The 42,916-nt window shown below is 74.1% G+C and carries 46 protein-coding genes; 23 read left to right on the top strand and 23 right to left on the bottom strand.

Translation table 11 applies throughout. The annotated features are described in order from the left end of the window. From ACFWJB_RS22765 to ACFWJB_RS22750, 4 genes are all read right to left on the bottom strand, one after another. Positions 1-552, bottom strand: a 552-nt coding sequence (locus tag ACFWJB_RS22765; protein WP_386924369.1) for a trehalase-like domain-containing protein, incomplete at its 3' end; no start/stop codon positions are given. Between the two features lie 51 nt (positions 553-603). Beyond that, a complete protein-coding gene (locus ACFWJB_RS22760) occupies positions 604-1,386 on the bottom strand; it encodes a polysaccharide deacetylase family protein (protein ID WP_386924387.1) in 783 nt (260 codons plus the stop codon). Positions 1,387-1,442: 56 nt separating this feature from the next. Next, positions 1,443-2,369 carry a DMT family transporter gene (locus ACFWJB_RS22755; RefSeq protein ID WP_386924367.1) on the bottom strand — a complete coding sequence of 309 codons (927 nt, stop codon included), beginning with the start codon at positions 2,367-2,369 and terminating at the stop codon, positions 1,443-1,445. Positions 2,370-2,385: 16 nt separating this feature from the next. Next, positions 2,386-3,237, bottom strand: coding sequence for an SDR family NAD(P)-dependent oxidoreductase (locus ACFWJB_RS22750; protein ID WP_385467180.1), 852 nt, complete (start codon positions 3,235-3,237; stop codon positions 2,386-2,388). Between the two features lie 254 nt (positions 3,238-3,491). Between ACFWJB_RS22750 and ACFWJB_RS22745 the strand changes: the two genes are divergently transcribed. From ACFWJB_RS22745 to ACFWJB_RS22735, 3 genes are all read left to right on the top strand, one after another. Continuing rightward, on the top strand, positions 3,492-4,682 hold the full coding sequence (locus ACFWJB_RS22745) for a galactosyldiacylglycerol synthase (RefSeq protein WP_386924385.1): 1,191 nt from the start codon (positions 3,492-3,494) through the stop codon (positions 4,680-4,682). Beyond that, positions 4,648-5,034 carry a DUF2267 domain-containing protein gene (locus ACFWJB_RS22740; RefSeq protein WP_385467177.1) on the top strand — a complete coding sequence of 129 codons (387 nt, stop codon included), beginning with the start codon at positions 4,648-4,650 and terminating at the stop codon, positions 5,032-5,034. The genes ACFWJB_RS22745 and ACFWJB_RS22740 overlap by 35 nt, the downstream gene beginning before the upstream one ends. A gap of 122 nt (positions 5,035-5,156) precedes the next feature. Continuing rightward, complete coding sequence (locus tag ACFWJB_RS22735) at positions 5,157-5,648, top strand: DUF1360 domain-containing protein (protein WP_385467174.1); 492 nt, start codon at positions 5,157-5,159, stop codon at positions 5,646-5,648. A gap of 31 nt (positions 5,649-5,679) precedes the next feature. Here ACFWJB_RS22735 and ACFWJB_RS22730 read toward each other — a convergent pair whose 3' ends face one another. Continuing rightward, positions 5,680-6,090, bottom strand: a complete 411-nt coding sequence (locus ACFWJB_RS22730; protein ID WP_386924364.1) for a DUF5997 family protein — start codon at positions 6,088-6,090, stop codon at positions 5,680-5,682. Between the two features lie 58 nt (positions 6,091-6,148). Between ACFWJB_RS22730 and ACFWJB_RS22725 the strand changes: the two genes are divergently transcribed. Next, positions 6,149-6,925, top strand: a complete 777-nt coding sequence (locus tag ACFWJB_RS22725; protein WP_386924362.1) for a LysR substrate-binding domain-containing protein — start codon at positions 6,149-6,151, stop codon at positions 6,923-6,925. Between the two features lie 28 nt (positions 6,926-6,953). Here the strand turns inward: ACFWJB_RS22725 and ACFWJB_RS22720 are convergent, their stop codons facing one another. Further along, complete coding sequence (locus ACFWJB_RS22720; protein WP_385464066.1) at positions 6,954-7,694, bottom strand: DUF4142 domain-containing protein; 741 nt, start codon at positions 7,692-7,694, stop codon at positions 6,954-6,956. A 92-nt stretch (positions 7,695-7,786) separates the two neighbouring features. Further along, positions 7,787-8,263 carry an Lrp/AsnC family transcriptional regulator gene (locus ACFWJB_RS22715; protein ID WP_386924383.1) on the bottom strand — a complete coding sequence of 159 codons (477 nt, stop codon included), beginning with the start codon at positions 8,261-8,263 and terminating at the stop codon, positions 7,787-7,789. 204 nt (positions 8,264-8,467) lie between these two features. Here ACFWJB_RS22715 and ACFWJB_RS22710 point away from each other — a divergent pair, with 204 nt between their 5' ends. Continuing rightward, positions 8,468-9,958, top strand: a complete 1,491-nt coding sequence (locus ACFWJB_RS22710) for an FUSC family protein (protein ID WP_386924360.1) — start codon at positions 8,468-8,470, stop codon at positions 9,956-9,958. A 126-nt stretch (positions 9,959-10,084) separates the two neighbouring features. Beyond that, the gene (locus ACFWJB_RS22705; RefSeq protein WP_386924358.1) at positions 10,085-11,119 is read left to right on the top strand and encodes a lactonase family protein; all 1,035 of its coding nucleotides are present in this window, start codon (positions 10,085-10,087) and stop codon (positions 11,117-11,119) included. Positions 11,120-11,213: 94 nt separating this feature from the next. Here the strand turns inward: ACFWJB_RS22705 and ACFWJB_RS22700 are convergent, their stop codons facing one another. Together ACFWJB_RS22700 and ACFWJB_RS22695 are read right to left on the bottom strand one after the other, a co-directional pair. After that, the gene (locus tag ACFWJB_RS22700; RefSeq protein ID WP_385464057.1) at positions 11,214-12,137 is read right to left on the bottom strand and encodes a sirohydrochlorin chelatase; all 924 of its coding nucleotides are present in this window, start codon (positions 12,135-12,137) and stop codon (positions 11,214-11,216) included. Positions 12,138-12,274: 137 nt separating this feature from the next. After that, positions 12,275-13,273, bottom strand: coding sequence for an N-acetylglucosamine kinase (locus ACFWJB_RS22695; RefSeq protein WP_386924356.1), 999 nt, complete (start codon positions 13,271-13,273; stop codon positions 12,275-12,277). A gap of 150 nt (positions 13,274-13,423) precedes the next feature. Here ACFWJB_RS22695 and ACFWJB_RS22690 point away from each other — a divergent pair, with 150 nt between their 5' ends. Further along, positions 13,424-14,101 carry a uracil-DNA glycosylase gene (locus tag ACFWJB_RS22690; RefSeq protein ID WP_385464051.1) on the top strand — a complete coding sequence of 226 codons (678 nt, stop codon included), beginning with the start codon at positions 13,424-13,426 and terminating at the stop codon, positions 14,099-14,101. A gap of 89 nt (positions 14,102-14,190) precedes the next feature. Here ACFWJB_RS22690 and ACFWJB_RS22685 read toward each other — a convergent pair whose 3' ends face one another. Further along, positions 14,191-15,345, bottom strand: a complete 1,155-nt coding sequence (locus tag ACFWJB_RS22685) for a WD40/YVTN/BNR-like repeat-containing protein (protein ID WP_386924353.1) — start codon at positions 15,343-15,345, stop codon at positions 14,191-14,193. 93 nt (positions 15,346-15,438) lie between these two features. Then, complete coding sequence (locus ACFWJB_RS22680) at positions 15,439-17,127, bottom strand: DNA alkylation response protein (RefSeq protein WP_386924351.1); 1,689 nt, start codon at positions 17,125-17,127, stop codon at positions 15,439-15,441. A gap of 84 nt (positions 17,128-17,211) precedes the next feature. On the opposite strand from ACFWJB_RS22680, the gene ACFWJB_RS22675 reads away from it, so the two are divergent. Together ACFWJB_RS22675 and ACFWJB_RS22670 are read left to right on the top strand one after the other, a co-directional pair. Further along, positions 17,212-17,994 carry a PaaX family transcriptional regulator C-terminal domain-containing protein gene (locus tag ACFWJB_RS22675; RefSeq protein ID WP_386924381.1) on the top strand — a complete coding sequence of 261 codons (783 nt, stop codon included), beginning with the start codon at positions 17,212-17,214 and terminating at the stop codon, positions 17,992-17,994. Between the two features lie 175 nt (positions 17,995-18,169). Beyond that, positions 18,170-18,622, top strand: coding sequence for a DUF6214 family protein (locus ACFWJB_RS22670; protein WP_386924349.1), 453 nt, complete (start codon positions 18,170-18,172; stop codon positions 18,620-18,622). Between the two features lie 17 nt (positions 18,623-18,639). On the opposite strand, the gene ACFWJB_RS22665 is transcribed toward ACFWJB_RS22670, so the two are convergent. Then, on the bottom strand, positions 18,640-19,257 hold the full coding sequence (locus ACFWJB_RS22665) for a DUF305 domain-containing protein (RefSeq protein ID WP_386924379.1): 618 nt from the start codon (positions 19,255-19,257) through the stop codon (positions 18,640-18,642). Positions 19,258-19,488: 231 nt separating this feature from the next. On the opposite strand from ACFWJB_RS22665, the gene ACFWJB_RS22660 reads away from it, so the two are divergent. Continuing rightward, positions 19,489-20,991 (top strand): LVIVD repeat-containing protein, encoded by a 1,503-nt coding sequence (locus ACFWJB_RS22660; protein ID WP_385464039.1) that lies wholly within the window; start codon positions 19,489-19,491, stop codon positions 20,989-20,991. On the opposite strand, the gene ACFWJB_RS22655 is transcribed toward ACFWJB_RS22660, so the two are convergent. Both ACFWJB_RS22655 and ACFWJB_RS22650 read right to left on the bottom strand, forming a co-directional pair. Continuing rightward, the gene (locus ACFWJB_RS22655) at positions 20,979-21,686 is read right to left on the bottom strand and encodes a TetR/AcrR family transcriptional regulator (RefSeq protein ID WP_386924347.1); all 708 of its coding nucleotides are present in this window, start codon (positions 21,684-21,686) and stop codon (positions 20,979-20,981) included. The genes ACFWJB_RS22660 and ACFWJB_RS22655 overlap by 13 nt on opposite strands. A gap of 189 nt (positions 21,687-21,875) precedes the next feature. Beyond that, positions 21,876-23,078, bottom strand: a complete 1,203-nt coding sequence (locus ACFWJB_RS22650; RefSeq protein WP_386924345.1) for an erythromycin esterase family protein — start codon at positions 23,076-23,078, stop codon at positions 21,876-21,878. Between the two features lie 58 nt (positions 23,079-23,136). On the opposite strand from ACFWJB_RS22650, the gene ACFWJB_RS22645 reads away from it, so the two are divergent. Continuing rightward, complete coding sequence (locus ACFWJB_RS22645) at positions 23,137-23,865, top strand: TioE family transcriptional regulator (protein WP_386924343.1); 729 nt, start codon at positions 23,137-23,139, stop codon at positions 23,863-23,865. A gap of 13 nt (positions 23,866-23,878) precedes the next feature. Here ACFWJB_RS22645 and ACFWJB_RS22640 read toward each other — a convergent pair whose 3' ends face one another. From ACFWJB_RS22640 to ACFWJB_RS22625, 4 genes are all read right to left on the bottom strand, one after another. Beyond that, entirely contained in the window at positions 23,879-24,568 is a 690-nt protein-coding gene (locus ACFWJB_RS22640) for an HAD family hydrolase (RefSeq protein ID WP_386924341.1), read from the bottom strand. Between the two features lie 47 nt (positions 24,569-24,615). Next, a complete protein-coding gene (locus ACFWJB_RS22635; RefSeq protein WP_386924339.1) occupies positions 24,616-25,287 on the bottom strand; it encodes a phosphatase PAP2 family protein in 672 nt (223 codons plus the stop codon). A 94-nt stretch (positions 25,288-25,381) separates the two neighbouring features. Next, the gene (locus tag ACFWJB_RS22630; RefSeq protein WP_386924337.1) at positions 25,382-26,317 is read right to left on the bottom strand and encodes a M56 family metallopeptidase; all 936 of its coding nucleotides are present in this window, start codon (positions 26,315-26,317) and stop codon (positions 25,382-25,384) included. Positions 26,318-26,417: 100 nt separating this feature from the next. Continuing rightward, positions 26,418-26,969 carry a DUF5134 domain-containing protein gene (locus ACFWJB_RS22625; protein ID WP_385464022.1) on the bottom strand — a complete coding sequence of 184 codons (552 nt, stop codon included), beginning with the start codon at positions 26,967-26,969 and terminating at the stop codon, positions 26,418-26,420. Between the two features lie 156 nt (positions 26,970-27,125). Here ACFWJB_RS22625 and ACFWJB_RS22620 point away from each other — a divergent pair, with 156 nt between their 5' ends. Both ACFWJB_RS22620 and ACFWJB_RS22615 read left to right on the top strand, forming a co-directional pair. After that, positions 27,126-28,802: an FUSC family protein gene (locus tag ACFWJB_RS22620; protein WP_386924335.1), complete on the top strand. Its 1,677-nt coding sequence runs from the start codon at positions 27,126-27,128 to the stop codon at positions 28,800-28,802. Beyond that, a complete protein-coding gene (locus tag ACFWJB_RS22615) occupies positions 28,799-29,377 on the top strand; it encodes a MarR family winged helix-turn-helix transcriptional regulator (protein ID WP_386924333.1) in 579 nt (192 codons plus the stop codon). The genes ACFWJB_RS22620 and ACFWJB_RS22615 overlap by 4 nt, the downstream gene beginning before the upstream one ends. Before the next feature lie 85 nt (positions 29,378-29,462). Here the strand turns inward: ACFWJB_RS22615 and ACFWJB_RS22610 are convergent, their stop codons facing one another. Continuing rightward, positions 29,463-29,861, bottom strand: a complete 399-nt coding sequence (locus tag ACFWJB_RS22610) for a VOC family protein (protein ID WP_386924331.1) — start codon at positions 29,859-29,861, stop codon at positions 29,463-29,465. Positions 29,862-29,991: 130 nt separating this feature from the next. Here ACFWJB_RS22610 and ACFWJB_RS22605 point away from each other — a divergent pair, with 130 nt between their 5' ends. Then, positions 29,992-30,534 (top strand): GNAT family N-acetyltransferase, encoded by a 543-nt coding sequence (locus tag ACFWJB_RS22605; RefSeq protein WP_386924329.1) that lies wholly within the window; start codon positions 29,992-29,994, stop codon positions 30,532-30,534. Between the two features lie 3 nt (positions 30,535-30,537). On the opposite strand, the gene ACFWJB_RS22600 is transcribed toward ACFWJB_RS22605, so the two are convergent. Then, positions 30,538-31,221, bottom strand: a complete 684-nt coding sequence (locus tag ACFWJB_RS22600; RefSeq protein ID WP_386924327.1) for a glycerophosphodiester phosphodiesterase — start codon at positions 31,219-31,221, stop codon at positions 30,538-30,540. Between the two features lie 226 nt (positions 31,222-31,447). Between ACFWJB_RS22600 and ACFWJB_RS22595 the strand changes: the two genes are divergently transcribed. The 4 genes from ACFWJB_RS22595 to ACFWJB_RS22580 all read left to right on the top strand — a co-directional run bounded on the left by ACFWJB_RS22595 (position 31,448) and on the right by ACFWJB_RS22580 (position 35,371). After that, complete coding sequence (locus ACFWJB_RS22595) at positions 31,448-32,845, top strand: DUF6421 family protein (protein ID WP_385464004.1); 1,398 nt, start codon at positions 31,448-31,450, stop codon at positions 32,843-32,845. Between the two features lie 59 nt (positions 32,846-32,904). Beyond that, a complete protein-coding gene (locus ACFWJB_RS22590) occupies positions 32,905-33,651 on the top strand; it encodes an SDR family NAD(P)-dependent oxidoreductase (protein WP_385464001.1) in 747 nt (248 codons plus the stop codon). Beyond that, positions 33,648-34,718, top strand: coding sequence for a threonine aldolase family protein (locus tag ACFWJB_RS22585; protein ID WP_385464069.1), 1,071 nt, complete (start codon positions 33,648-33,650; stop codon positions 34,716-34,718). The genes ACFWJB_RS22590 and ACFWJB_RS22585 overlap by 4 nt, the downstream gene beginning before the upstream one ends. Positions 34,719-34,792: 74 nt before the next feature. Next, positions 34,793-35,371, top strand: a complete 579-nt coding sequence (locus ACFWJB_RS22580; protein ID WP_385463998.1) for a transglutaminase family protein — start codon at positions 34,793-34,795, stop codon at positions 35,369-35,371. Positions 35,372-35,390: 19 nt separating this feature from the next. Here ACFWJB_RS22580 and ACFWJB_RS22575 read toward each other — a convergent pair whose 3' ends face one another. After that, the gene (locus ACFWJB_RS22575; protein ID WP_385463995.1) at positions 35,391-36,119 is read right to left on the bottom strand and encodes a lysophospholipid acyltransferase family protein; all 729 of its coding nucleotides are present in this window, start codon (positions 36,117-36,119) and stop codon (positions 35,391-35,393) included. Positions 36,120-36,410: 291 nt separating this feature from the next. On the opposite strand from ACFWJB_RS22575, the gene ACFWJB_RS22570 reads away from it, so the two are divergent. From ACFWJB_RS22570 to ACFWJB_RS22550, 5 genes are all read left to right on the top strand, one after another. Next, complete coding sequence (locus tag ACFWJB_RS22570; protein ID WP_385463992.1) at positions 36,411-36,758, top strand: TlpA family protein disulfide reductase; 348 nt, start codon at positions 36,411-36,413, stop codon at positions 36,756-36,758. Positions 36,759-36,904: 146 nt separating this feature from the next. Next, the gene (locus ACFWJB_RS22565) at positions 36,905-37,417 is read left to right on the top strand and encodes a flavin reductase family protein (RefSeq protein WP_386924323.1); all 513 of its coding nucleotides are present in this window, start codon (positions 36,905-36,907) and stop codon (positions 37,415-37,417) included. A 240-nt stretch (positions 37,418-37,657) separates the two neighbouring features. Next, positions 37,658-38,446, top strand: a complete 789-nt coding sequence (locus tag ACFWJB_RS22560; protein ID WP_385463987.1) for an electron transfer flavoprotein subunit beta/FixA family protein — start codon at positions 37,658-37,660, stop codon at positions 38,444-38,446. A 55-nt stretch (positions 38,447-38,501) separates the two neighbouring features. Further along, on the top strand, positions 38,502-39,464 hold the full coding sequence (locus ACFWJB_RS22555; RefSeq protein ID WP_386924321.1) for an electron transfer flavoprotein subunit alpha/FixB family protein: 963 nt from the start codon (positions 38,502-38,504) through the stop codon (positions 39,462-39,464). Positions 39,465-39,647: 183 nt separating this feature from the next. Beyond that, entirely contained in the window at positions 39,648-40,946 is a 1,299-nt protein-coding gene (locus ACFWJB_RS22550; protein ID WP_386924319.1) for a DUF6986 family protein, read from the top strand. Here the strand turns inward: ACFWJB_RS22550 and ACFWJB_RS22545 are convergent. Both ACFWJB_RS22545 and ACFWJB_RS22540 read right to left on the bottom strand, forming a co-directional pair. Then, positions 40,927-41,772 carry a hypothetical protein gene (locus ACFWJB_RS22545; protein WP_386924317.1) on the bottom strand — a complete coding sequence of 282 codons (846 nt, stop codon included), beginning with the start codon at positions 41,770-41,772 and terminating at the stop codon, positions 40,927-40,929. The two genes, ACFWJB_RS22550 and ACFWJB_RS22545, sit on opposite strands and share 20 nt — an antisense overlap. Before the next feature lie 7 nt (positions 41,773-41,779). Next, a complete protein-coding gene (locus ACFWJB_RS22540) occupies positions 41,780-42,856 on the bottom strand; it encodes a LacI family DNA-binding transcriptional regulator (RefSeq protein WP_385463976.1) in 1,077 nt (358 codons plus the stop codon). Positions 42,857-42,916 lie beyond the last annotated feature (60 nt).

The raw sequence follows: 42,916 nt of genomic DNA, 5'->3' as shown, positions 1-42,916 counted from the left end.
ACCGGGCAGGCTGCCACTGGCCACCACGTACCGATGAGCGCCCGCTGCCCGCTCCAGCAGGTCCAGGCAGCGCCGTGCCTCGTCGTCGTCGAGTCGCGGGGGGCCGGTGGGCGGGGGGGGGGCGGGGCCGGGCCCCCCCCCCCCCCCCACGTCCAGCACCAGCCGCAGCCGGGACTCGCCCCGTACCGCGCGCATGCGGCGCAGCAGCACGAGACGGTCCGTGCGGGCGGGCACGGCCAGGGCCTCGCGGCACTCGACCACGCAGTCGGGGGTCACCCAGCGGCTGACCCGGATGAGCGTGCCCTCCTCGTAGGAGCCGCCCCAGACGTGCCACGGGTCCACCGGTCCGACGGTGAAGTGCCCGGGGCCGCCGATGAGCGCGGAGAACACCGCGTCGTCGTGCCAGCGCGGGGCGCACAGCCACACGATCCCGCCCCGGGGGTCCACCACCGCGCCGCGCTCCCCGTCCGCGATCACGGCGTAGTCGCGCAGCGCCCAGGGGGGAGAGGACGGATCGGGCTCCTGCGCGGGCCGGTCGGCGCGGTGCTCCATGACGCTACGGCTATCCCGGCGCCGGTGGCCGAAACGGTGCCGCCGCCGGTGTCACCGGGACGGGCGCCGCCGGAACCCGCCCACCCCGTGGGCGGCCAGCGGCCCCACCGCGAGGCCCGCCGCGCGGCAGTCGGCGACGAGTTCCGGAAGGGCGCCGAGGGCGGCCCGCCAGCTGCCCGGCGCGGAGGCGTGGTCGGTGTCGTGCAGGAGGATCGTGCCGCCCGGGCCGAGGTCCGCCGCGACGGCAGCCCGCACGGAGGCGGGGGTGGCGTCGTGCCGCCAGTCCCTCCCCCACGCCGTCCACAGGACCGGCCGCAGGCCGGCGCGCCGGGCGGCGGCCCAGCGGCCGGAGGTGAGGATGCCGTAGGGCGGCCGGTACCAGCGCGGCGCGTGGCCGGTGACCTCGGCCACCGAGCGGGCGGCCCGGACCAGCTCGCGCGCGTCCCGCGCCGGCGACGGCAGCCAGGGCCGGTCGTGCGCCCAGCCGTGGACGCCGAGTTCGTGGCCGCGTGCCACCAGCTCACGGGCCGTCCGGGGGTGCCGTGCGACGTTCTCGCCCAGTACGAAGAACGTCGCCCGCACGCCGAGCGCGTCGAGCGCGTCGAGGAAGCGGGGGGTGGACGCCGGGTCGGGGCCGTCGTCGAAGGTGAGGGCGACGTGGTCGGGCCGGCCCTGTCCGGCCAGCGCGGGGAGCCAGCGGCGGCGCAGACCCGGCAGCCAGGTCGCGGCCGGGCCGATGTGGGCCAGCGCGGCGGCCGCCGGCACGAGGGCCACCGGCGCGACGCCGTACGCCGCCCGGCCGGCCCGGGCCCAGGCCCCTGTCCCGTCCCGCATCCGCTCCGCCTCCCGCGCCGTCCCGTGCTCCCATGGTGTGCCGGCGGCCCCCGTGGTCACGACTTCTGCTGCTCCTGTCGTCGGCCCGTCTTCCCCGGTCCGTCCCGCGCCGCCGGCGGGACGTCCCAGGCGCCCTGCACCGAGGGCGCCCGGGCCAGCCCGATACTGCCGAGCGCGATCAGCGCCACGCCGATCAGCTCGGGCACCACCCGCACGCCGAGGACGATCTCCTCGCCGAACAGGGCCCAGCCGAGGCCGACGCTGGTCAGCGCGTCCCCGAGGGTCAGTGCCGGCTGCGACGCGGCGAGGGTCCCGGCCCGCAGCGCGCTCTGCAGGAGCAGGAAGCTGATCACGCCGACGGCTCCCGTCGCGTAGAGGGGCCACTGCGTCAGTACGGCGCCCGCCCCCTGCGGGAACTGCCCGGTGACCTCCTTCAGCAGCGCCGCCGTACCGCCGAACGCCACCGCGGACGCCGACCCGAACAGGGCGGCGCGGGGCGCTCCGTGCACCAGCCGGCCGACGACGGCGAAGCCCGTCACCACGCAGAACAGCACCAGGAGAGCCCAGGGCCAGCGGCCCGGGGCCGCGGTGTCGTGCCCGGCCGACGGGGACGCGGCGCCCAGGAACAGCGCCAGCCCCACGGCCAGGGCGACGAACGCCAGCCAGGTCCGCGGGTCGGGCCGCCGGTGGAAGACGACGCTGCCGACGACCAGCGTGAACATCAGCTCGCTGGCCATCAGTGGCTGGACGACCGCCAGGCTGCCCACCGCCAGCGCGGCCGCCTGGAGCACCGTCGTCAGCGCGAGCAGCGCCGCGCCGCCCACCCAGAACGGGTCGCGGATCAGCCGCAGCAGCGAGCGCACCACCGTGTGGACCGCACCGGCCCGGTCCTCGTCCTGCGCCGCGGCCCGGCGCTGCAGCACCGACGCCGCAGCGTTGGACAGGGCCGCGAACAGGGCGAGGACGACGGTGAGGGCACTCACCGCGGCGGGCTCCCGCTCATCCGAACCGGGAGGCCATCCGCCGGTACAGTCCGGGCGCCGCGCCGCGGACCCGGCACGGCAGCCGCAGCCAGCCGGGCACGTACACCTCGTCCCGGCCGCGGACCACGGCGCGGCGCACCGCGTCGGCGACCCGCTCCGCCGGCACCGGGCGCGGCCTGGACCGCCGGTAGGGCGCACCGCGGCGTTCGAAGAAGGGCGTGTCGACGACACCGGGCACCACATGGGTCACTCCGACCCCGGTGCCCCGCACCTCGTACCGCAGGGCGTCGGCGAAGGCGCCCAGCGCGGCCTTGGCGGCGGAGTACACGGCCTCGTCGCGCACCCCGACGCAGCCGGCCAGCGATCCGATGAGCACCACCCGCCCCGAGCCCGCCTCGATCATGCCCGGCAACAGCCGCCGCACCAGCCGCAGCGTGGCCAGCACGTCGATGTCGAAGACCTCGTCGATGCGGTGCGGCGGCATGTCGCGGAACTCGCCGGCCCAGCCGATCCCGGCGCCGGCCACCAGGAGGTCCACCGGACCCGCCGTGGCCAGGGCGAAGTCGGCGAGCCGCCGGTCGGCGCCGGGCAGGGTGAGGTCCGCGGCGAAGGGGACGGCCGACGCGGCCTCCGCCACCTCCCGCAGCCGGGACGGGTCGCGCCCGCTCAGCACCAGCCGCCAGCCGCCCTCGTCGGCCAGCCGGCGGGCCACGGCCGCGCCGATGCCGGAGGAGGCCCCGGTCACGAGCGCCGTCCGCGTCCGTGTGCCCCCTTGGCGGACCGGCCGGCGGGGCCTCGCGCGGTCCGCGTCGGGTGCGGCGGTCCGAGGTCCGGGGGCGGACCGGGTGCGGGAGTACGCGTCGACCATGGGGACCACCTTGGCTCGGGGCGGGCGCCGGGAAGCGACCGACCGGCTGGTCGGCCTTCCGGTGTCCGGCCGGACGGGCGGTCACGGAGTATCCCTGGCGGAACGTCCGAAACGCCCGCTTGTGCCACGGTTTGGAACATCCGGGGTGGGCAACTTGGACCGCCGTGCATCCTTCCAGCTCATCCGCCTCCCGCCGAACCGCACCCGTGCGTGCCCCGCGCGACACCAGGCGGCTGCTGGTGCTCAGCGCGAGCATGGGCGCCGGACACGACACGGTCGCCACCGAACTGGCCCGCCGGATCCGGGCACGCGGGGGAGAGGCCCTGGTGGTCGACGTCCTAGCGCTGCTGCCGTACGGCCTCGGCGGCGCCCTGCGGCTCTTCTACCGCGGGTCGGTACGGCACTTCCCCTGGGTGTACGCCGCCCTCTACCGCCTGTTCCTGCGCCCCGGCGACGGGCGCCGGCCCGGCGGAACGCCCCTGGCCCGGCTCGCCGGCTCCCGGCTGCGGCGGCTGGCCGACCGCACGGGAGCGGACGCGGTGGTCCCCGTCTTCCACCTCGGCGCCCAGCTCACCGGCCATCTGCGCGCCCGCGGCCTGCTGACCGTGCCCAGCGTGGTGCTCGTGATCGACTTCGTCGTCCACCGGCAGTGGCTCCACCCCGGCAACGACCATTGTCTGTGCCTCACGGAGGACGCGGCGCGCGAGGCGCGGCGGGGCACCGGCAGGCCCGCCGGGACGTGCGGCCCAGTGGTGGCCCCGGAGTTCTTCGCCGACGCGCCCGGGGCGGAGGAGTGGCGCCGGCTGTTCGACCGGCACGGCCCCGGGCGGGCCCCCGTCGTGCTGTCCGCCGGTGCCTGGGGAGTCGGCTCGCGCCTGGGCGCCACCGTCCGGCTGCTGTCGGACCACGGCTTCCTCCCGGTCGTGCTCTGCGGCGGCAACGCGCGGCTGCGCCGTGAGCTGTCCGGCCTCCCGGGCGTCGTCGCCCTCGGCTGGGTGACCGACATGCCCGGACTGCTGCACGCCGCGCGCGCCCTGGTGGACAACGCCGCCGGCCAGACCGCCGTCCAGGCACTCGCCGCGGGACTGCCGGTCGTGGGGCACCGCCCCATCCCGGGCCACGGCGCGGACGGCGTCCGCCGGATGGCCGCACTGGGCGTGTCGGAGGCCGCCGAGGACAACGCCGCGCTGCTCGGGGCGCTGCGGCGGCTGACCGCCCCGGGCCCGGCCCGGCGGGAGCGGATCGCCGCCGGACGCGCGCTGTTCGGGGACGACGCCGTGACCCTGGTGACCGACGCGGCCGACGCGTCGCGTGCGCACCGGTGGGACCGGACCGGCGCGGGCCCGTTTCCCCCGCCCGGGCCGGGGGCACCCGGGCCGGACGCGAGAACCGGCGGAAGGAGGCGGCGCCGTGCGGCTGGACGAGTTCCTGACCCGGGTCCGTGACCGCGGGGAGTACCACGGTGACGAGGAGGCCGAGCAGGTCACCAAGGCCGTGCTGTGGGTGATCGCGTCCCGGGTGGCGCCGGAGGAGGCCGCGGCCCTGGCCGCGCACCTGCCGGCGCCTCTGGACGACGCGCTGCGCCTGGAACGGGGCCACCCCGAGACCTTCGGCCGCGAGGAGTTCCTGAGTCGCGTGGCCCAGCAGACCGGCGCCCGGCCGCGCACGGCGGAATGGGACGCGGGCGCGGTGCTCTCCACCCTCGTCGAAGCCGTGCCCGGCGACACCGCCGACGGCCTCCGCAAGGCGCTGCCGGCCGACTGCGCCGACCTCTTCGGAGGTCCCGCGGCGGGCTGACGCGAGGATCCGCGTCGGTGTGCGACGCGGTCGGCGCCCACCGCGTTGCACACGGCCGGAACAGGGCACTCATCCCCCGTCGACGAGGCGGCCCCGGGGTGGCCGCCCAACGGGAGGCATTCATGACGGACGACGAGCAGCGCTACGGCGCCGACGAGGACACTCCGCTCAAGGGATACGCGACGCTCGCGACGACGTTCGCGGCCGCCGTCGGAACGTTCGCCGCGGTGGCGTGGCGTCGCGGAGTCCGGCTGCCCGACACCGTCCCGCCGTGGGACGTGGCCCTGCTGGGGACGGCGACGTTCAAGGCGTCCCGGCTGCTGACCAAGGACAAGGTCACCAGCTTCGTGCGCGCGCCGTTCACCCGCCGGGAACGCGACAGCGAGGCCGGCGAGGTGATGGACGCTCCGCGGGGCAGCGGGTTGCGTCGCGCCGTCGGCGACCTGGTGTCCTGCCCCTTCTGCACCTCGGCCTGGGTGGCCGGCGGACTGGTGGGCACCTACGCGGTCGCTCCCCGGGCCGGCCGGATGCTCAGCGCGGGCCTGAGCGCCGTCGCGTTGTCGGACTGGCTTCAGTACGCGTGGAGCCTGACCGAGCAGAAGGCCGAGGGCTGAAGCCCCGGGGGACTCCCGCGTCCCCGGGCGGTCAGCCGCGCTCGGCGCGCTCCGCCGCCCGCTCCGCGCGCTCCGCGTGGAGCTGCTTCACGCGGGCGGTCTCCTTGCGGACGTCGGCCTGGACGGCCTGCTCCCGCTCCAGCCATTCGGGACGCTCCTGCTTGAGCGCGTCGATCTGCTCCGTGGTCAGCGGCTCGTCGACCCCGCCGCGGCGCAGGCCCGCGATGGACACGCCCAGCTTGGCCGCCACCACCGGCCGCGGGTGCGGCCCGTCCCGGCGCAGCTCGCGCAGCCACGCCGGCGGTTCGGCCTGCAGCGCGTTCAGCTCGGCGCGCGTGACGACGCCCTCCCGGAACTCGGCGGGTGTGGCCTCGAGGTACACACCCAGCTTCTTCGCCGCGGTCGCGGGCTTCATGGTCTGGGTGTTCTGGTGCGACGTCATGGGGTCAAGGGTATCGAGCGTGTGAGCGGCTCCCGACCACGCCCGGTAACCTGGCCTGGTGACAGGCTCGGAAGAACCCCCCTCGTTCCGGCTCGCGTACGTCCCGGGGGTGACACCCGACAAGTGGGTGCGCATCTGGCACGAGCGGCTGCCCGGCGTCCCGTTGTCCCTGGTCCAGGTGACCGCCGCCGGGGCGGGCGGTGCGCTGCTGGGCGGTGACGCGGACGCCGGACTGGTGCGGCTGCCCGTCGACCGCGGCGTGCTCAGCGCGATCCCCCTCTACACCGAGACCACGGTCGTGGTGGTCCCCAAGGACCACCTGGTGACCGCGGCCGACGAGCTGACCCTCGAGGACCTGGCCGACGAGATCGTCCTGCACCCCCTCGACGACGTGCTCGGCTGGGACCGGCCGCCCGGCCGCCCCGCTCTCGAGCGTCCCGCCACCACCGCGGACGCCGTCGAACTGGTGGCGGCCGGCATCGGCGTCCTCGTCGTCCCCCTGTCGCTGGCCCGCCTGCACCACCGCAAGGACCTCACCCACCGGACGGTCACCGACGCCCCCGCGTCGGGCGTTGCCCTGTCGTGGCCGGAGGACGCGCACACCGACCTGGTGGAGGAGTTCATCGGGATCGTCCGCGGCAGGACCGTCAACAGCACCCGCGGCCGGCGGCCCGCCCCGGCCCAGGGGAAGGACGAGCGCACCGGTACGGCCTCGGCGCGGCGCACGCCGGCGCCGGCGAAGAAGCAGGGGGCCGGGAAGCGGGCCGGCGGCTCGCGGAGCGGCTCCGCCGGCAACGCCAAGGGTGCCCGGAGGGGCAAACCCCGCGGCAGGTGAGACGCCGCCGGCCCGGGCGGCGCCCGGGTCAGCGGACCGTGGGACCGGGCGTCGGAGCCGCCGTCTCGACGTCCAGGCCGGGCGGCTCGGTGAGGGACAGCACCGGTTCGCCCGGTTGCGGGGCCGGCGGCGTGAGCTGCACCTTGGGCAGGCCGGGCGGGGCCGACTGCTGGAAGTTGACCTGGTCGAAGTTGACCAGGCCGGTCCTCTCCAGCACCGTGATGTGATCCAGGACCGTGTCGTTGGCCTGGTCCGCCAGCTGCCGCACCAGGGAGTTCTTGGTGTTGGCGCGGACCTTGGCGATCACCGGGAAGATCTGGCCGTGCGTGACGCGCATGATGTTGACCGCGGTGGTGTCGAACTGCCTGCCCGTGGTCCCGCCCACCGTCGACACGAACTGCTGCTGCTGGGGGGACGCGAGATTGGGCAGGGTGATGCCCAGCTCGGGAGCGATCCGGCGGCACGTCGCGTCCAGCCGGGAGTGGCCGACGACCAGGTGCTCGCCGGCCTCCCTCATCTCCGGTGTCGTCCCCCGCTCCATGGCCAGCAGCCCGAGCGGATGCTCCCACAGCCCGGCGGCACGGACCTTCACCACGAAGTCCCGGTCGGCCTCGGTGAGCGGCCCGTACCGGGTGTTGGTGACGACGCGTGCCTGGTCGCTGCCCGCGTTCCGCACGCCGAGCATGGTCGGGTAGGCGAGCGCGGTGAGGGTGAGGACCAGGGAAGCGGCCACGAAGGCCGTCCCTGCTGTGGTGCGCGTGATGCGCATCGTGCCTCCTGGGGCGACGACAGGCTCGGACACCAGGAGATACGGACGCGGACGGCGGTCTGATCACCGCATCGGGCAGAAAGCTCGCGCGCTCATTTCCGCGCCGCGCGCCCGATCGACTCCACCAGCGGCAGCAGGCGGTGCGGGACGCGCTCGCGCAGGGCGACCTCGCTGCGGGTGCGGACCACGCCGGGCAGGCTGATCAGCTTCTGGACCACGTCCTCCAGGTGCGCGTTGTCCCGGGCCACCACACGGGTCAGCAGGTCCCCGCCGCCCGTGATCGAGAAGGCCTCGACGATCTCCGGCACGGCGGCCAGCGCCTCGCCCACCTCGTCCAGATGACCCTGGGTGACCTCGATGTGCACGAACGCGAGCACGGGATGCCCCAGCGCGGCGGGGGAGAGGGACGGCGCGGCGCCGGTGATCACGCCGTCGCGCTCCAGACGGTCCAGACGAGCCTGGAGCGTCCCGCGGGCGATCCCGAGGACGCGGGCGTACTCCCGGACACTGGTGCGCGGCTGCTCCAGCAGCAGACGCAGGATGCGGGTGTCGAGTTCGTCGACGGCCATGGCGTCCTGGCTCCTCTCGTCGGCCAATGGCTCTTGGGTGGCCGTGAACATGCCGTGATCACTGTACCAATGGCCCAGTTCCAGGAGCGGCAGTTGAGCCACTGGTGGAAGGGATGCTGATATGGAGGGGTCGATGGCGCTGCGGATCCCGCGGCGCCTTTTTCATGCCGGTGATGTCCGGACCAGTGTGCGAGGGGGCGGTCAGTGCTGAAGAGGGTGTTCGTGAGCCCGGATCCGGGGCGGGTGCGGCTGCGCTTCGCCGCGCGGGCCGTCGTCGGCATCGGGGCGGCCGTGGCCGTCTGCGGCATGGCGGGCATCTCCCTCGTGGGTGCCGTCATCGGCGGGCTCGCCGCGCTGCTCGCCCTGTTCACCGTCACCGACGCCACCGTCCGCGGTCAGGCGGTGACCACCGCACTCCTGCCGGTGGCGGGACTGCCCGTGCTGACCGCCGCGGCCGGACTGCACGGTCACCCCGTGCTCCGCGACCTGGCCTTCCTCGCCGTGGTCGGCGCGGGCGTGTACGCCCGGCGCTGGGGCCCGCGCGGTCACAGCCTCGGCGTGTTCGCCTTCATGACCTTCTTCATCGCCCAGTTCCTGCACGCGACCACGGGCCGGCTGCCCGAGATGTTCGCCGCCGTCCTGCTGTCCGTGGCCACCGCCGCGGCGGTCCGTTTCGGCCTGTGGTGCTACGAGCGCCGCCTGCCGCCGGCCGCCGTTCCCGCCCCGCCCGGAGGCACCGGGCTCGCCCGCATCACCACCCGCCAGGCCGTTCAGGCCACGGCCGGCGCGGGCTTCGCCCTGGTCGTGGGCCAGCTGGTGTCCGGCGACCGCTGGTACTGGGCCGTCGGCGCCACCTGGTGGGTCTTCGTCAACACCACCTCGCGCGGTGACACCCTGGTCCGCGGCTTCCGGCGGGTGCTCGGCACGGTCGTCGGCATCGGCATCGGCTTCCTGATCGCCGTTCCGGCCGCCGGGGCCGCGGTGCCCACGGCCGTGCTCGCCGCCGCCTGCGTCTTCGGCATCTTCTACTCCGCCGCGGTGTCCTACACCTGGATGATGCTCTGCGTGACGGTGCTCGCCGAGCTGCTCTACGGCCTGCTCGGCGTCCTCGGCCCGGGCCTGCTCGCCGTGCGGGTCGCCGAGACCGGTGTCGGCGCGCTCGGTGCCGTCCTCGCGGTGCTCTTCGTCCTGCCCGTCACCACCCACGCCGTCACCGACGCCTGGATCCAGCGGGCCCTGCGCTGCGTCCACGCCTGCACCGCCGAGGCCGCCGCCCGCCTCGCCGGCACGGAGGACGCCGACCCGGCGCCGCGGGTGGCCGAACTGGAGCAGCTGCTCGGCCGGGTCCGGCTCTCGGTCGCCCCGCTCGTGCACCCGCTCAACCCCGTGCGGGGCCGCAAGCGCCGCGCCCGGCGCGTGCTCGCCCTGCTCGACGACTGCGCCCGGGAGATCCGGGGCCTGGTCGCCGTCGCCGCCGATCCCGAGGCCTCGCACGACGCCCGGCTGGCCGCCGCCTGCTGGCGGGTCGAGACCGCTGTCGAGGCGCTGACCGGCGGTGGAGCCGTCCCCGCCCACCAGGAGCGGCCGCTCGCCGCCGAACCGGCGCTCGCCCACCTGCACGGTCTGGAGCGCGCCCTGACCGAACTCGCCGCGCCGCTGCGCAGCCCCTCCGGCTCCCCGCTGGTCGGGGCCTGACCCCCGTCACGCGCCAGTCGTTTGGTCTAGACCGCGAGTGATCGACTGCTACCGTCGCCCCGGGGCGGACGACCGGTCGGCACCCGACGCGGTGCCCGGCGCGGCACGGGACGAGAGGGGTCAGCGATGGCGGACGGCGGCAGGCGGCAGCGGCGGGCGTTCATCGGATCGTTCACGGCGGCCGGGGGCCCCGGGATCGTGACGGCGGCCGTCACGCCCGGCGAGGGCGCGCTGAAGGTCCTGAGCAGTCTGAACGGCGTCCGCGACCCGTCCTACCTGGCCCTCGCTCCCGACGGCGGCACCCTCTACGCCGTCAGCGAGACCGCCGAGGGGGCCGTGGCCGCGTACCGCGTCGGCACGGACAAGCCCGAGCCGGCCGGGCGGCCGGTACCGGTCGGGGGCGACGGACCGACCCACCTCAGCCTGTTCGCCGGGCACGTCCTCACCGCCAACTACGGCTCCGGAAGCGTCACCGCCGTGCCGGTCCGCTCCGACGGCTCCCTCGCCCGCTCCGCGTCCGGCGTGCTCCGGCACACCGGATCCGGCCCGCACGCCCAGCGCCAGCAGGGACCGCACGCCCACCAGGTGCAGCCCGACCCCAGCGGGCGGTGGGCCGTCAGCGTCGACCTCGGCACCGACTCGGTGCGGGTCTGCACCCTGAGGGACGGTGCCCCGGCCGTGCACCGGGAGATCGCGCTGCGCCCCGGCTCGGGACCCCGGCACCTGGCCTTCCACCCGGACGGCAGCCACGCCTACGTGGCCAACGAACTCGCCCCGACCGTCACCGTCTGCCGGTGGGACGCCGCCGACGGCACGCTGCGGCCGCTCACCGAGGTCGCGGCGCTGCCCGGCGTCCCGGCCGGCGACGCCTACCCGTCGGGCATCGCCGTCTCGCCCGACGGACGCTTCGTGTGGACCGCGACCCGCGGGGAGGACGTGCTGTCCGTCCTCGCCGTCGAACCCGGCAGGCTCCGGCTGACCGGCACCGTCCCCTGCGGCGGCCACTGGCCGCGGGCGATCGCCGTGTCGGACGGCTTCCTCTACGTGGCGAACGAACGCTCCGGAGACGTCACGTGGTTCGCGCTCGACCCGGCGACCGGCATGCCCGGCCGCGTCGGCTCGCTCGCGGTGCCGGCGGCGTCCTGCGTGGTCCTCGGCTGACCTGCCGCCGCCGTACGGCACGGCGAAGGGCCCGCTCCCGTGGGAGGCGGGCCCTTTCGGCCGTACGTGCTCGGTGGTGCGGGTGCCGTCCGCCTCAGCGGACCGGCGTGCCCTGCGGCTGCTGCGGCGAGATGCCCAGTGCCGTCGTGTACTTGGCCAGCGTCAGCTTGCCGATCGCCGGGTAGGGGCCGAGCGGCTCGGCGGTGGAGCAGTCCGCCTCCCTGGCCGCCTCCTCCAGCAGGGCCGCGTCGATCTCCGGGCCGATCAGGTACGGCGCCAGCGCGAGCTGCTGCGAGCCCGAGGAGCGCAGCTGCTCGGCCACGGACGCGATCGAGCCCTCCTGGTCGAGCGCCGCCGCCATCACCGGCACCGCGAGGCGCGCGGCCAGCAGCATGCCGGTGATCCCGGCCGCCTGGACCGCCTCGTCGCCGCCGACGGAGGCGAGGACGATGCCGTCCGCGGCGGTCGCCACGGTGAACAGGCGGGCGCGGTCGGCACGGGCCAGACCGGCCTCGGAGAGCCGCACGTGCAGCGCCTCGGCCAGCAGCGGGTGCGGGCCGAGCACGTCGGTCAGCTCGGCCGCGATCCGGCTGTCCATGACGGCCTGCCGGATCCGGCGCAGCAGCGCGCCGTCCGGGCCGGCGAGCAGCGGCACGACCACGGCGACGGGGCCCTCGGGCTCCCGCACCTCGAGGCCGGCGGCGCGCGCCTGCTCGTAGCGGGCGGTGCGCTCCTCGGCGGCGCGTACCAGCACGGTCGACAGCGACAGGAACTCCTCGTCGTCGCCGTCGAGGTATCCGATGCGGGCGTCGATGCCGGGCAGCTCGGAGCGGGCGATGCTCACGATCTCCTCGGCGAGGCCCCGGGTGGCGCTACTGGGCGTGCCCGGCACCGCGAGGACGAGGGCGGGCGCGCCCTCGGGAGCCACCAGGGGCTCGGGTCGGCGGTGCCGCCCGGGCTGGCGGGGGCGCGGCATTCGTACTGGCAGGCCGGACGCGGGCCCAGTGGGGGAGCTCATGGCGCCGCATGTTACTGGTTTCCTGGGCTTCCCTGTTCGGGGAGGGTGCGGGTGAGCGGTATCCGTCCTGTTTTGTCTGATGAGTGATGTACGGATCGGAAGACATCGGTACGATTCCCCTCCCCGAAGGGCTGTTGTCAGCCGCCCCGCACCGTCGTCACGCACAGCAGCCGTTCGTCGCCCGGAAGGGTGAGGGAATCGGCCGCCAGGTCGGTCGCGATGCGCACGGAACCGTCCAGCGGATCGCCCTCGGCCGCCACCCGCCGGGCATGCGGCAGCCGCTTCTCCAGCTCCTCCCCGAGCGGCACGACCAGGGGGTCGCCCAGCTTCAGCAGGCCGCCGGTGACGGCGATCCGCGGCGTGCCCAGCGGCGGGCACACCGCGGCGGCCGAGTCGGCCATGTGCCCGGCGGCGGCGCGCAGGATGCCCCGGGCGACCGGGTCGCCGTCCGCGCAGGCGGCCACCTCGGGCGCGAAGGAGGCGAGGACCGCCGGGCGGTCGGTGCGCGGATACAGCGCCCCGGGCAGCCCCGCGGCCGGACCGAACCGCTCCTCGGCGCGGGCCAGCAGCAGGGCGGAACCGTCCTGTCTTCCGTCGTGGGCGCGCAACGCCGCCTCCAGGCCGGCCCGCCCGATCCAGGCGCCGCTGCCGCAGTCGCCGAGCAGATGTCCCCAGCCGTCCGCCCGGCGCCAGTGGGCCAGATCGGTGCCGATCGCGATCAGCCCCGTACCGGCGGCCACCACGGCCCCGGCACGGGGGCCCAGGGCGCCCGCGTACGCGGTCACGGCGTCGGCGGCGAGCGCGACCTTCCGCGCGCCCAGCTCCCGGCCCAGCCCGGCCGGCAGTTCGGCGCGCAGGGCGTCGCCCAGGGTGGCCATACCGGCGGCCCCGACCACGACCGTGCCGATCTCGCCCACACCGGTCTCTTCGGTCAACGACCGTGCCATGGGCACCAGTTGTTCCAGCAGGTGACCGGGGTCGATGCCGCGCGCCCCGGTGCGCACGGGCTCCCGCGACGCCCGCCGCCCCAGCGGACCGCGCCCGTCGGCGGCGCCGACGACGACGCGGAGTCCGGAACCGCCGGAGTCCACGGCCAGGAATCCGCAACCGGCCACGGCACCGGGCGCAGTACGCACCACGTTCCCCCTCACGTCGACCGGCCGGGCGGGCTCTTTCGCCGCCGGCCGGCCTCGACGAGGAGGAAGAATAGCGCCACGTGACGCGGCGCACCCCGGTGACGGGCCGCCGGTACTGACTGTCCGTGTCGGCCAGTAGAGTGACGCAGCGTGGCACCACGACCGTTGCACGAACTTGTCGAAGCCGGCTGGGCGAAGGCCCTGGACCCGGTCGCCGGACGCATCGCCGGCATGGGGGACTTCCTGCGCGCCGAGGTGGCGGCGGGCCGGACGTACCTCCCGTCGGGGGCGAACGTCCTGCGGGCGTTCCAGCAGCCCTTCGACGACGTACGGGTCCTGATCGTCGGTCAGGACCCCTACCCGACACCGGGGATGGCGATCGGCCTGAGCTTCGCCGTCTCGCCCGAGGTGCGCTCGCTGCCGGGCAGCCTGGAGAACATCTACCGCGAGATGCACACGGACCTGGGCCTGCCCAGGCCCTCCAACGGTGACCTGACCCCGTGGACCCGCCAGGGCGTGCTGCTGCTGAACAGGGCGCTGACCACGGCCCCGCGCAAGCCGGGGGCCCATCGCGGCAAGGGCTGGGAGGAGGTCACGGAGCAGGCCATCCGCGCCCTCGCCGCACGGGGCACGCCGCTGGTGTCCATCCTGTGGGGCCGGGACGCGCGCAATCTGCGCCCCCTGCTCGAGGGCTACCCGGCGATCGAGTCGGCGCATCCCTCGCCGATGTCCGCGGACCGCGGCTTCTTCGGCTCCCGCCCCTTCAGCCGGGCCAACGACCTGCTGGCGCGGCAGGGAGCCGAGCCGGTGGACTGGCGGCTGCCGTAGGACCGTCGGCGGCCCGTGTCGGCGAGGACGTCAGGAGCCGGCGCCCCCCGCCGTGAGCGGAGGGACGCCGGTCCACCGGCGGGGGCGGATCAGCCGACGACCGCGGCCCGGACGCACAGCACGTCCGGCAGGTGCGAGGCCAGCTGCCGCCAGCTGTCCCCGTCGTCGGCCGACGCGAACACCTCGCCGTTGCGGTTGCCGAAGTAGACGCCTGCCCGGTCCGCGTCGTCGGTGCTCAGCGCGTCGCGCAGCACCGTGCCGTAGTGGTCCTCCCGCGGCAGCCCCGCCGTCAGCGGCTCCCAGCTCTTGCCTGCGTCGGCCGTGCGGAACACCCGGCAGCGGCGGTCGGCCGGGACCCGGTCCGCGTCGGCGTTGATCGGGAACACGTACGCCGTGTCGCCGCGGTGCGGATGGGCGGCCACCGCGAAACCGAACGTGGACGGCAGCCCCTCGCCGATGTCCGTCCAGTGCCCGCCCGCGTCGTCGCTGCGGTACACCCCCCAGTGATTCTGCAGGTACAGCCGGTCCGGGGTGGCCGCGTCCCGCGCGACCTTGTGCACGCACTGGCCGAACTCCGGGTCGGGGTCCGGCAGGAACACCGCGGAGACACCCGAGTTGGACGGCGCCCAGCTCGCACCGCCGTCGGTGGTGCGGAAGACGCCGGCGGTGGACACGGCGACCGTCACCGCCCGGGGGTCCCGCCGGTCGGTGAGCACGGTGTGCAGCCCCTCACCTCCGCCGCCCGGCACCCACCGCGACCGCGTGGGGTGCTCCCACAGGGGCCGGACCAGCTCGAAACTCACCCCGCGGTCCTCCGAGCGGTACAGCGCGGCCGGTTCCGTGCCCGCGTACACCACGTCCGGCTCCGCCGCCGACGGGTGCAACTGCCACACGCGCTCCAGTGAGGCACCCGTGTCCTGCGGGAACCTGACGGCCGGTTGCGCCGGTTCCGTCCACGTCCGGCCCAGGTCGTCGGAGTGGAACACCGACGGGCCCCAGTGCGCGCTGTCGCCGCCGGCCAGCAGCCGCGGGGTGTCGCCGCGGGTGTCGACGGCGACCGAGTAGACGGCCTGTGCGTTGAAGTAAGGACTCTCGTCGAACTCCCAGGTGCCACCCCGCCGGCGCCCGATGAACAGGCCCTTGCGGGTGCCCACGGCGAGCAGAACCTCGGTCATGCCGATCACCTCCGCGGCGTCGTCGTCGACGCCTTCGTCCCGGACACCGGCCAGTCTGCACCCCGCCACTGACAGTCACCTCCGGAAAGGGCTCCGCCCCAGGTCGCGGCGGTGGTGTCGGGTCCGGCGAGGTGCCCGGGCGCCCCGCCCGGGCGACGCCGCTCAGCCGTCGCCCGGCAGAGCCCGCCCCAGGATGCCGCCGAGGTCGGCACCGTCCGGCAGCGTGCCGAAGGCGTGGCCCCAGTCGCCGCCCAGCCGGCTCGCGCAGAAGGCGTCGGCGACGGCGGGCGGGGCGTGCCGGACCAGCAGGGACGCCTGGAGGGTGAGGGCCATCAGCTCCACCAGGCGGCGGGCGCCGGTCTCGGACGCCGTGGTCAGCCCCGTCTCCAGCCGGGCCACGGCCGCGTCCAGCCGGGCGTCCGCCCCGCGCGCGAGGGCCAGTTCCCCGAAGAGGGCGTGCGCGGTCTCCGGCGAGCGGCCGAGCGCTCGCAGGACGTCGAGGGCGTTGACGTTCCCGGAGCCCTCCCAGATCGACAGCAGCGGTGCCTCCCGGTAGTGGCGGGGCATGCCCGACTCCTCCACGTAGCCGTTGCCGCCCAGGCACTCCAGGGCCTCCGCGGTGAACGCGGGACCCCGCTTGGTCACCCAGTACTTGCCGACGGCGGTGGCGATCCGCCGGAAGGCCGCCTCCCCGGCGTCCCCGCGCACCGCCCGGTCGGCGGCACCGGCCAGCCGCAGCGTGAGGGTCGTCGCGGCCTCCGACTCCAGCGCCAGGTCGGCCAGGACGTTGCGCATCAGCGGCTGGTCGATCAGCCGGGCGCCGAACGCGCTGCGGTGCCGTACGTGGTGACCGGCCTCGACGAGCGTCTTGCGCATCAGCGTCGCCGAGGACATCACGCAGTCGAGCCGGGTGCAGTTGACCATCTCGATGATCGTCTTGACGCCCTGGCCCTCGGGTCCCACCAGCCAGGCGACCGTCCCGTCGAACTCCGGCTCCGAGGAGGCGTTGGACCGGTTGCCGAGCTTGTCCTTCAGCCGCTGGATGCGGAAGGTGTTCCGGGTCCCGTCGGGCAGGACCCGCGGCACCAGGAAGCAGGAGAGTCCGCCGGGCGCCTGGGCCAGCACCAGGAACACGTCGCACATCGGGGCCGAGGTGAACCACTTGTGCCCGCGCAGCGTGTAGACGCCGGGTTCGGCGGTCGGGGCGGCCGAGGTGGTGTTGGTCCGGACGTCCGAGCCGCCCTGCTTCTCGGTCATCCCCATGCCGGCCAGCAGGCCCCGCTTCTCCGCCGGCGTACGCAGTCCCGGCTCGTACTCCCGGCTCGTCAGCAGCGGCTCGTAGACCTTCGCGAGCTCCGGCTGCCGGCGCAGCGCGGGCACGGCCGCGTACGTCATGGAGGTGGGGCAGCCGTGTCCGGCCTCGGTGTGCCCCCAGACCAGTCCGCCCGCGGTCCGCGCCACATGGACGCCCGGCCGGTCGTCCGCCCAGGGCGAGGCGGCGAGGCCCTCGCCGACCGCCACGCTCATCAGGTGGTGCCAGCTCGGGTGGTACTCGACCTCGTCGACGCGGTTCCCGTAGCGGTCGTGGGTGCGCAGTACGGGCTCGTGGCGGTTGGCGAGCTCGCCCCACTCCTGCGCCTGGGCGCTGCCGGCCCGCAGGCCGAGCCGCCGCAGCCCTTCCTCGGCCCAGCCCGCGCCCTCCCGCCGCAGCCCCTCCAGCAGGGCCGCGTCCTCGGACGCGTCGTACGGCGCCGCGGGTGGGGGCTGGTTCACGACGTCGTGCGTGGCGTACCCCACGGGTCGGTCCGCGGTTCCCTCGTGCTCGTACGGCTCCTGCGCGAGTGTCGTCATGGGATGAGTGTTGCATCATCCCTACAACCGCAGCAATAGTGCAACAGTCCGCGCGCACGTACAGTACGTGCCGTGTCCACGCGGATGAACGACCCTGTGCCCCCGGACGGGCTCGCGCTGCGTCCGCTGTCCGCGCGGTCGGTCGTGCTGAGCCTGCTGCTCGGCACGCACCCGGCCGAGCTGCCGGTGAAGGACCTGGTGCGGCTCGTGGAGCGCTTCGGCCTCGGCGGCTCCACCGTGCGGGCGGCGCTCAGCCGGATGGTGGGCGCCGGTGACCTGCGGCGCACGGACACCGGTTACCGCCTCAGCGAGCGGCTGCTGGAGCGGCAGCGACGCCAGGACGAGGCCGTGCGCCCGCACACGCGGGCGTGGGACGGCGACTGGGAGATGGTCGTGATCACCGCGACCGGACGCGGCCCCGCCGAACGTGCCGCGCTGCGCACCCGGCTGGCGGGCCTGCGCCTGGCCGAGCTCCGTGAGGGCGTGTGGCTGCGCCCCGCCAACCTGGGCCGCCCGCTGCCCGGTGCCCTCGACGCGGTCGCCGAGCGCTGCACCGCCCGCCCCGAGCGGGTACCCGGCGAGCTCGCCGCGGAGCTGTGGCCGCTGGACGCCTGGTCCGCGACGGCCCGGGCGCTGCTCGCCCACGTCGACGGGGCGCAGGGGCCGGCCGGCCGGCTCACCGCGTTCGCGGCCGTCGTGCGCCATCTGCTCGCCGACCCGGTCCTGCCGCCGGAACTCCTCCCTCCCGACTGGCCGGGCGCCGCCCTGCGCGACGCGTACACCGACTACCAGCGGGAGCAGGCCGGTCGGGTCCGGGCGGACGTCGGGCGGAGCGGGCCGGGCGGATCGCCCGTAGGACCCCCGTAGCACCGGCACACCCCTCGAGCGTGCGCGGCTGCGCTGACGGGGTGCCGCCCGAGGGGGAGGGCGCGTGTGTCGCTGCTAGGGAATGTGATCGTGCGGTTACGTTGCGGATGTGCTCGAAGCATCCTTTGTTGATCGTTCTCTTCAGCTTTCCGATCGCTGTCCGGACGACGGTGATATGTCCGTGCGGCACACATGGGCGGTGCGGGTGGGGGACACGACCACGTCGTGGTTCGACGTCCGGTGGATGTTCCCCGACGGCGCCCGCATCGACGCGCTCGCCGTGCTCTGCGGTGACGGGGTCCGGGTCGAGGACGTGCGGGCGGAGCCGGCCCTGTCCCTCGACGACCTGTCCGTGCTCGCCGAGTGGCTGGAGAACCCGCTCTTCGAGGCCTGTGTGCGGCCCCCGGCGGACCGCGATCCGGCCCCGCGGCGGGCCCGCCCCGCCCGGCCGCGCGGCAGCGAGGAGCGCCGGCTCGTCGCGCAGGAGTACCGGGCGGCCCGGCAGGAGGGCGCCGACCCCGTCCTCGCGGTGATGCGCGCGACCGGGCACAGCCGGCGCAAGTCGCTCAGGCTGATCGGCCAGGCACGTGACGACGGCTTCCTGACCCCGCGCCGCGCGCGCCGCTGACGCCTCGCCGAGGCCCGTCAGAGCATCCCGCGCATGCGGGAGATCTCGCTCGTCTGCTGGGCGACCACGTCGTCGGCCATCTCCTCGATCTGCACGTTGTTCCCCTGTGACTTCACGTCCGTGGCCATGGTGATCGCCCCCTCGTGGTGAGTGATCATCAGCGTGAGGAACAGCTGGTCGAAGGCCTTGCCGTCCGCCGCGCGCAGCTTCGCGAGCTGCGCCTCGGTCGCCATGCCGGGCATCGTGGCGTGCTCGTGCCCGCCGCCCGCCTCCTCGCGGCCGTGCGACGTCAGCCAGCCCCTCATCGCGGTGATCTCCGGTCCCTGGGCCGCTGAGATCCGCTCGGCGAGCTTCTTCACCTGCCCGGACTCGGCGCGCTCCGGCACGAGTTCGGTCATCTCCAGCGCCTGGGCGTGGTGCTGGATCATCATCCGCGCGTAGGCGACGTCCGCCGAGTTGGGGGAGTCGTCGTCGGCTCGCCGACGCTCGGCCTCCTCGGCCGAGATCGTGCGGTTGGCCTCGCCGGGTTCGCCCGGGACGATCACCGAAGGTCCGGCCGCCGCCGCCGAGTCGGCGTCCGATCCGGAGTCGCAGGCCCCGAGTCCGAGGACGGCCAGTGCGGTCAGCGACGCCATGACGAGCGATGCCCCTGTCGAGGCGGAACGAATGGGCACGGCAACCTCCTGTGGCCGGCGGGGCACGGAACACCTCGTGCGTGGGATGACCGTACTAGCACGTTTTCGCGCCCTACTGATCAAGAAACTTCATGACGACTTTGTTGCGCCCCTATTGGTATGTGCATGGCGAAGACGATACTGCGGAGGTGCGTGAACCGTTCCAACCGGAACGGACGTAGGGAGGTAGCAGTGACCCTGTTGAGCGACCCGCGAACACGGCGCAGACGCCTGGGAGTCGCGGCGGCCGCCGCCGGACTCATGGCAGCGCTGCTCACGGCCGGCCCGGCCGCGGCGATCCCCGACCCGGGTGACGGCCCGGCCTCGTCCAAGGAGGTCTCCTCGAGTGCGCGCGCCGAGGCGCGCGACGCCATCGCGAGCGGCGAGATCCCCGGCCAGGACGAAGTCGTCCACTCCGGCAACATCCAGCACCTGGCCAACATCCCGAAGGACGCGCTGCCCGGCTTCAACACCGACCTGGCCTTCCAGGGCAAGTACGCCTTCGCCGGCAACTACGACGGCTTCCGCATCTTCGACCTCAGCAACCCGAAGAAGCCGAAGACCGTCGCGCAGGTCCTCTGCCCGGGCGCGCAGAACGACGTGTCGGTCTCCGGCGACCTGCTGTTCCTGTCGACCGACTCCTCGCGCAGCGACAGCAGTTGCAACAGCACCACCCAGCCCGCGACGGAGAAGTCCTCCTGGGAGGGCATGAAGGTCTTCGACATCAGCGACAAGCGGAACCCGAAGTACGTCGCGGCCGTCGAGACCGCCTGCGGCTCGCACACCCACACGCTGGTGCCCGAGCGCAAGAACGTCTACGTCTACGTCTCCTCGTACTCCCCGAACGCCGCCTACCCCGACTGCCGGCCGCCGCACGACGGCATCTCGGTCATCAAGGTGCCGCGCAACGCGCCCGAGCGGGCGGCGGTCGTGAACTTCCCGGTGCTGTTCCCGGGCGAGGGCCCCGACGGCGGCGGCAACCCGGGCGGACCCACCAACCCGGGCGTCTCCAAGACCACGGGCTGCCACGACCTGACGGTCCTGCCCTCGAAGGACCTGGCCGCGGGCGCCTGCATGGGCGACGGCATCCTGCTCTCCATCAAGGACCCCGAGAACCCGAAGGTCATCGACCGGGTCCAGGACAACGTCAACTTCGCGTTCTGGCACTCGGCGACCTTCAACCAGAAGGCCGACAAGGTCGTCTTCACCGACGAGCTGGGCGGCGGCGGCGCGCCCACCTGCAACGCGGAGATCGGCCCTGACCGCGGCGCCGACGGCATCTACGACATCGTCGGCAAGGGCGACCACCGCAAGCTGGTCTTCCGCAGCTACTTCAAGATCCCCCGCCACCAGGCGGACACCGAGAACTGCGTGGCCCACAACGGCTCGCTGATCCCGGTCAAGGGCAAGGACCTCATGGTGCAGGCCTGGTACCAGGGCGGCGTCTCCGTGTGGGACTTCACCGACTCCGCGCGCCCGAAGGAGATCGCCTACTTCGAGCGCGGCCCGCTGAGCACCACGTCGCTCGCCACGGGCGGCTCCTGGTCGGCGTACTACTACAACGGCTACATCTACTCGAACGACATCGCCAAGGGCTTCGACGTCCTGAAGCTCGGCGACCGGCGCACCGACCCCGCCAAGCGGGTCCACCTGCGCGAGCTCAACGTGCAGACGCAGCCGAACTACTTCGACTGATCCGACTGGTCCGTCGGGCCGGCCGGCGGCGGGCACCCCGGTGCCGCGCCGGTCGCGAAGAACCGCGACAGATCCGTGTCGCACGTCCCGCCGGGGGCCTCGGTCTCCGGCGGGACACCCAGTTCCCAGTCCAGCCGGTAGCGCTCGAACAGCTCGGCGCGCAGCGCCGGCACGGGCATCGGCACCCCCGGCACCAGCGCGGCGAAGACGGCGCCCATCAGCAGGGCCCGCAGCATCGGATAGTCGTTGTCGACGTCCCGGGAGCCGTGCCGGGCCACGGTGTCCCGCAGCAGCTCGGCCAGCCGCCGCTGCTCGGGGCACGGCACGAACCCCTCCGCCTGGAGCAGGCCCGCCATGTGCTGGCGCATGAGCACCGGCCGGTCCCGGGCGAGCCCCAGGATCGCGTCGATGGCCCGCGCCATCCGCTCCGGCCCCTCGGGGGTGCGCGGCTCGCGCTCCAGGGCCTCCTCCAGCGTGCGGTGCATCAGCCGGTGCACCGCGGACTGCACCAGGTGGCGCTTGCCGGGGAAGTAGTACGAGACCAGACCGCGTGCGGACCCCGCCCGGTCGGCGATGTCGCCGAGCGTCGTCGCGTCGTATCCGCGCTCACCCACCAGCTCCACCGCGGCTTGCAGGAGCCGTTCCTTCGAACGCCTCCGCAACTCTTCATTGACCGAGGCGCTGCGCGGGGACATGCTGTACTCCTGCGTTGACTGGCGGACAGCCAACTATACTCAGCGCAGGCGGACCGGCCCCCGGCGGGGGTCCGTCCGGCTACCGTCTGCCTTGGGCGACACGGGGGATCGCCCAAGGCGGGCGGACGCAGTCATGGTTGCTTCGGGCTACCGCCCTGCCGGCGCCCATGGCCGACCGTCACCGCGACCTCAGCCCCGCGGGACGTCCTTGACGAACACGATGCCGTCGATGCCCGCCAGCTGGGCCGGGTCGAGCGGGGCGTAGCCGAACCACGGGGACTCGCGGGGCCCGGGCAGGGTGCCGCCGAGGGCGCCGGTCAGCCGCGCGGTGTCGACGAGGCAGCGGTCCTCCGGGAGCGCGTACAGCAGTCCCTCGACGGTGTCCGGCGGCGGCGTGTCCACCCCCCGGTGCCGCAGCGTGCCGAGTGCCGTGGCCACGAAGGCGTACTCCTCGCCGAGCCGGGCGCTCACCAGCGCACCGGCGCTCCACCACTCCACCGGGCCCTGCCACATCCGCATCGAGCTCTTCTCCCGCTGGAGGTGCGCGTTCTGGGCGTGGACGAGGGCCGGGCCCCGTTCGGCGAGGGCGAGGAGGTTGTGGGCCATCATCTGCGCCCGCACGGCCAGCAGGCGGCTCATGCGGGCCGGGGAGGTGTCGGCCATCCAGTGGTGGTAGCGCAGCAGGCCGGTCGCCGTCCGCGCGTACAGGCACGCCCGGTCCCAGTCGTCCCGTGAGCCCGTCGTGCTCAGGCGGGGCCGCTCCGTGTCGAGCAGCGCCGCCAGGTCGTCGGCCAGCAGCCGCAGCCGGCCGGCGTCTGCCGACCGCCCCACGGACGCGGCCGGGTCCGTCATCGCCGCGGGATCGGTCCACCGCTCGTCGGCGCCGAGCAGGCGGTCGAGCGTCTCCGGGGTGCAGGGGAGCAGCTCCGTCTCCACCTGGGCGGCGAGGTGGCCGTGGAGCGCGGTGAGCGCCTGCCGCGGGCTCGCGGCCGCCGTGATCTCCAGCGGGCCGTCGAAACCGGCGAAGCGGAGCCGCTCGGACGCGGGCCGGCCGGCGTTGTGGGCGCGCATCCAGCGCACGAGCTCACGGTTGGCCGGAAACGCGCCCCATCCATGGCTGATCCCGCTTTCCACGACCTCGTCGAGGGAGCCCGTGCCCGTGGCGACGTACTCGTCCACGGCCAGGGCCGTCATGCAGTCGCTCTCGATCGCGATCGTCCGGTAACCCTCCTCCTCGACCAGCTGCCGCACGAGCTCGTTGCGCAGGGTGAGCAGGGAGTCCTCCCCGTGGGTCGGTTCGCCCAGCGCGAGCAGCCGCGGCCGGGACGGGAGCAGCCCCATGAGGGCGGCGGCCTCGACGGCATGGACGGTGTCCTCGATGTCAGTAGCCATGGATTCAACCGTATCGTTGAACCTTCGGTGGATACTTTTCCCGCGATATCGTCGGCCCATGGGGAGAAACCTTCAAACCGGCGAACGGCTCAGGCCGGTCGACCTCGCGCGTCGGCACGGACTGTCCACGCAGGCGATCAGGAACTACGAGGAGGCCGGCATCCTTCCGGCCGCCGGACGCACGCCCACCGGCTACCGGACCTACACCCCGCTGCACGCGGGGGCCCTGCGCGCGTTCCTGGCCCTGGTGCCCGGTCACGGCCACCGGACGGCGACGTCGGTCATGCAGGCCGTCAACCGGGGGGCGGACGACGCGGCGTTCCGCCTCGTCGACGAGAGCCACGCCCAGCTCCTCGACGACCGGCGGACCCTCCAGGCCGTCGAGGGTGCCCTCCGCGACCTGGGACCCGCCCCGGCGGCCGGGCCGGCGGCGTCCGGGCCCGGCGACACGTTCATCGGGCCGCTGGCGCGAAGGCTCGGCATCCGGCCCGCGACACTGCGCAAGTGGGAGCACGCCGGGCTGGTGCACCCGCGCCGCGACCCGCAGACCGGGTACCGCGTCTACGACGAGGCCGCCGTACGGGACGCCCGGCTGGCCCACCAGCTCAGGCGGGGCGGCTACCTGCTGGAGCAGATCGCCCCGTTGATCGCCCAGGTGCGGGCGGCCGGCGGTCTGGAGCCGCTGGAGGGCGCACTGGGCGACTGGCACGCCCGGCTGTCCGCGCGCGGGCGGGCGATGCTGACCGGAGCCGCCGAGCTCGACGCCTACCTGCGCGAGCGGGGATGAGACCGCCGGCGGATCAGCGCACCAGGTCCAGCACCGCCCGCAGCGCGTCCGGCCGCTCCGCCACCGGCAGGTGGTCCACGAAGTGCACACCGCATCCGAGTGCCGCCGCGCCGCCGTCCGCCCGCCGGTCGTCGCCGACCATCAGCGTCCGCGCCGGATCGACGCCGAGTGCCGAGCAGGCCGTCGCGAACAGCCGGGGATCGGGCTTGCGGACGCCGTGCTCGTACGACAGGACGTACGTGCCGACGTACCGGTCGAGGCCGTGCTCGCGGAAGACGGGGCGCAGGTCCCAGCCGATGTTGCTGACCACCCCCACGGCGATCCCGCGCTCGCGCAGCGCGCTCAGCACCTCGACGGCATCGGGGTAGGGGCTCCACGCCCCCGGCGCCATGTGCCGGTCGTACAGCGCGTCGTGGAGCCCGGGATCGGGCAGCGGCACCTGACGGGACAGCCCGGTGTACGCCGCCCGGTGCAGCGCGGCGCTCTCGTCCCGCACCTCCCACACACCGGCGAGCTCCTCGGGCACCCGCAGCGGAGGTGCCCCGCCCGGCAGCGCACCGGCCGCCTCGAGCGCCAGGGCCGTCCTCGCCGACTCCTCGCCGGACAGCGCCACTCCTCGGTCGTCCAGCACCGTGCGCAGCCAGGCCGCGGCGGATTCGATGCGGAAGAGGGTCCCGGAGAAGTCGAACAGAACGGCAGCCATGGGCGGATGTTACGGGGCCGTGCGGTGCCCGCGGGCGGCCTTCGCGCTCACCGCGCCCACCGCCCGTGGGCGAGTACCGCGAGGGCCACCACCAGTGCGCCCAGGAGCCAGCCCGCGACGACGTCCGTCGTCCAGTGGACGCCCAGCCACACCCGGGTCACGCCGACGCCGGCCACCGAGACCACCGCCGCCGTCAGTGCGGTCCGGCGCGGACCGGGCGGGGCGCCGTAGTGGTGGAGCAGCCACACCAGCAGGCCGCACACGAAGGCGGCCGTCATGGCGTGGCCCGACGGGAAGGCCGCGTAGTGCGCGGAGTCCACGGGGTCGGGCCAGACGGGACGGGGACGGTCCACCGCGGCCTTGAGCACCTGCTGGAGCAGACTGCCCAGCGCACAGGTCACCGCCAGCCAGACGGCCGTGCGCCGGTCCCCGCGCCGCCACCACAGCCACACCACCACCAGGGCGCACAACAGGCGCATCGTCCAGGGGTCCCACACCCAGTCGGTGAGGACACGCATGACACGCGTGACGCCCGTCTCGTCGACCGCCCAGCGGTGGGTGGTGCGCGCGATGTCGGCGTCGAGACCGGTCAACGGGCGCCACTCGGCGGCGACCAGGACGAGCAGCACCACGGAGCACAGGGCCAGGCCCCAGGCCGTGCGGACGACGGTACGGGGCTGCGGCGGACGGGGCGGGGAGTCGACGGGCGGCGAGTGCATGCTGCGATACTCGCCGACCCGGGGGGCGGGGGGCCACTCCCCCCGCAAGTGATCCGTGTGCCAGGGGTGTCGGGGGCGGGAAGCCGCCCCGGCCTCAGCCCAGGGCCCGCAGCCCCGGCACGAACGCCACCAGCACCGGCACCACCGGCACCAGCGCGCCCGCCGCCGTCAGCCGCAGCCGCCGGGCCGCCGTCAGCCGGTCCCGCGGGGCGAGCAGCCGGTGCACCCGCCGCGGCACATCGGCGTGCGCGGCCGGGCAGGGCCCGAACACGCCGCGGTCCTCGTTGAGTTCGACCAGCGCCAGGGCGGTCGTCAGCCGGCCGAAGCGCCGGGAGGCCACGTCGTCGGCGGCGAGTTCGACCAGGCGGTGCATCTCCTCGCGGAACGCGGCGAACACCGGGACCCGCGGGAAGCCCTCGGCCAGCGCGGCCGAGCAGTGGAGCAGCCAGTCGTGCCGTGCCTGGGCGTGCCCCTGCTCATGGGCGAGCACCGCGTCCAGCTGCCGGCCCTCAAGGCGGCGCAACGCGGCGGTGGTGACGACCAGTTGCGGGGGAGTGCCGGGCAGCCACCAGGCGTCGGCGTGCTCACTCTCCAGCACGACGAGCCGGTCGCGCCCCGGCGCCTCGCCGGGCAACAGCGGCGCCCGGTCGCGCAGTCCGGCCCGGCGCAGCCGGCGCCGCGCCCGCGCCCGGACGACCTCGCGGGCCAGCATCGCGGCGCTCCGGAGTCCGCCGCAGGCCAGCGCGACGGCGGTCGTCGCCGCCCAGAGGCCGGCCGTGCCGAGCGCGTAGGCCTCCGCCACCGCGCGCGGCGCCGTCGCGAAGACGTGACCGCCGACCGCGTGCCAGGCCGCCGCCGCGCTGAACGTCATCGACAGCGCGCAGCACACCAGCACGGCCGCCACCACGCACTGCCACACCCACAGGGCGACCACCGGCTCGCGGTCCGGCCAGTCGGCCCGGGCGAGCAGCCGGGGGGCGGCGACGGCGGTCAGGGCGCCGAGCAGCAGCAGTGCCGCGGGGAGAAGCATGGGGGCAGCCTATGAGGGGGGTGGCGCGCGGGGGTACGGACCTTCGGTCGAAGTGACGCGGCCGACGGTCCCGCCCCGGCCCGCCGTGTCCCAACCGGCCTCACATCGTCAGCAGCATCGCCACCATCGCCAGCCCCATGGAGAGCCGGCAGGCCCGGGCGAGCTCCGGCCGGTCGCCCCACCGGGCGGACCCGCCCGTGCCCGCCACGGCGGGCACGGCGGGCACGGGCACCAGCCTGACCCCCGTCACCAGTACGTATCCGGTGAAGTAGAGCAGCAGGGCCCCGGTCAGCGGGGGAGCGCCCGAGCCGCCGTGCGCGTGACCGGAGGAGGCGGCCATCACCACGGCCATGTAGACCATGGCCCCGGCCCCGACCAGGTGGTGCAGGTGACGTGCGTTCGTACGGGCCGTCCACAGCGCGTGCAGCCCGGCCGCGCCGAACACCACCGCGTAGACGGGCCAGGCCCATGACGGCGGGACGAAGACGGCCGCCGGCACGGCCATCGCGGCCATGCCGAAGCCCATGAGCGCCTCACCTCCCGCGGCGCGGCGCTGCTCCTCGACGCTGCTGCGCATCCGCAGCAGGCAGTAGGCCCCGCTCGCCGCGCAGAGCGCGACCAGCAGCCAGCCGGACGACGCCGGTCCGTGCACGCGATCCCCCTCGATCCGCTCCGACGGTTGGTCAAGGGATGCCCCCGCACGGCGGCGTGCACGCGAGCGCGAGGGGGTACTCGGGGGGCGTTCGGGGGAGCGCGACCGACCGGGCAGAATCCTTTACAGGTAAAACACCTGTTAACATGGTTCTTCATGAGCAGTACGAACCCCACCTCCCCACGTTCCCGGCGCCTCCCGGTCGCCGGTGCGCTGCGCCTCGGGCGTCCCTCCGACATCTGGTTCAAGCCGGCCCTCAGCGTGGTCGCCGCGGTCGCGCCGCCCAGCCTGCTCCTGGTGGCGCTCGACCGGCTGGACCTGGCGGCGTACACCATGGCCGGGTCCCTGTGCGCCCTGTACGCCCACAACCGCCCGTACGCGGCCCGGGGCAGGACGCTGGCGTACGTGCTGCTCGGCATGCTGGGCGGTCTCGCGGTGGCCCTGGTCGCCGCGTCCCTCACCGACGAAGCCGTCGTCCTGGTCACCGTCGGCGCCGTGCTGGCCGCCGTCCAGAAGGTGCTGTGCGACGCCACTCGCGTCGGGCCGCCCGCCAACGTGATCCTCACCTTCGTCAGCTCGGCCTCGCTCTTCGTCCCGCAGACCCTCGGCCAGGTCCCCGGCCACCTCGCGCTCGCCGCCGCGGCCGGCGCGTGGGCCTGGCTGGTCGGCATGGCCCCCGCACTGGTCCGGCGGCACGGCCCGGAGCGCCGGGCCACCGCCCAGGCGCTGAACGCCAGTGCCGCGTACGCCGAGGCCGCGGGCGACGGTGACGGCGAGGGAGCCCCGGGGGCCCGGTCCGCCGCCTACGCCGCCGTCCAGGCCGCCTGGCAGACACTGCTGGCGGCCGGGAACCGTCCCTCGGACACCCGCCGCGCCCTCGAACGGCTCATCGTCCGCGCCGAGGTGACACTCGCCGCGCCGGCCGACTCCGACCCCGGACGCCTGCGGGACTGGGCCCGCGCCCTTCGCGGCACGGGACCGGTCCCGCGCACCGACGACTCCCGCGCGGACGCCGGCGAACTGCTGGGCGTGGCCGCGGAACGCGCCACCGCGCCGCGCCCGCTGTGGAGCAGGCTCGGACCGCTCGCCCCGATCGCCGTCCGCACCGCGCTCGGCTGCGCGCTCGCCGGCTACGCCTCCCTCGCCCTCGGCGTGGGCCGCCCCTACTGGGCGCTGGTCACCGCGGCCTCGCTCTACCAGGCCAACATCACGCTCACCTGGAGCCGGGCCGTGCAGCGCGTCGTCGGCAACCTGGTCGGCGTCCTGCTCTTCGCGGCCGTCACCCCGATCGCCCACCTCGGCCCGCTCGCCCTGGTCCTGTGCATCCTGGTCTGCAACTTCGGCGCCGAGGCGCTCATCGGCCGCAACTACTGGCTCGGCAGCGTCTGCGTGACCCCGCTGGCCCTGCTCGTCACCGAGCTCCCCGGCTACCAGCCGACCGGCGACCTGGTGACCGACCGCGTGGTGGACACCCTGATCGGCGCCCTGGTCGGCTTCGTCGCCGCCGTGGCCGTCACCAACCGGAGGGCGGGCCGGCGCGTGGAGCGGGCGCTCGACGCCGTCGGCCACGCCCGGGAGCGAGCCGCCCGTCTGCTGGCCGACCCGCAGGCGGCCCCCGAGGCCCTGGAGTCCGCCCGCCGGAACCTCGCCTCCGCGGTCGTCGACCTGCGGGCCACCGCCGACGCCGCGGCCGGAGAATGGTGGCAGCGCGCACTGCCGCAGGAGCGGGTGGTGCTCGCCGAGCAGGCGGCACACCGTACGCTCGCGGCGACGGTACGACGCAGGGGAACGCTCGCGGCCCCCGGCACGGACACGGAGGACGTACGGCCATGACGGCGACCGCGCAATCATCGGCGACCGGCGACGAAGAGCCCCGGTCCGGCGGTGCGCCCCCGCCCGACCGCCGGGGCGACACCGTCGCCATGGTCGTCGGGCAGTGGCGGGCCGTCCACCCCGGGCTCGACACCGGGCCCATGGAGGTCATCGGCCGCATCAACCGCTGCGCCGCCCTGCTCCAGCAGGCGGAGGACGCCCCCCTGCGCCGGGCGGGGCTGTCCCGCGCGGAGTTCGACCTGCTGGGCGCGCTGCGCCGCACCGGCCACGAGCTGACCCCGAGCGAGCTGGCCCGCGAGACGTTCTCCTCCGGCGCCGCCGTCACCAAACGCCTCAAGCAGCTCGGTGAACGCGGTCTGGTGGAGCGCCGCGGCGACGCCCGCGACCGCAGGGTCGCCCACGTCCGGCTGACCGACGCGGGACGCGACACGGTCGACGGCATCCTGCCCGCGCAGCTCGCCTACGAGAGCGCCGTGCTGTCCGGCCTGGACGGCCCGGAACTCGGAGAGCTCGCCGGTCTGCTCGGCGAGCTGCTGGTGCAGCTGGAGGGACGCCTGGGCGCCCTGCGCACGTGAGGCGCCGCGGGTTCCCGCCCGGACACGTTCCGTGCCGCGCTCGTCGTCCGCTCCCGCCGCCGCGCGCGGCCGGACCGGCCGGCGGTCAGATGCCCGGCCGGTACCGCAGCGGATGCCCGGCCGGGATCTCGACCAGGACGAGCGGCGTCCCGTCCGGGTCCGCGATCCACATCTCGATCAGCCCCCACGGTTCCTGGACCGGCGGACGGACGATCTCGACGCCGGCGGCCGCCAGCTCCTCGTGCGCCGCGGTGACGTCCTCGACCTGGAGCCACAACCGAACCTCACGGGAGGCGGCCGGGACCGCGTCGGCACGGCCCGAGAGCTCCAGGAACCCGCCGCCCAGGAAGTAGACGGTGCCGCGCTCCGGCCCCGTGCCGAACTCGCGGTGGACGGCGAGGCCGAGCTGGTCGCCGTAGAAGGCGCGGGAGCGGTCCGGGTCGGTGGGGCGGAGCAGAACGCGGCTGCTCAGTACATGCACCATGCGGGCGAGGGTAGCGGCCGGGATACGCTCGACCCCGTTCCGGCCACGCGAAAGCCGACGCGCACGACGAAGACGTACCCGACGAAGACGCACACGACGAAGACGCACACGACAGAGGGGGAACCCGCCCATGGAATCCGCCACCGACGCCGCTCCGGTCTTCCGCGACGCCACCGACGCCGACGTGGACGACATCGTCGCGCTCGTGGAGTCGGCGTACCGGGGGGACTCCAGCCGGGCCGGATGGACCACCGAGGCGGACATCCTCGCGGGGCAGCGGACCGACCCGCAGGGGGTGCTGGAGGTCATCGAGGCGCCCGACAGCCGGCTGCTGACGGTCGAGCGCGAGGGCCGGCTCGTCGCCTGCTGCCAGCTCGAACACCGCGGCGACCACGCCTACTTCGGGATGTTCGCGGTCAGTCCCGCGCTCCAGGGCGCCGGGCTCGGCAGGACGATCATCGCGGAGGCGGAGCGCCAGGCCCGCGCGACCTGGGGCGTCGGCGAGATGCGCATGACCGTGATCTCCGTGCGCGAGGACCTGATCGCCTGGTACGAGCGGCGCGGCTACCGCCGCACGGGAAAGATGACCCCCTTCCCGTACGGCGACGAGCGCTTCGGCGTCCCGCAGCGTGCCGACCTGCGGTTCGAGCTGCTGGTCAAACCGCTGGTCTGAGACTCACGCCGTGAAGCGACCGGTGCGTTTGATCTCCGGGTGGTCGGTCGTCGCGCCGTCCAGCCCCAGGGCGCGCACCAGCCTCAGCTGGTCCTGGGTGTTCACCGTCCAGGAGAAGACGCGCAGGCCCGCCCCGCGGGCCCGCTCCACGACCTCCAGCGTGATCCGGTTGATGTCCAGGCACAGGGTCGCGGCGCCCGCCGCGACGGCCCGGTCCACGACGTCGGGCCCGTAGTACTGCGCGACCAGGGCCGTCCGCACCCCGGGCACGAGCCGGGCGATCTCGGTGATGGCCTCGTCGTGGAACGAGATGACCTCCACCCGGTCCACCAGATCCCGGCGGCGCATCACCTCGGCCAGGGTCCGCGCCGCCGCCGCGTCCTTGATCTCGGCCTGCAACGGCACCGAGACGGCGTCCAGCACCTCCTCGAAGACCGGGATCCGCTCCCCGCGGCCCGCGTCCAGCGCGCGCAGATCCTCGAGCGTCATGTCGGCGATCGCCCCGGTGCCGTCCGTGGTGCGGTCCACGTCCGCGTCGTGCATGACGACGAGCGCGCCGTCCTTGCTCAGGTGCAGGTCCAGTTCGACGACGTCGAGGCCGGCCCGCTCGGCGGCGACGAACGAGCGCAAGGTGTTCTCGGGTTCGACACCCATGACTCCGCGGTGACCGATGGTGAGAAAGTTCAAGGCTCGACTCGCTTTCGTCGACGTCGGCGTGCGGGGCGGCGGCCCGGCAGCCCTGCGGGACCGTTTCCCCACAGCCGCGCGTGGTATACGGATCTCGGTACCCCACAGGAAAAAATGCGGCGATAGGCCGGGTGAGGCAGGATAATTTACGGGGGTGCCCCTTGCTGAGAGAAACCTCGTATGCATACGGTGTCGTGACGCAAGCTTCTCCCGTGGAGGATGGGACATGACGGAAATTCTTGTGCAGGTGGGTGCGGGGGAGAAGGTTCCTCCGGCGAGCAGGGTGGTGGAGCACCCGGCGTGGCCCGCGCTCAAGGATGCCGTGGAGCGGATCCGGCCATGGCAGTCCAAGGACGGGTCGATCGACTTCGACGCCGACGGCGCCCCGGAGCGCACCGCCGCAGAGGACGCGGTCCGCCGTGTCGCCGAGGCCGTGCGCGAGCTGTCCCCGCTGCTGCCGCACGACCGTGCCTACCACGAGGCGCTGGTCAAGGACCTCGGCCGCTGGGCCGACGGCGGTTTCCAGGTGCCCGACTTCCTCGACTCGCTGCTGGCCTTCCAGCCCGCCGCGAACCGCGCGGACGGCCTCCAGCACCTGGTCGTGTTCCCGATGTACACGCAGAACGGCAACCCGGACCGCAACCTCGAGGCGGTCGTGCTGCGCATGGTCTGGCCCGACTGGCTGGCCGAACTGGAGCGCACCCGCTACGACAACCCGCTGTTCTGCGGTATCACCTTCGAGGACTTCACGGCCGGGTACGACACCAACTCGGCCGTCCTCTTCCCGGAGACCATCGCCGTGCGCGAGGCGCCCGAGCGCTTCTCGTGGGGCGGCATCTTCTGCGACCGCGAGGCCGCCCGCTTCCGCCGCGTCACCGAGGCCGCCGTGGGCATCCTGGGCCTGGAGCTGCCCGAGGACGTCGCCGCGATGGTGCACGACCAGAAGCGCTGCGAGGAGGCCTTCGTCCTGTGGGACATGGTCCACGACCGCACCCACAGCCACGGCGACCTGCCCTTCGACCCGTTCATGATCAAGCAGCGCCAGCCGTTCTGGATGTACGGCCTGGAGGAGCTGCGCTGCGACCTCACCGCCTTCAAGGAGGCCGTGAAGCTGGAGTCGGACGGCGTCCCGCAGGCCCGTGACGTGCAGTACGCGGTGCTCTTCGACCGCATGTTCCGCTTCCCGGTCACCGGCGAGCGCGTGCGCAACTACGACGGCCTCGGCGGTCAGCTCCTCTTCGCCTACCTGCACAAGCACGACGTCGTGCGCTGGACGGACAACAAGCTCTTCATCGACTGGCAGCGCGCCCCGCAGGTCACCAACCAGCTGTGCGGCGAGATCGAGACGCTCTACCGCGACGGCATCGACCGCCCGAAGATCGTCCACTGGTTCGCCGGGTACGAGCTGGTCTCCGCCTACCTGGCCCCGCACCCGGGTTCGAAGTGGGCCAAGGGCCCCGACGCCCTGGACCTGACCCTGCCGCCGCGCAAGCTCGTCGACGACGTGCTTCCGGACGAGTTTCCGCTGAGCATGTTCTACGAGGCCCTGTCCAAGAAGCTGAAGAATGTGATCGCCTCCACGAAGGGCATCACGGCGGACGGTGCCGAGCGGGCCGCCGCGTGAGCGACGGCGGCGGCAAGAGGGAACCACAGCAGGCAGTACAGGCTCGGGAGGCGAGGACCATGGGGAACGGGGCGCTCGACGGCGCGGTGATCGCGGTGGCCGGAGCGGGCGGACCCGCCGGACGGGCCGCGCTGCTGCGGCTCGCCGAGGCGGGCGCGACCGTCGTCGGCTCGGACAACGACCCGGAGCGGCTGGCGGAGGCGGTGGACGCGGCGCGCTACGCGCACGGCGGCGCCACGGTCACCGGTGAGACGGTCGACCTGCTGGACCTCGACTCCGCCCGGGCGTGGGCGGACCGCACGGAGAAGGAGTTCGGGCGCGTCGACGGCCTGGTCCACCTCGTCGGCGGCTGGCGCGGCAGCCAGACCTTCACCAAGACCGACCTCGGCGACTGGGACCTGCTGGAGAAGCTGCTGGTCCGCACCGTGCAGCACACCACCCTCGCGTTCCACGAGGCGCTCCAGCGCAGCGACCGCGGCCGCTACGTCCTGATCAGTGCCGCCGGCGCGTCGCATCCGACCGCGGGCAACGCCGCCTACTCGGCCGCCAAGGCCGCGGCCGAGGCGTGGACGCTGGCCATGGCGGACTACTTCCGCAAGGCGGGGGGCGAGCAGGGGCCGACCTCCGCGGCTGCGATCCTGGTGGTCAAGGCGTTGGTGCACGACGCGATGCGCGCCGAGCGCCCCAACGCGAAGTTCGCGGGCTTCACGGACGTCAAGGACCTGGCCGAGGCGGTCGCCGGAGTCTGGGAGAAGCCCGCCGCGGAAGTGAACGGAAACCGTCTGTGGCTGACCGACAAGCCGTGAACCCGCCGAAGACCGACGCGCGTCGCCACCACGACCCCGAGGTCCGCGGATTCGCCAGCGACAACTACGCCGGCGCCCATCCGGAGGTGCTCGCCGCCCTGGCCCTGGCCAACGGCGGGCACCAGGTGGCGTACGGCGAGGACGACTACACGGCCAACCTCCAGCAGGTGATCCGCAGCCACTTCGGGCCGACGGCGGAGGCCTTCCCGGTCTTCAACGGCACCGGCGCCAACGTCGTCGCGCTCCAGGCGGTCACCGACCGCTGGGGGGCGGTGATCTGCGCCGAGAGCGCGCACATCAACGTCGACGAGGGCGGCGCGCCCGAGCGGATGGGCGGCCTGAAGCTGCTCACCGTGCCGACACCCGACGGCAAGCTCACCCCCGAGCTGATCGACCGGCAGGCGTACGGCTGGGACGACGAGCACCGCGCGATGCCGCAGGTCGTCTCGATCACCCAGAGCACCGAACTCGGCACGCTCTACACGCCCGACGAGATCCGGGCCATCTGCGAGCACGCCCACGCGCACGGCATGAGGGTGCACCTGGACGGCTCCCGGATAGCCAACGCCGCCGCCTCCCTGGACGTCCCGATGCGGACGTTCACCAACGCGGTCGGCGTGGACCTCCTCTCGCTCGGCGGCACCAAGAACGGTGCGCTGTTCGGCGAGGCGGTCGTCGTCCTCGACCAGGACGCCGTGCGCCACATGAAGCACCTGCGCAAGCTGTCGATGCAGCTCGCCTCGAAGATGCGCTTCGTGTCGGTGCAGCTGGAGGCCCTGCTCGCGAAGGACCTGTGGCTGCGCAACGCCCGGCACGGCAACGAGATGGCCCAGCGTCTGGCCGAGGGCGTACGCGCCGTGCACGGCGTCGAGATCCTCTACCCCGTGCAGGCCAACGCGGTCTTCGCGCGGCTGCCGCACGAGGTGAGCGAGCGCCTGCAGAAGCGCTTCCGCTTCTACTTCTGGGACGAGGCCGCGGGCGACGTGCGCTGGATGTGCGCCTTCGACACCACGGAGGACGACGTGGACGCCTTCGTCGCCGCGCTCAAGGAGGAGATGGCGCGCTAGGCAATGATGCATAGGTATGCGGTCACCTGAAAAGTCATTGACTTACGGGTGATCGCATTCCTATGCTCCGGCGCATGGAGCTCATCCAGAAGAACCCTGACCTGTCCGCCTATTTGGCCGCCGACGAGGTCATCGACCATGACCACCCGTACGTACGGGACGTGGCCGGACGCCTCGCCAAGGAGGCGGAGGACTCGTATGACTATGCGCGACTGGCGTTCGAGTTCGTGCGGGACACCATCCCGCACTCGCAGGACGCCGGCGATCCGCGCGTCACCTGGCGCGCCTCCGACGTCCTGCGGCAGCGCACCGGCATCTGCTACGCCAAGGCACACGCGCTGACGGCGCTGCTGCGTGCCGAGGACATCCCGACGGCCCTGTGCTACCAGCGCTTCGACGTGGTGCACGGGCTGGTCGCCGTACGGTTCGACGGCGCCTGGCACCGCCAGGACCCGCGCGGCAACAAGCCCGGGGTGGACGCGCGGTTCTCCCTCGGGCGGGAGCGGCTGGCCTTCGTGCCGGATCCCGCAGCGGGCGAGGCGGACTGCCCGGAGCTCTACGCGGCCCCCCACCCGGCCGTGCTGACCGCGCTGCGGGCGGCCACCGACCGCGCGCACCTCTGGGCGACGCTGCCCGCCGCCCTCCCGGCGTGACGCCGGGGACGCGCCCGGCTCAGTGGGCCTCGGCCGTGCGCAGCTGCTCGGGTGTCGGCGCGGTGCCGCCGAGGTGGGCCGGCATCCACCAGGTGTCCTCGGCGCCCTTGGGGCGCACCGGGTAGGCGCGCTGGGCGGCCTCCAGGAGCTCCTGGACGCGCTCGCGCAGACGGCGGGTGATGGCGCCCGCGTACTGCTCGCGGGAGGCCTCCATCGCCTCGCCCACCCGGATGGTGACAGGGGTGTGGCTGCGCTTGAAGTTGCGCGGGTGCCCCTTGGTCCACAGCCGCTGCGTGCCCCACACCGCCATGGGCACCAGCGGAACGCCCGCCTCCTGGGCCAGGCGCGCGGCGCCGGACTTGAAGCTCTTGAGCGTGAACGACTCGGAGATCGTCGCCTCCGGGAAGACCCCGATGATCTCGCCGGACCGCAGCGAGTCCAGGGCGTGCGCGTACGCGGCCTCGCCCTGCTTGCGGTCCACCGGGATGTGCTTCATCCCGCGCATGAGCGGACCGGAGATGCGGTGCCGGAAGACCGACTCCTTCGCCATGAAGCGGACCAGCCGCTTCTGCGGGAGTGCCGCCAGGCCGTTGAAGATGAAGTCGAGGTAGCTGATGTGGTTGCTCACCAGCACGGCGCCGCCCGAGCGCGGGATGTTCTCCGACCCACGGCAGTCGATCTTGAGGTCCCACACCTTGAACATGGTGCGGGCGAGACCGATGACCGGGCGGTAGACGAGTTCTGCCATGGGCGGGCCGGGCCCTTCCTTGTCTGCCTGGGAAGGGGACTCCCAGTCGAAGGTTACGCAGCCGTAGGTTTACGGCTTGTCCAGATCGTGCCCCAAGAACGGTCGGGGAACCAGCCCTGGTGCCCGGCCGTGGCGTAATCCTCATCACGTCCTTGCCCGCCGTTTGGCCGAAACGTGACGGTGAACCGGGAATCTTCGCCCGCCCCCCGGCGCTGGATCTGTGGACGACCGGACCGGGGCGTCCGCGAGGCGCGCCCCCGGCACAGGCCGCGAGGCGGCGGAGCGGGAGAGGTGCGAGTGCGCGGGCGGAACGACGGCGAGCGGCGCGACGGCCTGCGCCTGGACGCGGCCGACCTGGGAGCGGAACTCGGCGCGCGCGCCACGCTCGTCCAGTTCTCCAGCGCCTTCTGCGCCCCCTGCCGGGCCACCCGGCGGGTGCTCGCCGAGGTCGCCGGCATGGTCCCCGGCGTCACCCACGTCGAGGTGGACGCCGAGACTCGGCTGGAACTCGTCCGCGCGCTGGACGTGCGCAAGACCCCGACCGTGCTCGTCCTGGACGCCGACGGCCGCGTCGTGCGCCGGGCCGTCGGACAGCCGCGCAGGGTGGACGTGATCGCCGCCCTGGGGGAGGCGGTGTGATCATCGCCACCCCGTCGGTGAGGCGTCCTCCACAGCCTCCGGATCACGGGACGTATTTGACTGTGTGTGCCATCCATCGACAGCCTGCCCGTATGCCATCGCTTCCCCCTCCCCGGACCGAGGCACACGGCGGAAGGACCTCCCGCATGCCGGCCACACCCGACCTCGCCGCGCCCCGGACCGCCGCCGGCGGCGACCTCCTGCGGTCCGTCTTCCGCCGGCACGCGGCGGGGGTGGCGGTGATCACCGCCCGGGGCGACGCCGGCCCGGCCGGCTTCACGGCCACCTCCCTCACCTCCGTCTCCGCCGAGCCGCCGCTGCTCTCCTTCGGCATCGGCACCGGCTCCTCGAGCTGGCCCGCGGTGTCCGGGGCCGAGTACGTCGGCGTCCACCTGCTCGGGGAGCACCAGCGGGAGCTCGCCGCCACCTTCGCGCGCAGCGGTGCCGACCGCTTCGGCGCGCCCACCGCCTGGCACGAGGGCCCCGAGGGCGTTCCCGTGCTGGACGACGTCCTCGCCTGGCTCGTGTGCCGGGTCGTCGGCCGGGTGCCCGCCGGGGACCACCGCATCGTGCTGGCCGAGGTCCTCCTGGGTGATCCGGCGGGCTCCGGCAGGCCGCTGCTGTACCACCAGGGGCGCTTCACCGGCCTTCGCGACTGAGCGTCCACGAGGCCCTTCCCACCCCCTCCGTCCGCTTCTGCGGAACAGTCGAGTTCCGGTTACGCTGCGTTGCGAAGGTCACAGTTCAAAGCGCTTGCTTAGCGGGCAGGAACTGGGTGTACTGACGAGTAATGTTCCGGGTGGAAGCGCGGGTCGCCCCGACCGGAATCGGCCGCTTGAGGCGCCTATGCTGCCTGCAAGCAGGCAGCACTGAAATGACGATGCAGTAGGAGAGCCGGCGTGAGCTTGAGGATCGTTGTCACTGTGAAGTACGTGCCCGACGCCACTGGCGACCGGCACTTCGCCGATGACCTGACCGTCGACCGCGACGATGTCGACGGTCTGCTCTCCGAGCTGGACGAGTACGCGGTCGAGCAGGCGCTGCAGATCTCGGAGAACTCGGACGACGACGTGGAGATCACCGTCCTGACGGTGGGTCCCGAGGACGCGAAGGACGCGCTGCGCAAGGCGCTGTCCATGGGTGCGGACAAGGCGATCCACGTCGAGGACGACGACCTGCACGGCACCGACGCCATCGGCACCTCCCTGGTGCTGGCCAAGGCGATCGAGAAGGCCGGCTACGACCTGGTCGTCTCCGGCATGGCCTCCACGGACGGCACCATGGGCGTCGTCCCCGCGCTGGTCGCCGAGCGTCTGGGCGTCCCGCAGGTGACGCTGCTGTCCGAGGTGTCGGTCGAGGGCGGCACCGTCAAGGGCCGTCGTGACGGCGACTCCGCCACCGAGCAGCTCGAGGCGTCGCTGCCGGCGGTCGTGTCGGTCACCGACCAGTCGGGCGAGGCGCGCTACCCGTCCTTCAAGGGCATCATGGCGGCCAAGAAGAAGCCGGTGGAGTCCTGGGACCTGTCCGACCTCGACATCGACGAGGACGAGGTCGGTCTCGAGAACGCGTACACCACGGTCGACTCCGCGGCCGAGCGCCCGGCGCGCACCGCGGGCACCATCGTCAAGGACGAGGGCGAGGGCGGCAAGCAGCTCGCCGAGTTCCTCGCGGGCCAGAAGTTCATCTGAGCCCCGGATTCGCCGACCGCCCCTCACATCTCGCAAGCAGGAGAGAAGAAGTCCCATGGCTGAAGTTCTCGTCTACGTCGACCACGTGGACGGTGCCGTCCGCAAGCCCACCCTCGAGCTGCTGACCCTCGCCCGCCGCATCGGCGAGCCCGTCGCCGTCGCCCTGGGCAACGGTGCCGGTGACACCGCCGCCGCCCTCGCCGAGCACGGTGCGGTGAAGGTCCTCACCCACGAGGCCGCCGAGTACGCCGACTACCTGGTCGTGCCGAAGGTCGACGCGCTCCAGTCCGCGGTCGCGGCCGTGTCCCCGGCCGCCGTCCTGGTGCCGTCCTCCGCCGAGGGCAAGGAGATCGCCGCCCGTCTGGCGCTGCGTCTCGGTTCCGGCATCATCACCGACGCCGTCGACCTGGAGGCCGGCGACGAGGGCCCGGTGGCCACCCAGTCGGTGTTCGCCGCCGCGTTCACCACCAAGTCCCGTGTCTCCAAGGGCACCCCGGTCATCACGGTCAAGCCGAACAGCGCGGCCGTCGAGGCGGCCCCGGCCGCCGGTGCGGTCGAGGCCCTGTCGGTCACGTTCTCGGACGCCGCGACCGGCACCAAGGTCACCTCGCGCACGCCGCGCGAGTCGACCGGCCGTCCGGAGCTGACCGAGGCCGCGATCGTGGTCTCCGGCGGCCGTGGCGTCAACGGCGCGGAGAACTTCGCGATCATCGAGGCGCTCGCCGACTCGCTCGGTGCGGCCGTCGGTGCCTCGCGTGCCGCGGTGGACGCGGGCTGGTACCCGCACACCAACCAGGTCGGCCAGACCGGCAAGAGCGTGTCGCCGCAGCTCTACATCGCCAACGGCATCTCCGGCGCGATCCAGCACCGGGCCGGCATGCAGACCTCGAAGACGATCGTGGCGATCAACAAGGACGCCGAGGCCCCGATCTTCGACCTGGTCGACTACGGCGTGGTCGGCGACCTCTTCGACGTCGTCCCGCAGCTCACCGAGGAAGTCAAGTCCCGCAAGGGCTGACCCTTCCGCCGCAGGCCCGGCCGAGGCCCCCGCGACCGTCCGTGGTCGCGGGGGCCTCGTCGTGTGCGCACGATGGTGGGGCGGCAGGGCGCCGCCCGGGGGCGGTTGACCGGGGCAGAGGTGACAGATAACTTCGCTCTACGGATTATCGATTCCGTTCAGCGGAAAACAGGAGGGTGTGGGATGGGTCAGCACGAGAAGGTGGCAACGAGTCTCGCGGGCGCCGTCGGCGAGGAGATCAGTGCCTCCCTCGCACCGGTCGACGCGGAACTGGAGCGCCGCTACCCCGGGGACCCGGGCACCCGCCAGCCCGTCCACACCGTCTACGTCCCCGGTGACGCCTTCGTCGCCGACACCGTCCGCTCCTGGGGCGACCGGGCGCTCGCCGCCCTCGACGAGCACGCCCCCGACGCCGCGTCCTTCGCCGCCGTCCTCGGCCTGTCCGACGAGCTCGCCGAGCCGGTGTACTCCCGGGTGCGAGCCAAGCTGGAGCGGGAGCCGATCGAGGACCTGCGCATCGACTTCGAGGACGGCTACGGCAACCGGTCCGACGCCGAGGAGGACGAAGCCGCCGCCCGCGCGGCCCGGCTGGTCGCCGAGGCCTACGACCGGGGCACCGCGGCCCCGTACATGGGCATCCGCATGAAGTGCATGGAGGCGCCCGTGCGCGCCCGGGGCATCCGCACGCTCGACGTCTTCCTCAGCGGCCTGATGGAGGCCGGCGGCCTGCCCGACGGGCTGGTCCTCACCCTGCCGAAGGTGACGTACCCCGAGCAGGTCACCGCCATGGTCCGGCTCCTGGAGGCGTTCGAGAAGGCCCGCGGCCTGGAGCCCGGCCGGATCGGCTTCGAGATCCAGATCGAGACCAGCCAGTCCATCCTGGCCGCCGACGGCACCGCCGCCGTCGCCCGGATGATCCAGGCCGCCGACGGTCGCGCCACCGGACTGCACTACGGCACCTTCGACTACAGCGCCTGCCTCGGCGTCTCCGCCGCCTACCAGGCCAGCGACCACCCGGCCGCCGACCACGCCAAGGCTGTCATGCAGGTCGCCGCCGCCGGCACCGGCGTGCGGGTCTCGGACGGCTCCACCAACGTCCTGCCGGTCGGTTCCACGGAGAAGGTCCACGACGCCTGGCGCCTGCACTTCGGGCTGACCCGCCGTGCCCTGGCCCGCGCCTACTACCAGGGCTGGGACATGCACCCCGGTCACATCCCCACCCGGTACGCGGCGGTCTTCGCCTTCTACCGCGAGGGCTTCGAACAGGCGGCCGCCCGCCTCGCCCGCTACGCCAACCAGGCGGGCGGTGACGTCATGGACGAGCCCGCCACCGCCAAGGCCCTCAGCGGCTACCTGCTGCGCGGCCTGGACTGCGGCGCCCTGGACACGGGCGAGGTCGCCCGGCTGACCGGCCTGACCCGTGCCGACCTGGAGGGCTTCTCGTCGCCCCGGCGTGGCGACCTCACGGCATCGGCGCAGTAGGCGGCGGCCCGGTCGGGGGAGGCGGCCCGCCGGTCCGGCCGGGGTCCACGTAGGGCTCCAGGCCGGACGCCGTCACCCGCCGCTCCTCGGCGAACAGCCGCGTCCCCCGTTCGCACAGCCGTCGGTCGGACCGCGCCCGCGCGCAGAACTCCTCGGGCGTCGCCCCGAACAGCTCCCGCAGCCGGGCCGACCCGTGCAGCAGCTCCGTGAGCAGGGGACGCTGCTCGCCGGGGTGCCGGCGGGGTGCCCCGGCGCCGTCCCGCAGGACCCCGTGCCGGTTGACGTAGGCCCAGACGCCGCGCAGCACCGTGCCGGCGGCCGGCTCGACGCGCACGTCGGGTGCCGGCAGCCAGGCGCGGTCGAAGTTCCCGGCCGCCATGGGCACGCCCTCGCTCGCGTCGATCGCGGCGAGCTGCTCGGCGTCGAGCCAGAGCACGAACAGCTCCCGTACGGCGTCCGGCGCGCGCACCGGCGACGCGGACACGTAGCCCATGCGGCTCACGTGGGCCGAGATGCCGATGTCGATCCCGGTGACCCGGGCCCGGACCATCGGGATCGGCGTCCCGATGCCGAACTCGGCCATCTTGAGCCGCAGTTGATCCGGGCTGGCGTTCGAGCCGATCGCCAGCAGCGGGACGCGGTCCCCGTGCACCGGCCGGTCCAGCGGCAGCAGCCGGTCACCGTCGAGCAGACCGGACTCCCGCGGCCACGCCCCCGGGTACAGCAGCGGATGCTCCCGCGGCGCCCCGGCCAGACCGAGCGCCGCCAGCGTCCGGTCCTCCCCGGCCCCCGCGCGGCCGGCCCCGGCGTCCTCCGCGTCGTCCACGGGTCGCTCAGTCCGCCGGCGGCAGTTCGCCCGAGCCGCGGGTGACCAGCCGGGTCGGCAGTTCGATGCGCTCGGGGGCGAGCAGGGTGCCGTCCAGCTGCCCGAACAGCCGCTCGGCCGCCGTACGGCCGAGGGCCGCCGCGTCCTGGGCGACCACGGTGAGGCCCGGCCGCAGCAGGTCGGCGAGCTCGATGTCGTCGAAGCCGACCAGGGCGACGCGCCGGGTGTGCTCGGCGAGGACGCGGATCACGGTGACCGTCACCCGGTTGTTGCCCGTGAACACCGCGGTCACCGGGTGCGGGTCGGCGAGCATCTCCTCGGCGGCCCGGCGCACCCGCTCGGGGTCGGTGACGCCCAGCGACATCCAGGAGTCCTTCACCGGTATGCCCGCGTCCTCCATGGCGGTCCGGTACCCGCGCAGCCGCTCGGCGGCGGTGTGGATGCGGGGCATGTCGCCGATGAAGCCGATCCTGCGGTGACCGTGCGCGATCAGGTGGGCCACGCCGTCACGGGCGCCGCCGAAGTTGTCGGACACCACCACGTCCGCGTCGATCTGCCCCGCCGGGCGGTCGACGAACACCGTGGCGACACCGGCCTTGAGCTCGGGCTCCAGATACCGGTGGTCGTCCCCGGCCGGGATCACCAGCAGCCCGTCCACGCGCCGCGCGCACAACGCCAGCACCAGCTCCTGCTCACGGTCCGGGTCCTCCGCGCTGGAGCCGTTGATCAGCAGGGCCCCGTGGGCGCGGGCCACCTCCTCCACCGCGCGGCTCAGCGGCCCGTAGAAGGGGTCCGCGAGGTCCTCCAGCACCAGTCCGATGCTCGCGGTACGGCCCTTGCGGAGCACCCGTGCGCTGTCGTTGCGGCGGAAGCCGAGCGCGTCGATGGCCTCCTGGACGCGCCGTTCGGTCTCCGGGGTGACGCCCGGTTCGCCGTTGACCACCCGGGAGACGGTCTTCAGCCCGACGCCGGCGCGGGCGGCGACGTCCTTCATGGTGGGGCGGTTGCCGTAGCGGTTCCCGGGGAGCCGGTCGGCGCGGCGGGGCGTGTCGGGCACGGTGCGGTGTCCTGTCCTGTCGTCCACGGGATTGCGTCGGCTCCTGTCGTCCACGGGGATGCGGTGCTGATGCGCTTGTATGAGGAT

Origin of the sequence: Streptomyces sp. NPDC127100 (assembly GCF_042724095.1) — a bacterium.
Taxonomy (GTDB): Bacteria; Actinomycetota; Actinomycetes; order Streptomycetales; family Streptomycetaceae; genus Streptomyces.
The sequence above is the reverse complement of the archived record's forward strand: the minus strand, read 5'-3'. Positions and strand labels throughout refer to the sequence as shown.

What these genes read in the sequence shown, in the direction of transcription:
- ACFWJB_RS22615 (WP_386924333.1), top strand. Translation starts at nt 28,799, where the DNA reads ATGACGGCGACCGCGCAATCATCGGCGACCGGCGACGAAGAGCCCCGG.
- ACFWJB_RS22555 (WP_386924321.1), top strand. Translation starts at nt 38,502, where the DNA reads ATGGCTGAAGTTCTCGTCTACGTCGACCACGTGGACGGTGCCGTCCGC.
- ACFWJB_RS22670 (WP_386924349.1), top strand. Translation starts at nt 18,170, where the DNA reads ATGTCCGTGCGGCACACATGGGCGGTGCGGGTGGGGGACACGACCACG.
- ACFWJB_RS22705 (WP_386924358.1), top strand. Translation starts at nt 10,085, where the DNA reads ATGGCGGACGGCGGCAGGCGGCAGCGGCGGGCGTTCATCGGATCGTTC.
- ACFWJB_RS22735 (WP_385467174.1), top strand. Translation starts at nt 5,157, where the DNA reads ATGACGGACGACGAGCAGCGCTACGGCGCCGACGAGGACACTCCGCTC.
- ACFWJB_RS22720 (WP_385464066.1), bottom strand. Translation starts at nt 7,694, where the DNA reads ATGCGCATCACGCGCACCACAGCAGGGACGGCCTTCGTGGCCGCTTCC.
- ACFWJB_RS22630 (WP_386924337.1), bottom strand. Translation starts at nt 26,317, where the DNA reads ATGCTTCTCCCCGCGGCACTGCTGCTGCTCGGCGCCCTGACCGCCGTC.
- ACFWJB_RS22700 (WP_385464057.1), bottom strand. Translation starts at nt 12,137, where the DNA reads ATGAGCTCCCCCACTGGGCCCGCGTCCGGCCTGCCAGTACGAATGCCG.
- ACFWJB_RS22620 (WP_386924335.1), top strand. Translation starts at nt 27,126, where the DNA reads ATGAGCAGTACGAACCCCACCTCCCCACGTTCCCGGCGCCTCCCGGTC.
- ACFWJB_RS22750 (WP_385467180.1), bottom strand. Translation starts at nt 3,237, where the DNA reads ATGGTCGACGCGTACTCCCGCACCCGGTCCGCCCCCGGACCTCGGACC.
- ACFWJB_RS22640 (WP_386924341.1), bottom strand. Translation starts at nt 24,568, where the DNA reads ATGGCTGCCGTTCTGTTCGACTTCTCCGGGACCCTCTTCCGCATCGAA.
- ACFWJB_RS22730 (WP_386924364.1), bottom strand. Translation starts at nt 6,090, where the DNA reads ATGACGTCGCACCAGAACACCCAGACCATGAAGCCCGCGACCGCGGCG.
- ACFWJB_RS22665 (WP_386924379.1), bottom strand. Translation starts at nt 19,257, where the DNA reads ATGGCGTCGCTGACCGCACTGGCCGTCCTCGGACTCGGGGCCTGCGAC.
- ACFWJB_RS22650 (WP_386924345.1), bottom strand. Translation starts at nt 23,078, where the DNA reads ATGGCTACTGACATCGAGGACACCGTCCATGCCGTCGAGGCCGCCGCC.
- ACFWJB_RS22565 (WP_386924323.1), top strand. Translation starts at nt 36,905, where the DNA reads ATGCCGGCCACACCCGACCTCGCCGCGCCCCGGACCGCCGCCGGCGGC.
- ACFWJB_RS22745 (WP_386924385.1), top strand. Translation starts at nt 3,492, where the DNA reads ATGGGCGCCGGACACGACACGGTCGCCACCGAACTGGCCCGCCGGATC.
- ACFWJB_RS22550 (WP_386924319.1), top strand. Translation starts at nt 39,648, where the DNA reads ATGGGTCAGCACGAGAAGGTGGCAACGAGTCTCGCGGGCGCCGTCGGC.
- ACFWJB_RS22675 (WP_386924381.1), top strand. Translation starts at nt 17,212, where the DNA reads ATGAACGACCCTGTGCCCCCGGACGGGCTCGCGCTGCGTCCGCTGTCC.
- ACFWJB_RS22580 (WP_385463998.1), top strand. Translation starts at nt 34,793, where the DNA reads ATGGAGCTCATCCAGAAGAACCCTGACCTGTCCGCCTATTTGGCCGCC.
- ACFWJB_RS22645 (WP_386924343.1), top strand. Translation starts at nt 23,137, where the DNA reads ATGGGGAGAAACCTTCAAACCGGCGAACGGCTCAGGCCGGTCGACCTC.
- ACFWJB_RS22715 (WP_386924383.1), bottom strand. Translation starts at nt 8,263, where the DNA reads ATGGCCGTCGACGAACTCGACACCCGCATCCTGCGTCTGCTGCTGGAG.
- ACFWJB_RS22655 (WP_386924347.1), bottom strand. Translation starts at nt 21,686, where the DNA reads ATGTCCCCGCGCAGCGCCTCGGTCAATGAAGAGTTGCGGAGGCGTTCG.
- ACFWJB_RS22635 (WP_386924339.1), bottom strand. Translation starts at nt 25,287, where the DNA reads ATGCACTCGCCGCCCGTCGACTCCCCGCCCCGTCCGCCGCAGCCCCGT.
- ACFWJB_RS22605 (WP_386924329.1), top strand. Translation starts at nt 29,992, where the DNA reads ATGGAATCCGCCACCGACGCCGCTCCGGTCTTCCGCGACGCCACCGAC.
- ACFWJB_RS22610 (WP_386924331.1), bottom strand. Translation starts at nt 29,861, where the DNA reads ATGGTGCATGTACTGAGCAGCCGCGTTCTGCTCCGCCCCACCGACCCG.
- ACFWJB_RS22575 (WP_385463995.1), bottom strand. Translation starts at nt 36,119, where the DNA reads ATGGCAGAACTCGTCTACCGCCCGGTCATCGGTCTCGCCCGCACCATG.
- ACFWJB_RS22760 (WP_386924387.1), bottom strand. Translation starts at nt 1,386, where the DNA reads ATGCGGGACGGGACAGGGGCCTGGGCCCGGGCCGGCCGGGCGGCGTAC.
- ACFWJB_RS22680 (WP_386924351.1), bottom strand. Translation starts at nt 17,127, where the DNA reads ATGACGACACTCGCGCAGGAGCCGTACGAGCACGAGGGAACCGCGGAC.
- ACFWJB_RS22590 (WP_385464001.1), top strand. Translation starts at nt 32,905, where the DNA reads ATGGGGAACGGGGCGCTCGACGGCGCGGTGATCGCGGTGGCCGGAGCG.
- ACFWJB_RS22595 (WP_385464004.1), top strand. Translation starts at nt 31,448, where the DNA reads ATGACGGAAATTCTTGTGCAGGTGGGTGCGGGGGAGAAGGTTCCTCCG.